Annotated in this window: 53 protein-coding genes (2 of these 53 running past the window's edge); 22 read left to right on the top strand and 31 right to left on the bottom strand. The window is 61.5% G+C overall.

Going from position 1 to position 57,236, the window contains the following annotated elements; all coding sequences use genetic code 11:
- The 13 genes from HU742_RS18680 to HU742_RS18740 all read right to left on the bottom strand — a co-directional run.
- Nucleotides 1-596, bottom strand: partial view of a flagellar hook-associated protein 3 gene (locus tag HU742_RS18680; protein WP_186643005.1) — the beginning only. Its footprint begins 970 nt before the window's first position; 596 of the gene's 1,566 nt are visible here — the first part of the coding sequence; it begins with the start codon at nt 594-596; its stop codon lies beyond the left edge, outside the window.
- Between the two features lie 13 nt (nt 597-609).
- Nucleotides 610-2,676: a flagellar hook-associated protein FlgK gene (gene flgK, locus HU742_RS18685; protein WP_186643004.1), complete on the bottom strand. Its 2,067-nt coding sequence runs from the start codon at nt 2,674-2,676 to the stop codon at nt 610-612.
- Between the two features lie 10 nt (nt 2,677-2,686).
- The gene (flgJ, locus tag HU742_RS18690; protein ID WP_186643318.1) at nt 2,687-3,988 is read right to left on the bottom strand and encodes a flagellar assembly peptidoglycan hydrolase FlgJ; all 1,302 of its coding nucleotides are present in this window, start codon (nt 3,986-3,988) and stop codon (nt 2,687-2,689) included.
- Between the two features lie 14 nt (nt 3,989-4,002).
- On the bottom strand, nt 4,003-5,073 hold the full coding sequence (locus HU742_RS18695; RefSeq protein WP_186637408.1) for a flagellar basal body P-ring protein FlgI: 1,071 nt from the start codon (nt 5,071-5,073) through the stop codon (nt 4,003-4,005).
- Between the two features lie 60 nt (nt 5,074-5,133).
- Nucleotides 5,134-5,829 (bottom strand): flagellar basal body L-ring protein FlgH, encoded by a 696-nt coding sequence (gene flgH, locus HU742_RS18700; protein WP_186637222.1) that lies wholly within the window; start codon nt 5,827-5,829, stop codon nt 5,134-5,136.
- A 63-nt stretch (nt 5,830-5,892) separates the two neighbouring features.
- Nucleotides 5,893-6,678 (bottom strand): flagellar basal-body rod protein FlgG, encoded by a 786-nt coding sequence (gene flgG / locus HU742_RS18705; protein WP_057448533.1) that lies wholly within the window; start codon nt 6,676-6,678, stop codon nt 5,893-5,895.
- Between the two features lie 49 nt (nt 6,679-6,727).
- On the bottom strand, nt 6,728-7,465 hold the full coding sequence (locus HU742_RS18710; RefSeq protein WP_186637225.1) for a flagellar basal body rod protein FlgF: 738 nt from the start codon (nt 7,463-7,465) through the stop codon (nt 6,728-6,730).
- Between the two features lie 310 nt (nt 7,466-7,775).
- Nucleotides 7,776-11,282, bottom strand: coding sequence for a glycosyltransferase family 2 protein (locus tag HU742_RS18715; RefSeq protein WP_186643003.1), 3,507 nt, complete (start codon nt 11,280-11,282; stop codon nt 7,776-7,778).
- A gap of 172 nt (nt 11,283-11,454) precedes the next feature.
- The gene (locus HU742_RS18720; RefSeq protein ID WP_186643002.1) at nt 11,455-12,012 is read right to left on the bottom strand and encodes a GNAT family N-acetyltransferase; all 558 of its coding nucleotides are present in this window, start codon (nt 12,010-12,012) and stop codon (nt 11,455-11,457) included.
- A complete protein-coding gene (locus HU742_RS18725) occupies nt 12,009-12,989 on the bottom strand; it encodes an aspartate aminotransferase family protein (RefSeq protein WP_186643001.1) in 981 nt (326 codons plus the stop codon). Before HU742_RS18725 ends, HU742_RS18720 begins: the two co-directional genes overlap by 4 nt.
- A complete protein-coding gene (locus HU742_RS18730) occupies nt 12,982-13,740 on the bottom strand; it encodes a WbqC family protein (protein WP_186643000.1) in 759 nt (252 codons plus the stop codon). The genes HU742_RS18725 and HU742_RS18730 overlap by 8 nt, the downstream gene beginning before the upstream one ends.
- Nucleotides 13,737-14,855 (bottom strand): dTDP-4-amino-4,6-dideoxy-D-glucose aminotransferase VioA, encoded by a 1,119-nt coding sequence (vioA, locus tag HU742_RS18735; RefSeq protein ID WP_186642999.1) that lies wholly within the window; start codon nt 14,853-14,855, stop codon nt 13,737-13,739. Before vioA ends, HU742_RS18730 begins: the two co-directional genes overlap by 4 nt.
- A 180-nt stretch (nt 14,856-15,035) precedes the next feature.
- On the bottom strand, nt 15,036-16,595 hold the full coding sequence (locus HU742_RS18740) for a sigma-54-dependent transcriptional regulator (protein ID WP_186642998.1): 1,560 nt from the start codon (nt 16,593-16,595) through the stop codon (nt 15,036-15,038).
- 311 nt (nt 16,596-16,906) lie between these two features.
- On the opposite strand from HU742_RS18740, the gene phhA reads away from it, so the two are divergent.
- The 3 genes from phhA (at nt 16,907) to HU742_RS18755 (ending at nt 19,339) form a co-directional block, all read left to right on the top strand.
- Entirely contained in the window at nt 16,907-17,692 is a 786-nt protein-coding gene (phhA, locus tag HU742_RS18745; protein WP_186637230.1) for a phenylalanine 4-monooxygenase, read from the top strand.
- 97 nt (nt 17,693-17,789) lie between these two features.
- Complete coding sequence (locus HU742_RS18750; RefSeq protein WP_186637232.1) at nt 17,790-18,146, top strand: 4a-hydroxytetrahydrobiopterin dehydratase; 357 nt, start codon at nt 17,790-17,792, stop codon at nt 18,144-18,146.
- Nucleotides 18,146-19,339: an amino acid aminotransferase gene (locus tag HU742_RS18755; RefSeq protein ID WP_186637235.1), complete on the top strand. Its 1,194-nt coding sequence runs from the start codon at nt 18,146-18,148 to the stop codon at nt 19,337-19,339. Before HU742_RS18750 ends, HU742_RS18755 begins: the two co-directional genes overlap by 1 nt.
- 194 nt (nt 19,340-19,533) lie before the next feature.
- Here HU742_RS18755 and HU742_RS18760 read toward each other — a convergent pair whose 3' ends face one another.
- A complete protein-coding gene (locus tag HU742_RS18760; protein ID WP_186642997.1) occupies nt 19,534-20,097 on the bottom strand; it encodes an NAD(P)H nitroreductase in 564 nt (187 codons plus the stop codon).
- 155 nt (nt 20,098-20,252) lie between these two features.
- Between HU742_RS18760 and HU742_RS18765 the strand changes: the two genes are divergently transcribed.
- Nucleotides 20,253-21,707, top strand: a complete 1,455-nt coding sequence (locus HU742_RS18765) for a TrkH family potassium uptake protein (RefSeq protein WP_186642996.1) — start codon at nt 20,253-20,255, stop codon at nt 21,705-21,707.
- Here HU742_RS18765 and HU742_RS18770 read toward each other — a convergent pair.
- The gene (locus HU742_RS18770) at nt 21,664-22,716 is read right to left on the bottom strand and encodes an AraC family transcriptional regulator (protein WP_186642995.1); all 1,053 of its coding nucleotides are present in this window, start codon (nt 22,714-22,716) and stop codon (nt 21,664-21,666) included. The genes HU742_RS18765 and HU742_RS18770 overlap by 44 nt on opposite strands.
- 319 nt (nt 22,717-23,035) lie before the next feature.
- On the opposite strand from HU742_RS18770, the gene HU742_RS18775 reads away from it, so the two are divergent.
- On the top strand, nt 23,036-23,347 hold the full coding sequence (locus tag HU742_RS18775) for an Mpo1-like protein (RefSeq protein ID WP_186637245.1): 312 nt from the start codon (nt 23,036-23,038) through the stop codon (nt 23,345-23,347).
- Between the two features lie 39 nt (nt 23,348-23,386).
- Here HU742_RS18775 and HU742_RS18780 read toward each other — a convergent pair whose 3' ends face one another.
- A complete protein-coding gene (locus HU742_RS18780; protein WP_186637248.1) occupies nt 23,387-24,205 on the bottom strand; it encodes a UDP-2,3-diacylglucosamine diphosphatase in 819 nt (272 codons plus the stop codon).
- A 134-nt stretch (nt 24,206-24,339) separates the two neighbouring features.
- Between HU742_RS18780 and HU742_RS18785 the strand changes: the two genes are divergently transcribed.
- A complete protein-coding gene (locus HU742_RS18785; RefSeq protein WP_186637252.1) occupies nt 24,340-25,089 on the top strand; it encodes a helix-turn-helix transcriptional regulator in 750 nt (249 codons plus the stop codon).
- 92 nt (nt 25,090-25,181) lie between these two features.
- The gene (locus HU742_RS18790) at nt 25,182-26,072 is read left to right on the top strand and encodes a DMT family transporter (RefSeq protein ID WP_186642994.1); all 891 of its coding nucleotides are present in this window, start codon (nt 25,182-25,184) and stop codon (nt 26,070-26,072) included.
- Here the strand turns inward: HU742_RS18790 and HU742_RS18795 are convergent.
- Nucleotides 26,066-26,353, bottom strand: a complete 288-nt coding sequence (locus tag HU742_RS18795) for an Rdx family protein (protein ID WP_186642993.1) — start codon at nt 26,351-26,353, stop codon at nt 26,066-26,068. The genes HU742_RS18790 and HU742_RS18795 overlap by 7 nt on opposite strands.
- Before the next feature lie 71 nt (nt 26,354-26,424).
- On the opposite strand from HU742_RS18795, the gene HU742_RS18800 reads away from it, so the two are divergent.
- Complete coding sequence (locus HU742_RS18800; RefSeq protein ID WP_186637261.1) at nt 26,425-28,614, top strand: patatin-like phospholipase family protein; 2,190 nt, start codon at nt 26,425-26,427, stop codon at nt 28,612-28,614.
- Nucleotides 28,615-28,649: 35 nt separating this feature from the next.
- Here HU742_RS18800 and HU742_RS18805 read toward each other — a convergent pair whose 3' ends face one another.
- The 4 genes from HU742_RS18805 to HU742_RS18820 all read right to left on the bottom strand — a co-directional run bounded on the left by HU742_RS18805 (nt 28,650) and on the right by HU742_RS18820 (nt 34,042).
- On the bottom strand, nt 28,650-30,617 hold the full coding sequence (locus HU742_RS18805) for a FimV/HubP family polar landmark protein (protein WP_186642992.1): 1,968 nt from the start codon (nt 30,615-30,617) through the stop codon (nt 28,650-28,652).
- A 112-nt stretch (nt 30,618-30,729) separates the two neighbouring features.
- The gene (locus tag HU742_RS18810; RefSeq protein ID WP_186642991.1) at nt 30,730-31,164 is read right to left on the bottom strand and encodes a MarR family transcriptional regulator; all 435 of its coding nucleotides are present in this window, start codon (nt 31,162-31,164) and stop codon (nt 30,730-30,732) included.
- Nucleotides 31,165-31,281: 117 nt separating this feature from the next.
- Entirely contained in the window at nt 31,282-33,408 is a 2,127-nt protein-coding gene (recQ, locus tag HU742_RS18815) for a DNA helicase RecQ (RefSeq protein WP_186642990.1), read from the bottom strand.
- 193 nt (nt 33,409-33,601) lie between these two features.
- Entirely contained in the window at nt 33,602-34,042 is a 441-nt protein-coding gene (locus tag HU742_RS18820; RefSeq protein ID WP_186642989.1) for a GlcG/HbpS family heme-binding protein, read from the bottom strand.
- A 232-nt stretch (nt 34,043-34,274) separates the two neighbouring features.
- Here HU742_RS18820 and gcl point away from each other — a divergent pair, with 232 nt between their 5' ends.
- The 9 genes from gcl to HU742_RS18865 all read left to right on the top strand — a co-directional run bounded on the left by gcl (nt 34,275) and on the right by HU742_RS18865 (nt 44,973).
- Nucleotides 34,275-36,050: a glyoxylate carboligase gene (gene gcl / locus HU742_RS18825; RefSeq protein ID WP_186642988.1), complete on the top strand. Its 1,776-nt coding sequence runs from the start codon at nt 34,275-34,277 to the stop codon at nt 36,048-36,050.
- Nucleotides 36,051-36,129: 79 nt separating this feature from the next.
- The gene (gene hyi, locus HU742_RS18830; protein WP_186637271.1) at nt 36,130-36,912 is read left to right on the top strand and encodes a hydroxypyruvate isomerase; all 783 of its coding nucleotides are present in this window, start codon (nt 36,130-36,132) and stop codon (nt 36,910-36,912) included.
- 53 nt (nt 36,913-36,965) lie between these two features.
- Entirely contained in the window at nt 36,966-37,856 is an 891-nt protein-coding gene (locus HU742_RS18835) for a 2-hydroxy-3-oxopropionate reductase (protein WP_186637273.1), read from the top strand.
- An 84-nt stretch (nt 37,857-37,940) separates the two neighbouring features.
- Nucleotides 37,941-39,224, top strand: coding sequence for a glycerate kinase type-2 family protein (locus HU742_RS18840; RefSeq protein WP_186642987.1), 1,284 nt, complete (start codon nt 37,941-37,943; stop codon nt 39,222-39,224).
- Entirely contained in the window at nt 39,211-40,626 is a 1,416-nt protein-coding gene (pyk, locus tag HU742_RS18845; RefSeq protein WP_186637277.1) for a pyruvate kinase, read from the top strand. Before HU742_RS18840 ends, pyk begins: the two co-directional genes overlap by 14 nt.
- Nucleotides 40,627-40,683: 57 nt before the next feature.
- Nucleotides 40,684-41,598 carry an urea transporter gene (locus HU742_RS18850; protein WP_186643317.1) on the top strand — a complete coding sequence of 305 codons (915 nt, stop codon included), beginning with the start codon at nt 40,684-40,686 and terminating at the stop codon, nt 41,596-41,598.
- A gap of 20 nt (nt 41,599-41,618) precedes the next feature.
- On the top strand, nt 41,619-42,443 hold the full coding sequence (locus HU742_RS18855; protein ID WP_186642986.1) for an ion transporter: 825 nt from the start codon (nt 41,619-41,621) through the stop codon (nt 42,441-42,443).
- A gap of 91 nt (nt 42,444-42,534) precedes the next feature.
- A complete protein-coding gene (locus tag HU742_RS18860; protein ID WP_186637280.1) occupies nt 42,535-43,533 on the top strand; it encodes a sulfate ABC transporter substrate-binding protein in 999 nt (332 codons plus the stop codon).
- 240 nt (nt 43,534-43,773) lie between these two features.
- Nucleotides 43,774-44,973 (top strand): MFS transporter, encoded by a 1,200-nt coding sequence (locus HU742_RS18865; protein ID WP_186642985.1) that lies wholly within the window; start codon nt 43,774-43,776, stop codon nt 44,971-44,973.
- A gap of 76 nt (nt 44,974-45,049) precedes the next feature.
- On the opposite strand, the gene HU742_RS18870 is transcribed toward HU742_RS18865, so the two are convergent.
- The 4 genes from HU742_RS18870 to HU742_RS18885 all read right to left on the bottom strand — a co-directional run bounded on the left by HU742_RS18870 (nt 45,050) and on the right by HU742_RS18885 (nt 48,377).
- Entirely contained in the window at nt 45,050-45,241 is a 192-nt protein-coding gene (locus HU742_RS18870; RefSeq protein ID WP_047229615.1) for a PLDc N-terminal domain-containing protein, read from the bottom strand.
- A gap of 71 nt (nt 45,242-45,312) precedes the next feature.
- Nucleotides 45,313-45,843 carry a hypothetical protein gene (locus HU742_RS18875; RefSeq protein ID WP_186637283.1) on the bottom strand — a complete coding sequence of 177 codons (531 nt, stop codon included), beginning with the start codon at nt 45,841-45,843 and terminating at the stop codon, nt 45,313-45,315.
- Nucleotides 45,844-45,936: 93 nt separating this feature from the next.
- Entirely contained in the window at nt 45,937-46,455 is a 519-nt protein-coding gene (locus HU742_RS18880) for an ankyrin repeat domain-containing protein (protein WP_186637284.1), read from the bottom strand.
- 95 nt (nt 46,456-46,550) lie between these two features.
- Entirely contained in the window at nt 46,551-48,377 is a 1,827-nt protein-coding gene (locus HU742_RS18885; protein ID WP_186642984.1) for a long-chain-acyl-CoA synthetase, read from the bottom strand.
- A 358-nt stretch (nt 48,378-48,735) separates the two neighbouring features.
- Here HU742_RS18885 and HU742_RS18890 point away from each other — a divergent pair, with 358 nt between their 5' ends.
- Nucleotides 48,736-49,014: a DUF3509 domain-containing protein gene (locus tag HU742_RS18890; RefSeq protein ID WP_186637286.1), complete on the top strand. Its 279-nt coding sequence runs from the start codon at nt 48,736-48,738 to the stop codon at nt 49,012-49,014.
- A gap of 89 nt (nt 49,015-49,103) precedes the next feature.
- On the opposite strand, the gene mtnC is transcribed toward HU742_RS18890, so the two are convergent.
- Genes mtnC through aroC form a run of 5 tightly spaced genes read right to left on the bottom strand, consistent with a single transcriptional unit; the run spans nt 49,104 to nt 53,244 of the window.
- Nucleotides 49,104-49,787, bottom strand: coding sequence for an acireductone synthase (gene mtnC / locus HU742_RS18895; protein ID WP_186642983.1), 684 nt, complete (start codon nt 49,785-49,787; stop codon nt 49,104-49,106).
- A 4-nt stretch (nt 49,788-49,791) separates the two neighbouring features.
- On the bottom strand, nt 49,792-50,337 hold the full coding sequence (locus HU742_RS18900; RefSeq protein ID WP_186637293.1) for a 1,2-dihydroxy-3-keto-5-methylthiopentene dioxygenase: 546 nt from the start codon (nt 50,335-50,337) through the stop codon (nt 49,792-49,794).
- Nucleotides 50,338-50,355: 18 nt separating this feature from the next.
- Entirely contained in the window at nt 50,356-50,976 is a 621-nt protein-coding gene (locus tag HU742_RS18905; RefSeq protein WP_186637294.1) for a methylthioribulose 1-phosphate dehydratase, read from the bottom strand.
- Nucleotides 50,973-52,118 carry an MFS transporter gene (locus tag HU742_RS18910; RefSeq protein ID WP_186637295.1) on the bottom strand — a complete coding sequence of 382 codons (1,146 nt, stop codon included), beginning with the start codon at nt 52,116-52,118 and terminating at the stop codon, nt 50,973-50,975. The genes HU742_RS18905 and HU742_RS18910 overlap by 4 nt, the downstream gene beginning before the upstream one ends.
- A 34-nt stretch (nt 52,119-52,152) precedes the next feature.
- Entirely contained in the window at nt 52,153-53,244 is a 1,092-nt protein-coding gene (gene aroC / locus HU742_RS18915; protein WP_186642982.1) for a chorismate synthase, read from the bottom strand.
- A gap of 142 nt (nt 53,245-53,386) precedes the next feature.
- Between aroC and HU742_RS18920 the strand changes: the two genes are divergently transcribed.
- Nucleotides 53,387-54,352: an alpha/beta hydrolase gene (locus tag HU742_RS18920; RefSeq protein ID WP_186637414.1), complete on the top strand. Its 966-nt coding sequence runs from the start codon at nt 53,387-53,389 to the stop codon at nt 54,350-54,352.
- A gap of 109 nt (nt 54,353-54,461) precedes the next feature.
- Nucleotides 54,462-55,250 carry a hypothetical protein gene (locus tag HU742_RS18925; protein WP_186637301.1) on the top strand — a complete coding sequence of 263 codons (789 nt, stop codon included), beginning with the start codon at nt 54,462-54,464 and terminating at the stop codon, nt 55,248-55,250.
- An 82-nt stretch (nt 55,251-55,332) separates the two neighbouring features.
- Here the strand turns inward: HU742_RS18925 and prmB are convergent, their stop codons facing one another.
- Entirely contained in the window at nt 55,333-56,241 is a 909-nt protein-coding gene (prmB, locus tag HU742_RS18930; RefSeq protein ID WP_186637303.1) for a 50S ribosomal protein L3 N(5)-glutamine methyltransferase, read from the bottom strand.
- 254 nt (nt 56,242-56,495) lie between these two features.
- On the opposite strand from prmB, the gene HU742_RS18935 reads away from it, so the two are divergent.
- Together HU742_RS18935 and HU742_RS18940 are read left to right on the top strand one after the other, a co-directional pair.
- Nucleotides 56,496-57,086: a cysteine hydrolase family protein gene (locus tag HU742_RS18935; RefSeq protein WP_186610365.1), complete on the top strand. Its 591-nt coding sequence runs from the start codon at nt 56,496-56,498 to the stop codon at nt 57,084-57,086.
- 129 nt (nt 57,087-57,215) lie between these two features.
- Nucleotides 57,216-57,236, top strand: the 5' end (the start) of a protein-coding gene (locus HU742_RS18940; protein ID WP_186610364.1) for a hypothetical protein. It continues 300 nt past the right edge of the window; the window shows 21 of its 321 coding nt (coding positions 1-21); it begins with the start codon at nt 57,216-57,218; the stop codon falls past the right edge of the window.

The following is a 57,236-nucleotide window of genomic DNA, read 5'->3' on the forward strand; positions in this document are numbered from 1 at the left end:
GGCGCGGTCATGGTGACCTGGGTGCGGCTGGTGTTGACGGCTTGCTGGAACACTTCCCAACCGGTGCTGTTGGTGGCCATCGACATGGTGTCGCCGATCGGCAGGTCCAGGGTGACCTGGTCGCCGTTGTAGCTGTAGGTGCCGTCGTCGTTGCGGGTGAACGGTACGACATCGCCCTTGGAGCCGGCGAAGATGTATTTGCCGTTTTCATCCTTGGTGTTCATCAGGCTCAACAATTGATCTTCGATCGAACCCAATTCCAACGCGACTGCTTTACGGTCTACGTCGGTGTAAGCGGCGTTACCGGCACTCACGGCCAATTCCTTGGCGCGCTGCAACACGTTGCCGATGCTGGTCATAACCGCTTCGGTCGTGCCCAGGGTGGCCTTGATGGTGGTGACGTTGGCTTCGTACTGGGAAAGCATTGAAGCCTGGTTGCCCAATTGCAGCAGACGCGAAGCGCCCACCGGATCATCGGCGGCGGTGTTCACACGTACCAGGCTGCTGGCTTCCTCGCTGCTCTTGACCACCTTGGCGAAATTCTTCTGGTAGTTCGCAGCCGTGCTTTCGTAAAACTGAGAGGTAGAAATGCGCATGGGCTACGGCTCCTTAAAGACTGTTGATCAATGTGCTGAAGATTTGTTGCGCCGCCTTGATGATTTGCGAAGACGCGGTGTAGTACTGCTGAAACTTGACCAGATTGCCGGTTTCTTCATCCAGGTCCACCCCGGACAGCGAGTCGCGGGCGTTCTTGGCGTTGTCCAGGATCGCGCCAGTGGCAGCGCTGTCGAGCTTGCCCTGGGCGGCCTTGGCGCCGACGCCTTCCACCAGCTTGCCATAGGCATCGTTCAGGGAAATGCCTTTGCTGGCGGAGTTGGTGTCCACGGTCTTGGCGGTCTGCAAGCCGGCCAGGATCGTGCCGTTACGGTTGTCCAGGCTGCCGGGCTGGCTGAGGCTGACGTTGATACCTGAACCGTCGGATGGCGCTCCGGCGATGGACATGTCGAACGTGACGGTGCGCTGCACCGGCGGTACGGACGAATCCATGATCGGGGCGCCGGTTGCGTCCTTGAGTGGAACACTCAGGCTCAGGGTGTTGTTCTGGCCGGGCGTGATCGTGCCGCTACTGATCAAGCCGCCCTGGGCATCGAGCAGCCGGTAGGCCTGGCTGGTGCCACCGGCCGAAGTCGCGCCGAACACCACTTTGACCGGCATGGAATTCTTGATGCCGTTCTGGATGATGCTGGTAGTCGCTTCGTCGTAGATGTCCAGCTTCGTCGTCATGGTCGGCTGGCCGCTGGCCGGGATGGTCAGCGTGCCGCTGCCGCCCGGCGTGATGGCGGCGCCCAACGGCGCGGCAATCGCCAGCCGTTTGGAGTCGGTCATCTCGGTCTTGATGCTGCCTGCCGCGTTGCGGGTCGGGGTGATCTTGAACGAGTCGCCGGCCACCGCGGGGCCACTGCCGAACGTCAGGGCGAAACCATCGACCACCGGTGGCGGCGTGGTCGTGGTGCTGAACGCGCCCATCGGCGTGTTATCAGGCAAGCGCTGTACGGTGTAGTTGGTGCCGCTGGTGAAGGTGATCTTGTAGTCGTTGGTGGTCAGCTTGCCGGTGTCTTCGATGGACACGTTGAAGTTGCCGGATCCGGCGCTGTTGCCCAGCGAGGCGACACTGCGCTGGCTCATCTGCGCGGCGCTGTTGATGCTGCTGAACAGGTTTGAACCGAAGGCACCGTTCTTGTCGATGCCCGAAGCCTGGATGCTGTTCATCTGGTCGGCGACGACCAGCGCCACGCGACCCAGCTCGTTCATCGCAGGATCAAGCACGGTACTGCGGTAGCGCATCAGGCCGCCGATCTCGCCGCCGGTGAGCACCTGGGTAAGGTCCATGACGCTGGAGCCGCTATTGAGCTGGATGCCAATGCGGCCCGGGTCATTCTTGTCCGGCACCGCTTCCAATTTATTGGTGATGTTGCCCATCACCAGCGGCTGGCCGGAACCCAGGTAGATGTCCAGGCTGCTGCCGTTCTCGACGACTTGAGTGCCGGTGAAGGTCGACAGTTGGCGAATGGTCTCGCTGCGGGCGTCGAGCAGGTCGTTCGGGGCACCGCCGGCGTTGGAGACTTCGGCGATTTTCTTGTTCAACTGGGCGACGGTGGTGGCCAGGCTGTTGATCTGCTCGACCATGTTCGACAGGTTGCCGTTGATGTTCTCGCTCTGGGCGGTCAACTGGCTGGCGACCGAGTTGAAACGGTTGCTCAAGGCCTGGGCATCGCTGAGCAGCAGTTGGCGAGACGCATCGTCACCCGGCTTGGCGTTGACGTTCTGCACCGAAGCAAAGAACTTGGTCAATGCGCCATTGAGGCCGGTGCCGCTGTCCGACAACAGCGAGTCAAGCGGGGAGATCTGCCCTTGGTAGGCCGCCGCGTCGCTGTTGAGCGAGGTGGTGGTTTTCAACTGCGCTTCAAGGTACGAGTTATACACCCGGCGAACGTCCGCCAGGGTGGTGCCGGAGCCGATGAACACGTTGCCGTACTGGTTCGACGCCTTGGTGGTCTGCACGGTCTGCTGACGCGAATACCCAGCGGTATCGACGTTGGCGATGTTGTTACCCGTGGTCACCAGTGCGGTCTGGCTTGCGGACAGACCCGACATCCCGATATTGAGCAAACTCATGGTTCAGACCTTATAAAGTCGTGGTGGCGCCAGCCGAAGCGTAGTTTTGGTAACTCGTCATCTGCCGGGCTATGTTCGAAATCTTGCTGGCGTAGTTCGGGTCGGTGGCATAACCGGCCTTCTGCAACTCGCGTACAAACTGTTCCGGGTTATCGGCAGACTTCAGGACATCTTGATAGCGACTGTTGCTTTGCAGCAGGTTGACCAAGTCATGGAAGCTGTCGCGATAGGAGGCGTAGGAACGGAACTCGGCCGTCTCCTTGACCATCTCGCCATTGCGGAATTCGCTGGTGATGGCGCGCGCCGAATCGCCCGTCCAGTTCTTGCTGGCCTTGATGCCAAACAGGTTGTGGCTGCTGCTGCCATCGGGTTGGCGCATGACCGATTTGCCCCAACCGGTTTCCAGGGCAGCCTGGGCCACCAGATAGCGCGGATCGACACCGATGCGGTCGGCAGCTTCCTTGGCCATCGGCAGCATGGCGTCGACGAATTCATCGGCATCGCGGAAGGCCTTGCGAGCGGGTGCCAGCGGTGGCTGGGCCACGGCGCGGCCATAGACCTGCAGGTCGCCTTTGGGCTCGGCAGCCTTGAGCGCAGCCAGCCAGTCGCCATTGGCCAGCTCACCGGTGGCGGGCTTGACGGCGGTAACGGCGCGATCCGGCAGGACGTTATGGGCGACGACTTCAGCGTTGACCGCGGCTGGCGGCACCAAGCCGGCGAGCAAGCGATCAGCGAGCTTCGGCGGCAGGGCCAGGCGACGCTGGTTGATCAGCTCCATGTCGTTGCGATGAATGCCCTCGGCCCCTTGCGGCGCGCTCACGGCCCGCGAAGCCCAGAGTGGACGCTGGCCGTTGCTGCGCGACAAAGGTCCATCGGGCAACGTTCCGGCGGCCACTGGCGTAGGCACCGGTGCCTTGGCGACTTTTTCCAGCGCCTCCTGCTGCTTGGCGGCCGACAACGTGGCCGCCTCGCCGGAGGCCAGCGGCTTGTTCTTGGACATCTGGCGCAGCAGCACATCGGCCAGGCCGATGCCGCCGCCTTCGCGAGACATGGAAACGGCCAACTGCTGGTCGTACATTTCCTGGTACTGCTTGGCTTCCGGCGTGTTCATCGGGTTGTCCTTGCCCAAGACCTCGGTGGCCGAGCGCATGGACTTGAGCATTTCGCCGAGGAACAGCGACTCGAATTCCTGCGCCACTTTGCGCAGGTTGCCTTCACTGTTCTTGTCGCCGACCTTGAGCTGGTTAAGACGGTTCAGGTCCGAATAGGAGGCTGAATCCCCGCTGGTCAAAGCGCCTTTGCGCATATCCACCATGGCCGTTTTCCTTAAATCACAATCAGGTCGGCTTGCAACGCGCCGGCCTGCTTCAAGGCTTCGAGAATCGCCATCAGGTCGCCCGGCGCCGCGCCGACCTGGTTCACCGCCCGGACGATTTCATCCAGGGTAGTGCCCGGGCCGAACTTGAACATCGGCTTCATTTCCTGCTCGGCGTTGACCCGCGAACGCGGTACCACGGCGGTCTGGCCGTTGGACAGCGGTCCGGGCTGGCTGACGATCGGGTCTTCGGTAATGGTCACGGTCAGGCTGCCGTGGGTCACGGCGGCCGGGGACACCTTGACGTTCTGGCCGATCACGATGGTGCCAGTGCGCGAATTGATGATGACTTTCGCCACCGCCTGGCCTGGATCGACCTCGAGGTTTTCCAGGATCGACAGGTAGTCGACGCGCTGGCTCGGATCCAGTGGCGCGGTGACGCGGATCGAGCCGCCGTCGATGGCCTGGGCCACGCCTGGGCCGAGCATGTCGTTGATCTTGTCGACGATGCGCTTGGCCGTGGTGAAGTCGGAACGGTTGAGGTTCAAGGTCAAGCTGTTGCCCTGGTTGAAACCGCTCGGCACCGCACGTTCCACCGACGCACCACCGGGGATGCGACCGGCCGACGGAACGTTGACGGTAATCTTCGAACCGTCGCGACCTTCGGCGTCGAAACCGCCTACCACCAGGTTGCCCTGGGCGATGGCGTAGACGTTGCCGTCGATACCCTTGAGCGGCGTCATCAACAAGGTGCCGCCGCGCAAGCTCTTGGAGTTACCGATGGACGCAACGGTGATATCCACTTGCTGGCCCGGCTTGGCGAACGCCGGCAGATCGGCACTGATGGACACCGCCGCGACGTTCTTCAACTGCACGTTGCCGGAACCGGCCGGCACCTTGATGCCGAACTGCGACAACATGTTGTTGAAGGTCTGCAGGGTGAACGGAGTCTGGGTGGTCTGGTCACCGGTACCATTGAGGCCCACGACCAGGCCGTAGCCAATCAACTGGTTCGAACGCACGCCGGAAATGCTGGCGATGTCCTTCAGGCGCTCGGCTTGAGCGCTGAAGGCTGCCGTCATTGCCAGGGCGCCGATCAACAGCTGTTTGAGGTTCAACCGCTTAAGATTCAACTGGGCCACCTAGAAAGGGAACTTCGGGCTGAGGAAGAAACGGTCGAACCAACCTGGCTGACTCGCATCGGCAAAGGCACCAGTGCCCGAATAGGTGATGCGCGCATCGGCCACGCGAGTGGACGAAACGGTGTTATCGGTGGCGATGTCATCGGCGCGGACCATGCCGGCGATGCGCACCAGTTCATCACCGGTGTTGAGGGTCAGCCATTTCTCGCCCCGTACGACGATGATGCCGTTGGGCAGGACATCGGAAACGGTCACGGTGATCGAGCCGGTCAGGCTGTTGCTCTGTCCCGACTTGCTGTCGCCCTTGGTGGCACGGTCGGCGCCATAACCGGCGCTGAGGCTCAGGTCGTTGCTGCCGATCGGGTTGTTGGTGGTCAGGCTCGAGCCGAACAACGACGTCAAGCCGACGCTGGTCTCGCTGGTCTTGTCGACCTGCGAGTTAGCGTTCTTGCTGGCCTGGGTCCGCTCGTTCAGGGTGATGGTGATAAGGTCACCGACCCGGAAAGCCTTGCGGTCGCTGTACAGGTTCTGCTCGAAACCGGCCTGGTAGATCGAACCGTTATTGGCCGCAGCCGGCAACGGTGTGCGCGGCAACACCGGAGCGTAGTACGGGTCATTGGGCCGTGGCGTTGGCGCGACACAGCCCGCGAGTGCGGTGATCCCACTCAGTGCCAGAACAGATACGAAGCGATTCATGACCCTACCTCTTGGTGTTGCAGGCGGCCTCAGGCCGCCCTGTCTACGGATTTTGCGACGTAATTACAGATTCTGCGTAACGAACGAGAGCATCTGGTCGGCGGTGGAAATCACCTTGGAGTTCATCTCGTAGGCGCGCTGGGTGGTGATCATGTTGACCATCTCCTCAACGGTGCTCACGTTCGAGGTTTCCAGGGTGTTCTGCAGCGTGGTGCCGAAACCGTTCAGGCCCGGGGTGCCGACTTGCGGCGCGCCGCTGGCGGCGGTTTCCATGAACAGGTTGTTACCCACCGCTTGCAGGCCGGCCGGGTTGATGAAGTCAGCGGTCTGCAGGTTGCCGATCACTTGGGAGGCCGGGTTGCCCGCAATGGTGATGGACACGGTGCCGTCGCGGCCCACGGTGAAGGTCTGGGCATCGTTCGGAATGATGATGGCCGGCTCCAGGGCGAAACCGCTGGCGTTGACGATCTGGCCATTGGAATCGAGGTGGAACGTACCGTCACGGGTGTAGGACGTGGTGCCGTCCGGCTGCAGGATCTGGAAGAAACCGCGACCGTCGATGGCCATGTCCAGCGGCTGCTCGGTGGTTTGCAGGCTGCCGGCGTTGAAGTTTTTCTGGGTGCCGACGATGCGCACACCGGTACCCACTTGCAGGCCCGACGGCAATTCGCTGTCCTGGGTCGACTGGGCGCCCGGCTGGCGTTTTACCTGGTAGAGCAAGTCCTGGAACTCGGCGCGATCACGCTTGAAACCCGTGGTCGAAACGTTCGCCAGGTTGTTGGAAATAGTGGAAAGGTTGGTGTCCTGGGCGGACAGGCCTGTTTTGGCAACCCAAAGAGCCGGAAGCATTCGATTCTCCTCGTACGCCTGTTTTTCGGCGCAACGCTGTAATTAATAGTTAGATCTGCAAGACCCGAGCCATGGCTTCATCGCCTTCTTTGGCGGTGGTCATCATCTTGACGTGGAGCTCGAACTGCTTGGCCAGGGCCAGCACCGAAGTCATCTCGTCCACGGCATTGACGTTGCTCGCCTCCTGGAACCCCGACACCAATTGCACGTTGGCATCGATGGGCGCCGCCTGGCCGTCCTTGGTACGGATCGAACCGTCCAGGCCCTTGGTCATGGTCTTGAGGTCCGGGTTGACCAGCTTGATGCGATCCACTTCAGCCATCACGCGCGGGCCTTCGCCCATGGCGCGGATGCTGATGGTGCCGTCCTGGCCGATCTCGATTTTCTGCTCCGGCGGCACGGCGATCGGACCACCGTTGCCCATCACCGGCATGCCGTTGCCGGCCCGCAGCACACCCAGCGCATCGACATTGAGGCTGCCGGTGCGCACGTAGCTTTCGCCGCCGTCTGGGTTCTGCACGGCCATCCAGCCCGGGCCGCTGACCGCCACGTCGAGGTCGCGACCGGTTTCAATCAGCGCACCCGGGGTGAAGTCGGTGGCGGGACGCTCGGACATCGCAAACGCCCGCGCCGGAAAGCTGTCGCCAAACACCGGCATCGAACGTGCCTGCTCCAGGTCTTTCTGAAAACCATTGGTGGAGATGTTCGCCAGGTTGTTGGCATGGGCCCGTTGCGCCAGCGCGTTTTGGCTGGCGCCGGTCATTGCCACATAAAGGTACTTGTCCACTGTCGTTCCTCTGCATGCCGGACGTTTGCCGTCCACTGCTGTGTTACACAGCCTCAAGCAATTTGCAGACCAACTTTTTTCTGGCGCGCAGGGGCCCGGTAAACAAAGGGCTTGGGGGTTTTGGCGGGGGGTGGGGAACTGTATCGGAGACGAAAAACCGGCGGTGTCATGCCGCTAAGTGGCAAGTGCCAGCCTTTGATCGCCCCCGCTCCAGCGCGGTATGGCGCAGTCTGCGCGAGCAGACCACGGATCGGTCGGATAAACAGTCGGGCGGCCGGGCGCACGCCCTACCGCCACTCTCAGGCCTCCGTCAGTTGGGCAACCATCCCTGAACCCAGTGCGCCGCATAGGCATCGTCAAAGACCCAACGGCCCAGCACTTGCTCGCGCAGTCGCTCTCCTTGCTGCCGTGAGGCCTGCCGATCTGCCAGATGAGCATTGATCGCCTCCAGCCATTGTTCTGGGCTGTCAGCGACGCGCGTGATAGCGAGATCGCTCAGGCTACCGGCGGCATCGCTGCCGATTACGCTGTAACCGCAAGCGCCATACTGGAGATGATGAAGCGGACCGGCGCCTTCGTCGGCCTGGCCGAAGCCCTGTGGCGCGAGGACGATATCCAGATTGAGGCTGGCCATGACCTCGGGGTTGTCGTGTACCTCGTCATGAACCTCGCTGGCGAGCGGTTGCAGATATCCAGGTACATCCCCCCAGAGCACCCACTCCACTTGACCGGCCAACGCTTGCATCAGGCCGAGGATCAACGGCTGGACGAAAGGCTTCGCCGGGTCGATCGCGCAACCTATGCGAGTGATACCAGACGCCTGGCGCACAGTGGCGAGGTTGCGCCATTTGCTGCCCAGGCGTGTTTCGAGAACACGAATATCCTGGTGCAGCCCGGCACAGGCCTGGGCCATCGCAGGCGTTGGCACAACGATACGGTCGACCAGGTTCGCCGCTTGTTGCAGCGAAGCCATCCATCCGGGAGCCTGCGGCGTCAGTACATCCAGTTCAAGGATCTTGAACGCTTTGGAGAGGGTGTGGATGTGCCGCATCTGCTCCAGGCGCAGTGGGTCGGCCTGATGCTGGAAAATAATGACGTCGGGGTTGTAGCGCGCAAGCGTCGTCGCCGGTAACAGGCTGTTGCTGATGCAGCCTTCGATTCTGCCGCCGTCACGCAAAGCCGTGAACGGCTCGACAATACGTGGACTGGCGATTTTTGCCGACTTCCCAGGATGCACCAACACCACCGGAAGCGGCCGCCAGGACAGCGGTCGCCAGGTCAGTTCGTTGATGGCTTCCAGCTCGAAGCCGGCACCCCGTAGTGACAGATTGCTGTTGTAGGCGGGATCATTGGCCAGGACGCCCAGCCATTTGCTCAAGGCCTGCTCTTGCTCCATGGCGAAGCGTCGCTGGTTGAGTGGGTCCTTGCCGATGCTTGACCAGGTCGCTCCACCTTCATGCAAGAGCACGGCATGAGGCGTCCAGACATTCAGATAGCCAAGGTTCGCCACTTTCAGGCACAGGTCCAGGTCATTGCAGGTGACTTGAAACAGTGTGTCGTCCATGCCGCCAGCTTCCAGGTAGTTCGCCGTGCGGATCATCAGGCACGCGGCACTGACCGCACTGGTGTTTTGGTCGACCAGCAGACGTTGCATGTAGCCACCGCCGCTGGCAGCCTGATCAATGAAGGGGCTACCAGCGGGGCCGCGCAGGCCAGTGATCAGACCCGCATGCTGGACGGTACCTGCCGGGGTAACCAGCTTGGCGCCGACAACCCCTACTTCCGGGCGCAAGGCGTGGTTGAGCAGCTCGTCCAACCAATCTTCGCGAATGACTGCCGTATCGTTGTTCAACAACACCAAGTACTCGCCGCGGGCCTGGCTGGCCGCCAGATTGTTCATGGCGCTGAAGTTGAACGGATGGGGGAAGCGGATGACGCGGACCTTGTCACCCCCGATCGACTCCATCTCGCTCAGCCAGATGAGCGCCTCTTCGGCCTCGCTGCCATTGTCGATCAGGATGATCTCGAAGTGGGGATAGCGGGTCTTCGACAACAGGCTTTCCACGCAGCGCTGCAGCAGAGGCAACTGGTCTTGGGTAGGAATCAGGATCGACACCAGTGGTTGTTGATCATGACCGTACTTGATGTGGTAATGCCTGGCTGGTTCCTGCAGGATCCTGGCATTTGTATAACCGCGATTGTCCAGGTGCCTTTGCAAGGCATGCAACTCATCAGGGTTATCGGCAAGCGTCGGCGCGTTGCTGGCTACCAGCGGTTCGCTCAGGTGGGCAATGCCATTCATGCTCCCGGCTTCGATCAAACGCAGGATCAGGTCCAGCTCAAGCGCCGCTGGCACCTGTGGATCGTATCCACCGACCTCCAACGCCAGTTTGCGACGGATCAGCCAATGGTTGGCCATTGTCAATGGCAGGCTCAGGAGGTAGTCGAGGTTGATGCAAGGCCGAAAAACCGCTTGGGGCCCATTCTCCGAGCGATACATGCCATCGCAGTAAATCATCCGGCAGCCATCGGCGCCCGGCAGCTCCAGGTCGAGCATCAACGTGCCGCCGGGCAGGACCTCGTCACCAGCCGTCAGCAGCATGACCCAGTCGCTGTCGTCTGCCTGCAGAACCTCGTTCAATTCGACGGCGCCCGGGTTGGCGCAGGTCAGCCAGTGGAGGTTGTCCGGCAGATTGACAGGCGATGGCGAGGTGCTCAGTACCACCATGCGCAAGCTGATCGAGGAACGCGATCGCCACAGCGCAAGACTTTCCAAGGTATCGCTCAAGGCATTGAAGTCGCCCAAAGGATCGCGCATCAACAGCGTCAGGCTGGTTTGTCCGCTGAGTTGCTGACGACGCCCGTCGACAAGTCGCTGCTGGATCGGCGTCAGTACACGGTTGCGCAGCCAGTCCTTGACGGTGGGTACATGCGCGTCAATGGCGTACTGGATGGCAGTCTGCTGGGTGATATCAATGAAACGCTCCAGCTGGGGCCAAAAGGCCTTTTCGATGTCCAGCCAGCGCCTGCGCGCCTGCATCACGGTTGCGCGGGCGCGCTCTAGCCCCCCGGGCTCGTCGTAAAGCGCAGCGCCCGCGTTACCAAACTGCTCGACGAAAGGCTGAGTCTTGACGTGACCGCCGGGCATGTAGATAACCGGACAGCCACAGAGCATGGCCGCAGTGCACGTAGATGAGATTTCGTAACTGTAAAGCGTCGAAGCCGTGCGAAAAATCTGTGCCACCTGGGCCAGGGTCTTCGGGTTGGCCATGCTCAGGACTTCGATATCGTCCGGCAACGTCGAGTAGTCGACCTTAGATCTGTCGATGCGGTTCAGATACAGGTAGTTGCCGGTGCGCTGCACCGGCTCGGTTGGCGGTGAAAACAACTCCGAGTCGATGACCGGCAACAGGAGAAGGTTACTGTTATCGCTCTCGCCACCGAAATCCTGGGTGTAATAGAAAAACAGGTCTGATTTTTTCGCGTTTATCCCACGACCCGTGAGGAAGCCTTCACGGTTCAGCATGTAACGGACTACGATCGGTGCGTCTATTGGGTTACCGTCTATCACCTCGGAATACACAGCAATGGGCGCCAAGCCTAGCGACCTGTGCTGCCGACGCAACTCGTCGGTAAGGATCGGGGTGCGCAGTTTCGGATTGACCTGGCATGGCGTGAGATAGGCCTCGTAGCCGGACAGGTTCAGAACGTGACACAGGTGATGCAGTACGCATACGCCCGAGGATGTCTCCCGATAGTGGGGGGCGGCGATATAGTAAGGGTGACGCGGCTTGCCATGCAGGGATGGGGTGGTCATACGGTTGCCTTGGGGCTGGAGAGTTGCTCACAAATGACAAAGACACTGGCGCACAGGACGCTCTTCAGGTAGGTACCGCTCGTGAAGGGTCGAGGGGATACGGGCATACCACCCCAGCAGTGGGAGGGCAGACAGACGTAGCCGTTCGCTTGCAGCGCTTGCAACACCTGGCTCATAGGTTGTCTCCCCGCGCGGCTTGCCAGACGCGGTACTCTTCGGCGCTCACGCCCAGCATGATGCGGTCCCAACGCTGGCCCTTGCGGTAGTACCACTGGCGCTGCACCCCCTCGATGACCCAAGGGGTCTTGCGCGTGTAGGTCGCCAGGGACGCTGCGTTGTACTCGATGATGGTGGTCGAGAGACGGCTCAGGCCCAGTTCGTCGAAGGCATAGCGCATTACCGTGGCAATCACGTCGGTGCCATGGCCTTGGCCACGCAGGGAGGGATCACCGATCATCATGCCGTGTTCGGCGGTGCGATTTTTCCAGTCGATGCCAACCAGATTCGCCGTACCAATCAGGCCATGGCCCGGGACCTCGATACCGAAGCGCTGGTTGAGCAAGTCTCCCTTGAGACCCAACAGCCAGTCCCGCTGCGCTTCCCGCGATGTGGGGAAATGCCAGCCGCCCAGCAGGCTCCAGAGAGCTTCGTCGTTGGACCACTGATGCAGCAGCGGCAAGTCCTCGAGCTCCAGCGCTCTGAGCAGGATGCGTTGACCTAGAATGCTCATGATTTCCCCGTGTTCTGAAGGATGGCGTCGGCGAGACGATTCATGTCATCGACGTTGTAGCGCTGGTCGATCGGCAGCGGCAGCAAGCACTGCGCCCAATCCCTTTCATTAGGCGGTGCCGTTGGATTGCTCAGCACTTCACGCCAGTAGCTGGGTACATAGATGTGTTGATCCAGCAGTTGAGCGCGTAGCCGGGTAGCCGTCTCGGCGGACTTGACCAGCAGCGGATAGCACAATGCTGCAACAGGCTGCGCGGGCCAGATAGCGAAGCGGTTGAGGTGGTCCAGGCGACGGCGCAGTTGCGCCAGGTTGTCTATCCTGCGCCTGGCGACTTCCTGGTAATCGATACTGTCGAGCAAGCGTGCGGTACTGGCAGCCATGGCCTTGATGCCATCGCTCTCCAGCGCCTGTTCCAATGCCTGGAATGCCGCATAATGATCTTGCGGAGCGTCTTCAAGGCGCCCCAGCAGCGCGGCAAACCGGGCCTGGGAGCGGCTGCCCTGCGCTTGCGGCAGATCAGCCGGCGCATTGACCAGCCAGCCGCCATCGGCAACGCCGACAAACTTGCGTGGTGAGTAAAGGGTTGCAATCCCGGGTTGCGGCTTGGAAAACAGCGCCTGGGAATTGTCGACGATCAGTTGCTCGCCGTAGCGAACAGCAAGTACTTCGCCCATGTAATCAGCCTTGAGCCCGAAGTAATCGACAAACAGCAGAGCCTCATCGGCTTGCAGGGCTGGGAAGTCCCGCAGCTCGAGCCGTTCGGTCAGCGCATACCGCAACACCTCGATGCCGGATCCGCGCAGCACGTCCTGCATGACGTCGCAGATGTAGACAGGCAGGTGAACCCGGCGCAAGTTACGCGCCAACATCAATGCCTTGAAGGCCGAGCGGGCCGAGTTGAAGGCAACAGCCTGCGGGTAAGGATTGTGCCCTTTGCGCAGTTCCAGCTCGAAATAACCGCCGATGGCTTCACGCACGGAGAATTTCTCCACCTTTTGCCCAGGCCCCCACCGTCTGCGCGTCGTTGTACATCAGGACGTCGAGAATTGACAGGCCGGGCACGAAGGGTTGTTCGCGCCCTCCCTGCCGGTAGTTGGGTAAGGTCGCCTTGAGCAACTCAAGGGTAATACCAACCTGTTGGAATACCTCGACCTGATAAAGGTGACCGCCATTGACCGGATTGAGGTAGTGGGTGCCAGCGCAGGCCTGAACCACTTCGAGTACCCGGTCCTGGGCTTTGCTATCCGCGCAAATCGACAGATCGCTGGAGCGGATGATCGGCGTTTGCAACCCGATCAGCGCGCAGCAGGCCCGTAGGATTCGTTCGTTGAGCTCGGCAATGCTCGAAGCCGGCTCGACCAGCAGCGCTTCCAGCCACCCCAGCATGCGCGGCGCGTGTGGAGCGCGGCGATAGGCGAAGCTCAACTTGTTGAGAATATCGCCAGGGTCGAACGTCTCGGCAATCCGTTTTTCCATGATCTGCTGGGTGTGACTGCTCTTGCTCAGCGGGACCCGAAACCACTTCGGCTCTTGCTCCAGCAGATAACGGTTACGTTCGATCCAGCCGTTCTTGATGAACTGCACATTGTCGTAGATGACAAAACAGTCGACTGCAGCGATCAGCTGGAAATAGCCCAGATAAGGCAGGAAATAAGGTTGCATGAGCGCAACCCGGTACTGCTCGTCAGTTGCCGGGACGCACGTCTTCGAGGTGTTGGCTTGGCTCATGCCGCCTGGGCCCTCATCAGCACCTCGATGATTTTCGCCTGGGTCTGCGGATCGAGATCCGGATAGATCGGCAGGCACAGTACCTGGCGGGACACGTTGTAGGCGTTGCCCAATTGAGAGAGGTCCGAACTGGGAAGACCTCGATACATTGGAAACTCGCATATCAGCGGGTAGAAATACCGGCGCACGAGAATGTTTTCTGCACGATAGCGGTCGTACAGTTCATCCCGGCTCACCCCGAACCGCTCACCATCAACCAGGATCGGACAGTAAGCATAATTCCAATCCAGCCCCTGCGGTTGTTCCAGCAGGCTGATACCGGGAATGCCCTCCAGGGCGCTCCGATAATACTCAAACACCTTCTGCCGACGGCTGAGCGCCTCATCGATATAGCGCAACTGCAGCACACCGAATGCCGCCTGCAACTCATTCATCTTCCCGTTGATACCGGGAGCCATGACCGTGACTTCATCGGCAAAACCGAAGTTCTTCAGGTAATCGATACGCTGTTTGATCTTTTCATCACGGCAGATGATCGCGCCGCCTTCGAAAGTATTGAACACCTTGGTAGCGTGGAAGCTGAGGATCGACAGGTCGCCGTTATTGAGAATACTTGCACCGTTGTGTCGGACCCCGAAGGCATGTGCGGCGTCATAGATAACCTTGAGTCCGTAGGTATCGGCTACGGCCTGGATCCCCTCGACATCGCAGGGAACGCCATAACAATGGACCGGGAGAATCGCCGAAGTTGCCGGAGTAATGGCTTCGGCGATACGTCGTGGGTCGAGGTTCTTGGTGACTGGATCGATGTCCACGAATACCGGCTTGAGATTGTTCCACAGCAGCGAATGGGAAGTGGCCACGAACGAATAAGGAGTGGTGATGACTTCGCCAGTAATGCGCAGGGCCTGGAGCGCCGTCACCAAGGCCAGGGTACCGTTGGAAAACAACGACAGATGCTGGACACCGAGGTATTCAGCCAACTCCCGCTCCAGTTGTTCGTGGAAGGGGCCGCCATTGGTCAGGCGCTTACTGTCCCAGATTCGCTGCAGGTAAGGCGTGAATTCTTCCAGAGGAGGTAGCAGCGGGCTGGTAACGGTAATGGAATCGGCCATAGGTACACTACTCGGGTGACTGAAAAATGGCACACGGCTCGGGAGGTCCTCTGACGCGGCGTTGCATCGCGGTCTATATCGGCGGGCTGCAACGCCATGAAACCGACAGCTGACTCTTGATGTGTAGGTACCCCAGCAAAAAATCGGCCAACTCCCGGAAAGACCGATAAATCGGTGTCCTTAAGGTGCGTCTTTACCGACTTCATATTCACGCAACTTATTGGCAATGGTCGTATGCGAAACACCCAGACGCTTGCCCAGTTGCCGACTGCTGGGGTGCTCGGAATACAAGCGCTCCAGCACGGCTTTCTCGAACCTTCCGACGATATCGTCCAACCCACCATCAAGGGAAAAATCGCCAAGGGGTTGGCGCACACCGTAGTCCGGCAGGCGGATATGCTCGGCCTTCACCGTGCCGCCGTCACACAGGGAAACGGCCTGGAACAATACGTTTTCCAACTGCCGGACGTTGCCCGGCCAATGGTAGTGACTGAGACGGTCCATTGCCGCTGGGGCGAGCTTGGGCAGCGGGCAGCCGATCTGGCGACTGGCCTGGTCGAGGAAATGGTCCACCAGCGGCGCCAGGCCGTCGAGGCATTCGCGCAGGGGGGGAATGTGCAGGGAGAGCACATTCAAGCGGTGGTACAAATCCTGGCGAAATTCTCCCCGAGCGCAGAGCTCCGACAAATCGACCTGTGTCGCGCAGATCACCCTGACATCCAGATAAACCTCTTCGTCACTGCCTACGCGACGGAAGCATCCGTCCTGCAGGAAGCGCAGCAGTTTCACTTGCAGGCGCGGGCTCATCTCCCCTACTCCGTCGAGGAACAGCGTTCCTCCGGCGGTCAGTTCCAGCAGGCCGAGCTTGCCTTCGGCCCGGGCGCCTTCGAAAGCTCCGGGGCCGTAGCCGAACAGCTCGGTCTCGGCCATGGACTCCGGTAAACCGGCACAGTTGAGCGCCATCAGCGGCGACTGCCCACGCGGGCTCGCCAGATGACAGGCGCGGGCCAACAGCTCCTTGCCGGTGCCGGTTTCGCCTTCTATCAACAACGGCGCGTCCAGCGGCGCCATGCGCCGGGCCTCGCGGACCACCGCCGCCATGACCTTCGAACTTTGGAAAATACTGTCGAAGCCGCGCAACTCCTGCTTGCGCACGTTATAGATCCGTTCGCCAACCCGGTCGGCGCGGTGCAGGGTCAGCACCGCGCCGGCCATGGCCTCGCTGTCGTCGTGTTCCGACTGTAGCGGGGCGATATCCGCCAGGAACACGTCGCCCTTGACCTTGACCCGCAAGCCATTGATGCGCGACTGGTTGGCGCGCACCAGCTCCGGCAAGTCAAAGTCTTCGGCATATCGGGACAGGGGAATGCCTGGCACTTCGTCGACTCGCACCCCGAGCAACTGCGCTGCGGCCCGGTTGGCCGCGACGATGGAGCCGCCCATGTCGATGGACAACACCGGAAACTCCAGGGCGCCGAGCAGCGCGTTGAGCTCCATGTGCCGACGCTCGCTGGGCATCAATCCTACGCGCTTGACACCAAATACCCCGGCGATGCCTTCGAATTTCGGACGCAACGCCTGGAACTGGATGTTGATCAGGTTCGGGCAGTGCAAATAAATCGCATTGCCATGCTCGCCACCGACCTCGCCACGGGCGACGTTGATGCCGTACTCCACCAGCAGGTTGAGAATATCCCGCAGGATGCCGATGCGATTCTGACAATGGACTTTGATACGCATGAAAAAGGCCCAGGTGTTTGAGATAAAAAAGAGCACCCTCGCACAAAGGTTTCTGCGAGGCGGCGAAAATAATCGTCAAGATTATGTGACACGTGTAGGACGTTTTACAGCTGAAAATCCCAACAGCGCCGTGACACGCCTAAATACGTAACGAAAACTTTACACATTTTAACCAAAAGGCTTGTAGGAACCTGAATCAACCTACTGCACCGCATGCTGCTTCGGGTTATCTCTAATGCATCGCTGGACATAAAAATAAACAGCCTTTCTCCCGGCTCGAAACGCCGGAGGAAAAACAGCAGGAGAGCAGCATGAAGCAGACGCAATACGTGGCCCGTGAGCCCGATGCGCAAGGTTTTATCCACTACACTGCTGAAGAACACGCTGTGTGGAACACGCTGATCACCCGCCAACTGAAAGTCATCGAAGGCCGTGCGTGCCAGGAATACCTGGACGGCATCGACAAGCTGGGCCTGCCCCACGACCGTATCCCGCAACTGAACGAAGTCAACAAAGTGCTGGGCGAAACCACGGGCTGGCAAGTCGCCCGGGTGCCGGCGCTGATCCCCTTCCAGACGTTTTTCGAATTGCTCGCCAACAAACAGTTTCCGGTCGCGACGTTTATCCGTACCCGCGAAGAACTGGATTACCTGCAAGAGCCGGACATTTTCCACGAGATCTTCGGCCATTGCCCGCTACTGACCAACCCCTGGTTCGCGGAATTTACCCACACCTACGGCAAACTTGGCCTTCAAGCGTCCAAGGAAGAACGCGTCTACCTGGCGCGCCTGTATTGGATGACCATCGAGTTCGGCCTGGTCCAGACTCCGCAAGGCCGGCGCATCTATGGCGGTGGCATCCTCTCGTCGCCGAAGGAAACTGTGTACTGCCTGTCCAACGAGCCCGAGCATCAAGCCTTCGATCCGCTGGAGGCCATGCGCACGCCGTATCGCATCGACATCCTGCAGCCCGTGTATTTCGTCCTGCCCGAGCTCAAGCGCCTGTTCGACCTCGCTCATGAAGACATCATGGGCATGGTCAAGCGCGGTCGGGAGCTGGGCCTGCACGCGCCAAAATTTCCACCGAAAGCGGCGTGAACCGCTACTTTTGATTGCAATTGAGTCTGTTGCGCCACATGCCTTTGCTTTAGCGTGGCGGCATCGACGTTTTCCATATTCGATTCGGGAACACACCATGAACACTCTGAACCAAGCCCATTGCGAAGCCTGCCGCGCCGACGCCCCGCAAGTCAGCGACGAAGAATTGCCAGTGTTGATCAAGCAGATCCCCGACTGGAATATCGAAGTGCGCGACGGCGTGATGCAGCTGGAAAAAACGTTCCTGTTCAAGAATTTCAAGCATGCCCTGGCCTTCACCAATGCCGTCGGCGAGATCTCCGAGGCCGAGGGCCATCACCCAGGCCTGCTCACCGAATGGGGCAAAGTCACCGTGACCTGGTGGAGCCACTCCATCAAGGGCTTGCACCGCAACGACTTCATCATGGCCGCCCGCACCGATGACGTAGCCAAGACCGCCGAGGGGCGCAAGTAATGCATTTCGATGCCATCGGTCGCGTGCCCGGCGACCCGATCCTCGGCCTGATGGAGGCCTACGGGGCGGACAGCAATCCCGGCAAGTTCGACCTCGGCGTCGGTGTGTACAAGGATGCCCAAGGCCTGACGCCGATTCTTCAGTCGGTGAAACAGGCTGAGCAGCACCTGGTAGACCGCCAATCCACCAAGACCTACATCGGTGGCCATGGCGACGCCGCGTTCGGCCAACTGATCAATGCACTGGTGCTGGGTGCCGACTCGCCGCTGCTCGCTGGGAAACGCGTCGGCGCCACCCAGACCCCGGGCGGCACCGGCGCCCTGCGCCTGAGCGCCGACTTCATCGCCCAATGCCTACCGGGCCGTGGCGTGTGGCTTAGCAACCCGACCTGGCCGATTCACGAAACCATCTTCGCCGCCGCGGGCGTCAAGGCCAGTCACTATCCCTACGTGGGCGCCGACAATCGCCTGGATTTCGAAGCAATGTTGGCGACCCTGAACCAGGCGCCCAAAGGGGATGTGGTGCTGCTGCATGCCTGCTGCCACAACCCCACCGGCTTCGACCTGACCCACGAGCAATGGCGCCAGGTGCTGGATGTGGTTCGCAGCCGCGGCCTGCTGCCGTTGATCGACTTCGCTTACCAGGGCTTTGGCGACGGGCTGGAACAGGACGCATGGGCCGTGCGGTTGTTTGCCGAAGCGTTGCCGGAAGTGCTGATCACCAGTTCATGCTCGAAGAACTTCGGGCTCTATCGCGACCGCACCGGCGCGCTGATTGTCTGTGCCCGCGATGCCGACAAATTGGTCGACATTCGCAGCCAACTGGCCAACATCGCCCGCAATCTGTGGTCAACGCCACCGGATCACGGCGCGGCGGTAGTGGCGACGATCCTGGGCAACCCGGACCTCAAGGGCCTGTGGGCCGACGAAGTGGAAGCCATGCGCCTGCGCATCGCTCAGTTGCGCGGTGGCCTGCTGGAGGCGCTCGAGCCCCACGGCTTGCGTGAGCGCTTCGCTCATATGGGCGTGCAACGAGGGATGTTTTCCTACACCGGCCTGTCGCCGGAGCAGGTCAAGCAATTGCGCGAGCGCCACAGCGTCTACATGGTCGGCACCGGCCGGGCCAACGTGGCCGGCATCGATGCGACGCGCCTGGATGCGCTGGCCGAGGCGATTGCGGATGTTTGCAGGTAACACCATCGTCGGCCGTTGATTTTGTGGCGAGGGAGCTTGCTCCCGCTCGGCTGCGCAGCAGTCGTAAACAGGCCTGGCGCGGTGTGCCAGGCAGATAGCGTCGTTCCATTTGGGGCGGCTTCGCCGCCCAGCGGGAGCAAGCTCCCTCGCCACAGTGGATCAAACCAGCCTCAAATAATCCGCTGCCCTTGAGGTTATTGGCCTGTCCACTCGCTGACAAATTCTGCGGTTTCAACCTTCGGCGCCGTGCGCGCTTCTTTCTGCGGCGTGCCCAGGTAGAGGAAACCAATCACCTCTTCCCCCTCTTCAAGGCCCAATCCCCGGGCCACATGCGGCGAATACGCCAACTCACCAGTACGCCACACGCCACCTACCCCTTGGGCATAAGCGGCCAGCAGGATGCCGTGGGCCGCGCAGCCGGCCGCCAGCAATTGTTCGGATTTCGGAATCTTGAAATGGTCCTGCAAACGCGCAATTACCACCACGACCAGCGGCGCGCGCAGCGGACCGTTGAGGGCCTTTTCCACAACGGCTTCGGGCACCAGCGGGTCATTGAAGCGAGCCGCTTCGGCCAGCAGTTCACCCATGCGATTGCGCGCTTGTCCTTCTACCGTCAGGAAACGCCATGGGCGCAACTGGCCGTGATCAGGCGCACGCATCGCGGCCGCGAACATCACCTCGCGCTGTTCGGGCGTGGGCGCCGGGTCCACCAGACGCGGGACAGAAACACGGTTGAGCAAAGCATCTAAAGCCTGCATCGGCGACCTCCTGGAAAAAATGTTCGGCTATTCTAGTGGCTTGTGCCGCCAGTTCGTTAGTTCAAATTCAGATACAAGCGACCCCGGACGCCGGTTTACATGCCGCCTGTCGCAGGTAGAATGGCGCCCCTTCCCTTTCAGCCCGAGCGGACTCCATGGCGTTGCCGACCCTGCGGATCATTGGTTTTATCATCGGCATCTTCCTGATCACCCTGGCGATCTTCATGGTCGTGCCGATGGCCACGTTGCTGATCTACGAGCGCACCAGCGACCTGCCGTCGTTCCTCTGGTCAAGCATGATTACCTTTGTTGCCGGGCTGGCCCTGGTTCTTCCGGGACGTCCCGAACACATTCACCTGCGCCCTCGTGACATGTATTTGCTGACCGTTAGCAGTTGGCTGGTGGTGTGCGTGTTTGCGGCGCTGCCCTTTTTGCTGACCCAGCACATCAGTTACACGGATTCGTTCTTTGAGAGCATGTCGGGCATCACCGCCACTGGCGCCACGGTCTTGAGCGGCCTGGACACGATGTCGCCGGGAATCCTGATGTGGCGCTCGCTGTTGCACTGGCTCGGTGGCATCGGTTTTATCGGCATGGCGGTGGCGATCCTGCCGCTGTTGCGAATCGGTGGCATGCGGCTGTTCCAGACCGAGTCTTCCGACCGTTCGGAAAAGGTCATGCCTCGCTCGCACATGGTAGCGCGGCTGATCGTGGCGTCCTACGTGGGCATCACCATCCTCGGCACCCTGGCCCTATGGTGGGCTGGGATGAGCCTGTTCGATGCAATCAACCACTCGATGTCGGCCATTTCCACCGGTGGTTTTTCCACTTCGGACCTGTCCCTGGCCAAATGGACCCAACCTGCCGTGCACTGGGTCATCATTGTCATCATGATCCTGGGCAGCCTGCCTTTCGCCTTGTATGTCTCGACGCTGCGCGGCAATCGCCGGGCGCTGATCAAGGACCAACAGGTCCAGGGGCTGCTCGGCGTGTTGCTGGTCACCTGGCTGGTGCTCGGCACCTGGTATTGGATCACCACCGACCTGCATTGGCTGGAAGCACTGCGGCACGTGGCGCTGAACGTGACGTCCATCGTCACCACCACCGGTTTCGCCCTTGGGGATTACAGCCTGTGGGGCAATTTTTCATTGATGCTGTTCTTTTACCTGGGGTTCGTCGGCGGTTGCTCGGGCTCGACGGCCGGTGGGATCAAGATCTTCCGTTTCCAGGTTGCCTACATCCTGCTCCGAGCCAACCTTAACCAACTGATCCACCCGCGCGCGGTGATCAAGCAGAAGTACAACGGTCATCGCCTCGATGAAGAAATTGTGCGTTCGATCCTGACGTTTTCGTTCTTCTTCGCCATCACCATCTGCGTGATCGCCCTGCTGCTGTCGCTGTTGGGCGTGGAATGGATGACGGCGCTGACCGGCGCAGCCAGCACCGTATCCGGCGTCGGCCCGGGCCTTGGCGAAACCATCGGCCCGGCCGGCAACTTCGCGCCGCTGCCGGACGCGGCCAAATGGATTCTTTCGGGCGGCATGCTGCTGGGCCGACTGGAGATCATCACGGTGTTCGTGCTGTGTATTCCGGCGTTCTGGCGTCACTGAGCGGAGTCGCGCTGCGCGTCCGGTATTCGCCGGGCGTGGTCCCGAACCAGCGACGAAAGGCCCGGAAAAAATTGCTCGGGTCGGCAAAACCCAGTAGATAGGCGACTTCCAGCAAGGTCATGCCCGGTTGCGCCAGGTATTGCTCGGCCAGCTCGCGACGGGTGTCGTCCAGCAGACTCTGGAAACTGGTGCCCTCTTCCTGCAAGCGCCGCTGCAAGGTGCGCTGCGACAGGTGCAACGTCTGCGCCACGACGTCACGCTTGGGCTCGCCCTGGGGCAGCAGCCGGCAAAGCACTTGCCGCGCCTGGTGTGTCACGCGGCTTTCGGAGAAACGCGCCAAGTACTCCCCGGCAAACCGATCGTGAAGCAGCGCCATCGCCTCGTTCGCCGTGGGCAGCGGCGCCTCCACGTCGCCCTGCTGGAAAATCAGCGCGTCATAGGGCGCATCGAACACCAGCGGCGCACCGAAAACCTGTTGATAAGGCGCAACGTCAACGGGCTCTGCGCCTTGGAAAAGCGCCTTCACCGGGTGCAAGGTGCGTCCGGTCAACCAGGTGCACAAGGCCAGCGCACAAGCCATGGACGCTTCGGCACTTTGGCGGGTGGGCGGAAGGTGGTCGCCGTGCACCGTCAGGATCAGCCCGTAGCCTTCCTCCAGGCGACGAAAACTCAGCTCGGCACTTTCGGCGATGATTCGCTGATAACGCACCAGGCGCTGGAAGCCTTCGACCAACGTTCGACTGGACATCAAGGCGTAACCAACCACATGGAACGATGCCGGGCGCACCACCTTGCCCATGTTCAGACCTATGGCAGGGTTACCCGACAGCGTCACCGCCAACTGCCAGAGCCGCGTCATCGAGTCCTGGGGAAAACGCGCGTCCGGATCCTCCAGCGCCGCATAATCCAACCCCAACTGCTTGAACAGCGCCCGACAGTCCAGGCCATCCATTTCCAACGCTTTGACAATCCCCATCGCCCAGCTCGAAGAGGTCGTTCGTTCGCTCATGACGTTTACTTGCATGACGAGCCGCGGGGTACGGCCGGATTTGCGAAGGATATCAGTGTCCTGTCTTACGAATACGTTCCTTTTGGACGAGTGGCTGTTGTCGTCAGGCAAGGCGCCGCGACGAGTCATAGCCAGCTATGGCGAGGAGCGGCAACGCAGCATGATGGCAACAGACGCCGTCCAGAAGGAACAGTATTTGTAAGACAGGACACTAGACTGGCGCTGATTGTCACTGGCTGTTGCAGGCGGTCGCTCTAGACTGAATGTAAGCGGTTCGAAACATCGGCCGCCAAAAACAATAACCAAAGAGCCCGCAGTCTTGGAAAACGCCAAACGATTCACTACGTTCGCCGAGTTCTACCCGTATTACCTGGGCGAACACAGCAACAGCACCTGCCGGCGCTTGCATTTCGTCGGCACCTCCCTGGTCATCCTGATTCTCGCCATGGCCCTTGTCGTCGGCGCCTGGTGGCTGTGGGCCGCCGTGCCGGTGGCGGGCTACGGCTTCGCCTGGGTCGGGCACTTCTTCTTCGAAAAAAACCGCCCCGCCACCTTCCAGCATCCGCTCTATAGCCTGCTTGGCGATTTCGTCATGTACCGCGACATGTTGCTGGGCAAGGTTGCGTTCTAGCCAAAGGATTGCCAATGAACAGCCATGCACGGCAAGCGCCTAGGCAGGCTCGGTCACTTTCAACTCTGCCTTGACCAGCGCCTCGCGCGCCTGGGCGTCCGCCAGTCGATACAGCTCGATCGTCCCGTCCCAATGCTCGATCAATGCCGTGCACGACTCGACCCAGTCGCCGCAGTTGAGGTATTCCACTTCGCCCACCTTGCGCATCTCCGCGTGGTGGATGTGCCCGCACACCACACCGTGCAACTCGCGCTTCACGCATTCATGGGCGATGGCTTCTTCAAAATCGCTGATGAAACTGACGGCGGTCTTGACCTTGTGCTTGAGGTACGCCGACAGCGACCAGTAGCCGTAGCCATAACGGGCCCGCCAATGGTTGAGCCAGCGGTTCAGCGTGAGGGTGAACTCGTAGGCCGAATCCCCGAGGAACGCCAGCCAGCGGTGGTAACGGGTGATGACGTCAAACTGATCGCCATGGATCACCAACAAGTGCCGGCCATCGGCGGTCACGTGCACCGCTTCGTCCACCAACTGGATATTGCCCAGGATCAGCTTTGAATAACGTCGCAGGAACTCGTCGTGATTGCCGGTGACGTAGATCACTTCGGTGCCGCGCTTGCTCATGGTCAACAAGCGGCGAATGACGTTGGTATGGGCTTGAGGCCAATACATGCCACCGCGCAGCTTCCAGCCGTCGATGATGTCTCCCACCAAGTAGATCTTGTCGGTGTGGTAGCCCTTGAGAAACTGCGACAGGTGCTCGGCCTGGCAGTCCCGGGTGCCCAGATGGACATCGGAAATCCACAGGGTGCGAACACGCTGCTTGCGGCTGGGTCTGGCGAGCTCGGCGCTGGTCATGGGCAACCCTCTGATCGTTTTCACCACAGTGCACGCCAGCGGTTAATGCGTCATGACAGCAATAAGTCGGTTACATGACAGCGCGGGACGCCGCGCCCCCGGTGTAGACTGGCCGTCAGCCACGGGAGACCGCGATGAGACCGATCCTCACGCTACGCCATTACAGCCACGACCTGATTGTCCACAGCCACGACCATGCGCAGCTGGTGTTCGGGTTGTCGGGCGCGCTGGACTTCGAAGTCGAAGGTTGCGGCAGCCAAGTGGTGCAGCAGAGTTTCGTGGTGGTGCCAGCGGGTGCCCATCACGCCTGCGGCAGTCCCCAAGGCAGTCGCTGCCTGGTGCTGGACGTGCCTGACGATGACTGGGTCGGGCAATGCCTGGGCAATCACGCCGATGCCAGTCGCAGATTGCTCGACAACACCGCCCGCCTGCCCTTGGATGCGGGGCAAAGCCAGTTGGTCAACTGGCTCGCGGGCAGCCCGGTGGACGATCCGCTGATCGCTCAGCAAGGCGCGGTGTTGTTGCTGGCCAGCCTCAACGGCGCCCGTCACGAAACGACCGGCGGCCGGCGCCTGCCTTATGCCGCGTTGGATGCTCACATCGACCAATATGCCGCCTATCCGCTGCAGGTCGCGGACTTGGCCCGGGTCGCCGGGCTTTCGAGCGCTCGCCTGCATGTCCGTTTCGTCGCCGAATGTGGGCAGACGCCGATGGAGTACATTCGCAGCCGTCGTTTGCACAAGGCCGTGGCGCTGTTGCGTGAGACAGGCCTGCCCATCGGGGAGATCGCCCACCGGGTCGGCTACAGCTCCCAGAGTGCCTTCGCCGCGGCGGTACTGCGCGAGTTCGGCGCCACGCCGGGCAAACTCCGACGCCAACACTAGATCCGCGTTAAAAATCGCTAGGATCGCGACAGACAAAAACGCTCGGCACCGGGTTCAATACCCGCACGTCCAACCGTTCAACAAGGATTGCAATGACACCCCGTACCGCCCTCGGCGCCCTGCACATTGGCGCACTCATGTTTGGCCTGACCGGTGTGTTCGGCAAACTCGCCGCCGCCTCGCCGGCCGTCATTGTGTTTGGCCGCGCGGTGTTCGCCGTGTTGGCCCTGGCGATTTTCGCCCGGTTCGCCAGCAGCACCCGCTGGCAGAAACTTCGGGCCCGGGACGCTCGCCGGTTGCTGCTTGGCGGGCTGCTGCTGGCCGCGCACTGGGTGAGTTTTTTCATTTCGGTGAAAATTGCCGGCGTGGCGATCGCCACACTGGGGTTCGCCAGTTTCCCGGCGTTCACGGTGCTGCTCGAAGGGCTGATTTTCCGCGAACGGATCCGCGCCAACGAAATCCTCCTGGTGGTCCTGGTGAGCATCGGCCTGGTGTTGGTCACGCCGGACTTCGACCTGGCCAGCGGCGCCACCACCGGCCTGCTGTGGGCCGTGGCGTCGGGGCTGCTGTTCTCACTGCTGTCGCTGACCAACCGCGCCGGCTCCGGGCATGTCCCTCCGGTACAGGCCGCGCTCTGCCAGAACCTGGTGGTCGGGCTGTGCCTGCTGCCGATGGCCGCGCCGCAATTGAGCGACGTTCGCCCCATCGACTGGTTGTGGATCGGCCTGCTCGGCGTGTTCTGCACCGGCCTGGCCCACAGCCTGTTCGTCGCCAGCCTGGCGGTGATCAAGGCCCGCACCGCAGCGGTGGTGTTCGCCATGGAGCCGGTCTATGGCATCACCATCGCCTGGCTGCTGTTCGATGAGAATCCGACGTTGCGCATGCTGCTGGGAGGCATGTTGATCATCGTCGCGATTGTGGTATCTAGCCAACTCAGTGGCACGAAAAAATCCAGTGTCAACGCCCAAGCGCCGTCTCACTGAATCCGGTCGTTGTGCCCCAGGTCGCGCTCCGGATCGATCCGGTCGCGGACCCGCTGCTTGAGGACCTTGGCCTCGGGAAAGCCGCCGTCGGCCTTGCGCTCCCACAGCTGCGTGCCGTCGCAACTGACGTGAAACACCCCACCGGTGCCCGGCACCAGCGACACCTTGCCCAAGTCGTCAGCGAACGTGCTGAGCAGCTCCTGTGCCAGCCACGCGGCGCGCAGCAGCCATTGGCATTGGGTGCAATAGGTGATGACGACTTCTGGTTTTGGCTCGGTCATGGCGGATGAACTCCTGGCTTCAAAGGCGTCGTTATACTACTCGCCTTTGATTGCCTGCCTCGAGATTGACGATGCGCCGCCTGCTGCCTTGCCTGCTTCTGTTACTGCTGCCCTTGTTTGCCGACGCGGTCGAACCGCCGCGCCCGAAAATCGGCCTGGTGTTGTCCGGCGGCGCGGCCCGTGGCCTCGCCCACATCGGCGTGCTCAAAGCCCTGGAAGAACAAGGCATCAAGATCGACGCCATCGCCGGCACTAGCATGGGCGCGGTGATCGGCGGGCTTTATGCCTCGGGCTACAAGATCGACGAACTGGAAAAACTTGCCCTGGGCATCGACTGGCAACAGGCCTTGTCCGATGCGCCGCCGCGCAAGGACGTACCCTTCCGGCGCAAGCAGGATGACCGGGACTTCTTGGTAAAACAGAAACTCAGCTTTCGCGATGACGGGAGCCTGGGCCTGCCGTTGGGGGTTATCCAGGGACAGAACCTGGCCTTGCTGCTCGAAAGCCTGCTGGCCCATGCCAGCGATACCCGGGATTTCGACAAGTTGCCGATCCCTTTCCGGGCCGTGGCGACCGACATCGCCACAGGCGAAAAAGTCGTGTTCCGCAAGGGTCACCTGCCCAAGGTGATCCGCGCCAGCATGTCGATCCCGGCCGTGTTCGCCCCGGTGGAACTGGACGGCCGACTGCTGGTGGATGGCGGCATGGCCGATAACATACCGCTGGATGTGGCACGGGAAATGGGCGTAGACATGGCAATCGTCGTCGACATCGGCACTCCGCTGCGCAATCGCAAGCAATTGGTCACGGTGGTGGACGTTCTGAATCAGTCGACCACCCTGATGACCCGACGCAACTCCGAAGAACAATTGGCGACGCTGAGAAAAGACGACGTGTTGATCCAACCGGCGCTGGCGAGCTACGGCTCCACCGATTTTGGCCGGGCCCAGGAAATGATCGATGCCGGCTATCGCGCCACCCGCATACTCGAGGCGCGCCTGGCGCACCTGCGTCCCGTCAAACAAGTCGATGCCGACCTGATGGCGGCGCGCACGCCCAGCGAGCGCAACCCGGTCATTACCGGGATCCGGGTGGAGAACGATTCGAAAGTCGGCGACGACGTGATCCGCTATTACATCCGCCAGCAGATCGGCGAGCCGCTGGACCTGGGTCGCCTGCAGACCGACATGGGCACGCTGTACGGCCTGGATTATTTCGAGCAGGTGCAATACCGCGTGGTGCACAAAGGCGCTGACAATACCTTGGTGATCAGCGCCCGCGGCAGGCGCACCGGCACCGACTACCTGCGTCTGGGCCTGAGCCTGTCGGACGACATGCGCGGCGACAGCGCCTTCAACCTCGGCGCCAGCTACCGGGTCAATGGCATCAATCGCCTCGGTGCGGAATGGCTGACCCGGGCGCAGATCGGCGACAAGCAGGAGCTGTACAGCGAGTTCTATCAGCCGCTGGACGTCGGTTCGCGCTACTTCATCGCGCCCTATGGGCAATTCGAATCGCGCAACGTCGAGTCGATCCTCGATAACGATCCGGTCGCTCAGTACCGGGTCGAGCGCTATGGATTCGGCTTGAACCTGGGCCGCCAGATTGGTAACAGCGGGGAGATCCGCTTCGGCGTCGGCCAGGCCTGGGGCAAGGCCGATGTGCGCATCGGCGATCACGACCAACCCAGCGAAAACTTCAACGAAGGCTTCTACGAGCTCAAATATTCGTTCGACTCGCTCGACAGCGTGTACTTCCCTCACGAAGGCGAGGACATCGGCCTGTCGTGGCGCCAATACGAACCGGGCCTGGGTTCCGACCAGCGTTATCGTCAGTGGGAGTTCAAGCTGGACAAGGCCCTGAGCAGCGGCCCGGACACCTTCATCCTGGGCGGCCGCTACGGCCGGACCCTGGACACCGCCGAGGTGGTGACTTCAAGTTTCGTACTGGGCGGTGCGCGGCAGTTGTCGGGCTTTCGCGAGGATGGGATATCCGGACAGAACATGAGCCTGATGCGTGCCGTGTATTACCGCAGGCTCACCCCGCGCGCCTATCTGCCGCTGGATTTTCCGTTGTACGTCGGCGGGTCGCTGGAGCGCGGTCGGGCCTGGAACAACGACAACGAATTCGACAGCGGCTACATCAACGCCGCCAGTGTCTTCCTCGGGTTCGATACGCCGCTGGGGCCGCTGAATTTCAGCTATGGCTTTAACGATGACGACGAGCAGGCGGTGTATTTGAATCTTGGGCAGACGTTCTAGACCCGTTCATTGATCACGTCCGCCCCAAGAGCAACTCAACGAATCCCGGCCAACAACACCCGGGCGGTCTCTTTGAGCGGTTCATCGCCCTCTTCCAGCAACTCTTCTAGCAGGGTGATGGCGCTCTTCAAATCGCCCTCATCGATACAATTCTGGGCTTCTTCCAGTTTGAGCGAGTGTTCCGGCGGCGGCGGTTCGAAGGAGACCGGTTCGAGCGACAGCGGCTCAAGCGTCATCGGTTCCAGCTCCAGCGACTGTTCTTCATCGGCAAATCCGTCGAGGAAATCATCGTCCAGCGATTCGGTTTCCAGCGGCGCGCCCCATTGCAGGTCGGGCTCGTCGAATCCCGAGAGCGACAACGTCTCGGTCCTGGCGGACGGCGGCGTCTTTGGCCCAGGGGACATCGGTTGGGCATCGCCCAGGTCCCAGCTGTTTTCCAGGGAGAGCCCGTCGAGTTTCAATTCGAATTCGTCGCCGGCTTCGGGGGCTGGTTCGGGTGTCAGTGGGGGCTCCGCTGCCTGGATCTGTGCCGGCGTCTCGATCGGCGCGTTGATCACCGCAACCTTGGGATAGCGCTTGCGGATCTCTTCCAGCGCCTCGTGATCGACGCCCTGGGCCAACAGGTGATTCTCCTGCGCCTGGAAGCCGATGACATCACCTTGCTTACCCAGTACCTCCAACAACTTCAGGCCGAGGTCGGTGCGCCCAGGCTCCGCCAGCAACGCAGCGCGCAGCAGCCCAGCGGCTTCGGTGAAACGGCCATAGGTCAGGTAGATGCCTACGCCCTCGAGCACATCGCCCAACGGAGCATCGCCGTTATGGAACGATGCGGCGACCTCGGGACGCTCGGCGTCGGCGGCTTCTGCATAGGTTTCGGTGTCATCATCCACCGTCGGGTCGGGACGACCCTGCATGGGCTCGGGGTTGGCCATTTCCTGCTGTTGCCGGCGACGGAGAAACAGCAACAGCGCAAGCAACCCTAGCAGCCCCACCAGTCCCGTCATCCACAACCAGTCGATGCCCTCGCCTTGCGCGACTGGCACTGCCTCGACGAATGGCTCTGCCTCAACCGCCGGAGCGGATTCGTCGGGTTCCGGGGCTGACGATGGTGACGCATCGGCCGGCGGCGTGGCTTGGGTCAGTTGCGCTTGCAGATCGCTGATCTGCTGCCGCTGGGCAGCAATTTCCTCATCCTGGGCCTGGATCCTGGCCTGCAGTTGCTCGATGGTCTGCTGTTGCTGCTGGCTTTGCAGCACGCTGGTCGCCAATTGCTCGGCGTTGTTGTCAGGCGCGACGGGAGCCGCGGCCGGGGTGCGTTCGGCGGGCGGCAATATCGCCGAATCCGGTAACAACAAGCGCTGGCCGATTGAGAGTCGCTCGCTACCGGGATTGAGCGCCTGGATCCCCTGCATCAGCTCGTTGACCGACGCATTGCTGCCGGCATCATGCAGGCGCTTGGCGATGATCCAAGGGTTATCGCCCTGCACGACGGTGTAGCGCTTGCCTTGTGTCGCCGGCGGCGGCTTGGTGGCAGGCTTTGCCTCGGCGGGGGTGGAAGGCTCGTCGCGGATGGGCACGATACCCGGAGTTCCCGGCGGATCGATCAGCACGGTGTATTCGCGCAGCAGGCGCCCGTTGGGCTGGTTGAGCTGCACGAGGAAATTGAGGAAGGGTTCTTCGACCGGTTTGCTGGAAGTGACCCGAATGAAACTGCGCTCGCCGCGCAGCACCGGCGTGAAGCGCAGGTTATTGAGAAAGAACACCCGCTCTACGCCGGCACGACTGAAGTCGTCCGGACCCGCCAGGCTCGCGGACAAGTCACCTTCACTGAGGCCGGCCACGTCGACCAGCGCGATATCGGCGCGAAACGGCTGGTTGAGCGCGGAATGAAGCGTGATCTCACCCAGGCCCAGCGCCGACGCCAAGGCCGGAAAACCAAGGGCACCCACGACGATCGACACGTTGATCCAACTGCGCAACGTGGATTTCAAACTTTCAAGCATGGGCATCCTTTTGATTCACTAACCAGTGCGAAACGCTTCCAATACGAACGCTCACTACTGGTTATAGTTCGCTAACGGCCGAATCTCAAAAGTCTGGCGCCGGGGATATGCCTCAGGATTTTTCCAGGTTGGCCAGGATGGTGCCGTGGACGCGCATGCATACCCGCATGTCCTCCTCGTCGACGCCTTCGAACAATTCCCGGCGCAACTGGGTGGCAATGGTTTCGATTTGCTCGATCAACGGCAGCGCCGGTGCGCACAGGACGATTTTCTTGGCCCTGCGGTCCTCGGCCACCGCTTGGCGCTGCACCAGTCCCTGGATTTCCAGGCTGTCGAGCAAACGGGCCAGGGTCGGGCCTTCTACGGCAACGCTCTGGGCCAATTCGCGCTGGGTCGGCGCCTGTTCGAACCGGGCCAGGTGCAGCAGCACCAGCCAGCGCGCCTGGGACAGGCCCAGCCCGGCCAGGCGACGGTCCAACTCGGCGCGCCAGCCGCGGGACATCTGTGCCAGCTGCATGCCAAAACGGTGTTGATCGGTCAAGGACATAAAAAACTCATAGGATCTGAAATAGAGAAAAACTAATTATTAGTCAGCTAAGCATGAGCTTTGGATTCAGGCAAGGCTGGCACTGTAGTGAATCGTTAAAGGAATGTAACTGACTGATCAGACTTCGAATTCCGATTGCAGTGCAGCCCTGACGCAATACAAGACGCCTTCCGGGACCCGACCGGTAAACAGCGCGGCCACTTCCGATACCGGGGGCAGTTCGCCTTCGCCATCGAGAAAAGCGTCCTGCACTTCGCCCATCAGTTCCTCGGGCAGGTCCAGCGCCTGCTCCAACGACAGTTGTTGTTGGCCGATGGCCTCGGCCAGCATCGTGTAGACGTTCTTTTCCGAACATTGCAATTGCCCGGCGATCTGCATCGGGGTCATGCCGGCCCTGGCCAGCGTGATGAGTTCGTGACGTACATCGGCGACTGCCGGGAGGGCCTCGACTTCGCCGCCGAGCACTTGCAGGAAGGCCTCGCCATAACGCTCCAGCTTGCGTGCGCCGACGCCGCTGACCCGGGCCATTTCCGCCAGGGAAGTCGGTTGGCTGCGGAGCATTTCGAGCAAGGTGGAATCGGGGAAAATGACATACGGCGGCACACCGTGTTCCTCGGCCAGCTTGCGGCGCAGGGCACGCAAGGCTTCCCACTGATCGCGCTCCTCGCCGCGCACCAGTTGGCTGGCCTGGCTCTTGCTGCTCTTGACCGCCGTGGCGGGCTTGAGGTCACGGCGCAACTCGAGGGTGACCTCGCCTTTGAGCAACGGCCGGCAGCTCGCGCTCAAGCGCAGGCCGCCGTAGCCTTCCAGGTCGATGTCCGCCAGGCCACGCGCGACGAGCTGTCGAAACAATGACCGCCATTCGCTCTCGCTGCGGGCCTTGCCCACGCCGAATACCGAAAGGTGCTGGTGGCCGAAGCTGCGCACTTTTTCGTTGTCCTTGCCCAGCAGCACGTCCACCAGGTGCCCCACGCCATAACGCTGGCCGGTGCGATAAATCGCCGACAGGGCCTGGCGCGCCGGTTCGGTGGCGTCCCAGGTTTCCACGCCATCGACGCAGTTGTCGCAATGCCCGCAAGGTTGCGGCATGTCTTCATCGAAATAGGCCAGCAAGGTCTGGCGACGGCAGCGGGTTTCTTCGCAGAGCGAAAGCATCGCGTCGAGCTTGTGTTGCTCCAGGCGTTTGTGGCGCTCATCGCCTTCGGAGTTCTGCAACATCTGCTTGAGCATCACCACGTCTTGCAGGCCGTAGGCCATCCAGGCATCGGCCGGCAGCCCATCGCGGCCGCCACGCCCGGTTTCCTGGTAGTACGCCTCGAGGGACTTGGGCAAGTCCAGGTGCGCGACAAACCGCACGTTGGGCTTGTCGATACCCATGCCGAACGCCACGGTGGCGACCATGATCAGGCCTTCCTCATTAAGGAAACGCTTCTGGTGATAGGCGCGCAGGTCGTTGGGCAGGCCGGCGTGGTAAGGCAATGCGGGAAAACCCTGTGCGCTCAGGAACGCCGCCACTTCCTCGACCTTCTTGCGCGACAGGCAGTAGACAATACCGGCGTCGCTGCGCCGCTCGGCAAGGAACGCCAGCAACTGCTTGCGCGGCTGCTCCTTGGGCACGATGCGGTAGAAAATGTTCGGACGGTCGAAACTTGAGAGGAACCGCTCGGCGTTCTGCAGATGCAGTCGTTCGACGATTTCTTCACGGGTACGCTTGTCGGCGGTGGCGGTCAGGGCGATGCGCGGCACATCGGGAAACAGTTCGGCCAGTTGCCCTAGCTGCAGGTACTCGCGGCGGAAATCATGACCCCACTGCGACACACAGTGTGCTTCGTCGATGGCGAACAGGGCGATTTCCAGGCTCTGCAAAAACGCCAGCATGCGCGGTTGCACCAGGCGCTCCGGCGCCAGGTAGAGCATTTTCACTTCGCCGCGCTTGATCCGCGCCGCCAGGTCCCGCTGCTGTTCGGCGCTAAGGGTGGAGTTCAGCGCAGCGGCAGCGACACCGAGTTCTTCAAGGGTGGCAACCTGGTCGTCCATCAAGGCGATCAGCGGCGAAACCACCACCGCCAGGCCATCGCGCAACAGCGCCGGGACTTGGAAACACAAGGACTTGCCGCCGCCGGTGGGCATGAGCACCAACGCATCGCCACCGCTGGCCACGCGCTCAATAATGGCACCTTGGCGGCCACGGAAACTGTCGTAGCCGAAGATGTCCTTAAGGACGCGTTGAGCCTGTTCGAGCATAGAAACTCCAAAATCACCGAAACATCCCTGCAAGGCTGGTTGAGAATCCAAAAAACGCACCGACAAATCGTAAGTGTGCGTTTCAAACCGGCCGGACACCGCAGGGCATCACAAAACGCGGCAGTATACCCGAGCCCTTCGTTGCAAAGGGCGCCGCTGACAAGAGGTGTGGAGTTCGGCCATGCCCGTGGCGTCAAGCGGCTGTCCCTGCGTCGGCACGCAGCTGCAATGCCTCTACCGCCCTGATCGCGACCTGTTCGTCGACATCCGACACATCGCCGCTGATCCCAATGGCTCCCAACACCTTCCCGTCCTGATCGCGAATCAACACCCCGCCGGGTGCCGGCACGATAGTGCCCTGCCCCAGCCCGTTCAGCGCTGCAAAAAATGCCGGGCGCTGCTGGGCGTCCTGGGCCAGAAGGCGTGAGCCTTTGCCCAACGCGATGGCGCCCCAGGCCTTGCCGATGGCGATTTGTGGGCGCAGCAGGCTGGCGCCGTCTTCCCGTTGCAGGGCAATCAGGTGCCCTCCGCTGTCCAGAACCGCGACGGTCAGGGGCGCGGCGCTGATTTCACGACCCGCGGCAAGGGCTTGCACCGCCAGGTTGACGGCGACTTCCAGGGTTAGAGGGTTCATGGATGCTGTCCTTCTCGGTTATGTGAGGTGCCAAATAGAACACAACAAACGTATATTTTGTATACAATAATTATCGATAACTGGAGCGATATTCGAGCAAGCCGGCCAAATACCGACTTCGACGAGTAAAACAGCTGCTTGAGAAAATGCGTTGACCTGCGCCGCTCGCTCTGAATACACTCCATTCAGAAGCCACTTGTATACAATTACAAAACGTAAGAGGCACAAAAACATGAGCAAAATGAGAGCAATCGAAGCCGCCGTCCTGGTGATGCGTCGTGAAGGCGTGGACACCGCCTTCGGCATCCCGGGTGCTGCGATCAACCCGCTGTACTCTGCCCTGCAAAAGGTTGGCGGCATCGATCATGTCCTCGCTCGCCACGTTGAAGGCGCCTCGCACATGGCCGAGGGTTACACCCGGACCAAGGCTGGCAATATCGGCGTCTGCATCGGCACCTCCGGGCCGGCTGGCACCGACATGGTCACCGGGCTCTACAGCGCTTCGGCCGACTCGATCCCGATCCTGTGCATTACCGGGCAAGCACCCCGCGCCCGCATGCACAAGGAAGATTTCCAGGCTGTGGATATCACCAGCATCGTCAAGCCAGTGACCAAGTGGGCGACCACCGTCCTGGAGCCGGGCCAGGTGCCCTACGCATTCCAGAAGGCGTTTTTTGAGATGCGCTCAGGCCGTCCGGGTCCGGTGCTGATCGACTTGCCGTTCGATGTGCAGATGGCCGAGATCGAATTCGACATCGACGCCTACCAGCCGCTGCCCCTGGCCAAACCTTCGGCCAACCGCGTGCAGATCGAGAAAGCCCTGGCGATGCTGGACCAGGCCGAGCGTCCATTGCTGGTCGCCGGTGGCGGCATCATCAACGCCGATGCCAGTGACCTGCTGGTGGAATTTGCCGAACTGACCGGCATCCCAGTCATCCCCACATTGATGGGCTGGGGCACGATCCCGGACGATCACCCGCTGATGGTCGGCATGGTCGGCCTGCAAACCTCGCACCGCTACGGCAACGCAACGTTGCTCAAGTCGGACGTGGTGCTGGGCGTAGGCAACCGTTGGGCCAACCGTCATACCGGCTCGGTGGATGTCTACACCGAAGGTCGCACATTCATTCACGTGGACATCGAGCCGACCCAGATCGGCCGCGTATTCACCCCCGACCTCGGCATCGTTTCCGACGCTGCCTCGGCCCTGACCGTGTTCCTCGAAGTAGCCCGCGAGTGGCAAGCCGCCGGCAAGCTGAAGGACCGCAGCGCCTGGCTCCAGGATTGCCAGCAACGCAAGGCCAGCCTGCAGCGCAAGACCCATTTCGACAACGTGCCGGTCAAGCCGCAACGGGTCTATGAGGAAATGAACCAGGTGTTCGGCAAGGACACTTGCTACGTCAGCACCATCGGTCTCTCGCAGATCGCCGGGGCGCAGTTCCTCCACGTCTACAAGCCGCGCCACTGGATCAACTGCGGCCAGGCCGGTCCCTTGGGCTGGACCATTCCGGCCGCGCTGGGGGTGGTCAAGGCCGACCCGAGCCGCAAGGTCGTGGCGCTGTCGGGCGACTATGATTTCCAATTCATGATCGAAGAACTGGCGGTGGGCGCGCAGTTCAAGCTGCCGTACATCCATGTCGTGGTGAACAACTCTTACCTGGGCCTGATTCGCCAGGCCCAGCGCGGTTTCGACATGGATTACTGTGTGCAACTGTCGTTCGACAACCTCAACGCGCCGGAACTCAACGGTTATGGCGTGGACCACGTCGCCGTCGCCGAGGGCCTGGGCTGCAAGGCGTTGCGGGTATTCGAACCCTCTGGCATCCAGCCGGCATTGCGCAAGGCCCAGGCGATGATCGAGGAGTTCAAGGTACCGGTGATCGTCGAGATCATCCTGGAGCGGGTGACCAATATCTCCATGGGCACCGAGATCAACGCAGTCAATGAGTTTGAAGACTTGGCGCTGGTGGGCAACGATGCACCGACCGCCATTTCGCTGCTCGACTGATAGCCCCGTGTTTGATTGATCGTTCCCACGCTCCGTGTGGGAACGATCAGAAACAACCTTACTTTTACAGGAGACCACCATGCCGCGTTTCGCCGCCAACCTGTCCATGCTGTTCACCGAGCAGGATTTCCTCGCCCGTTTCGAAGCGGCCGCCAAGGCCGGTTTCAGTGGGGTCGAATACCTGTTTCCCTACGACTACAGCTCCGCCGAACTCAAGGCCCTGCTGGACGCCAACGGCCTGACCCAAGTGCTGTTCAATCTGCCGGCCGGCGACTGGGCCAAGGGTGAACGCGGTATCGCCTGCCTGCCGGACCGGGTCGAGGAATTTCGCGCAGGGATCGACCTGGCAATTGCCTACGCCAAAGTGCTGGGCAACACCCAGGTCAATTGCCTGTCCGGGATTCGTCCGCAGAAGTGCGACGCAGCGCTGGCGGAAAAAACCTTCGTCGCCAACCTGAAATACGCCGCCGAAAAGCTGCAAGGCGAAGGCATCAAGTTGGTGATGGAAGCCATCAACACCCGCGACATTCCCGGTTTCTACCTGAACAACACCGCCCAGGCCCTGTCGATCCGCGAACAGGTGGGCAGCGCCAACCTGTTCCTGCAATACGACATCTATCACATGCAGATCATGGAAGGCGACCTGGCCCGGACCCTGTCCGCGCACCTGGGCGAAATCAACCATGTGCAGCTGGCAGACAACCCAGGCCGCAACGAGCCGGGCACTGGCGAGATCAACTACCGCTTCCTGTTCGAACACCTGGACCGCATCGGCTACCAGGGTTGGGTCGGCTGCGAATACAAGCCACTGACCACCACCGAAGCGGGATTGGGCTGGCTGAAAACCCACAACGCGATCTGACCCGATAGTGCTTTTGCGAGACCCGGGACATTTAAATAAGAGAGGATTTTCCCATGGCTAAAATCGGATTCATCGGCACCGGCATCATGGGCCACCCCATGGCACTGAACCTGCAAAAGGCCGGTCACAGCCTGTTCCTGTCCCAGCACCACGACGCCGCCCCCGCCGACTTGGTGGCCGGTGGCGCGGTGGCGTTGGCCAACCCGAAAGAAGTCGCCCAGGAAGCCGAGTTCATCATTGTGATGGTCCCGGATACCCCGCAGGTCGAAGACGTGCTGTTGCGCGCCGACGGCGTGGCGGCCGGCGTGGGTGCGGGCAAGGTGGTGATCGACATGAGTTCGATCTCGCCCACCGCCACCAAGGCGTTTGCGGCGAAGATCAACGAGAAAGGCGCGCAGTACCTCGACGCCCCGGTGTCCGGCGGTGAAGTCGGCGCCAAGGCCGCGACACTGAGCATTATGGTCGGTGGCGACAGCGCGGCCTTCGAGCGCGCCCTGCCGCTGTTCCAGGCCATGGGCAAGAACATCACCTTGGTCGGCGGCAACGGCGATGGCCAGACCGCCAAAGTGGCGAACCAGATCATCGTTGCGCTGAACATCCAGGCCGTGGCCGAAGCCCTGCTGTTCGCCGCGAAGAACGGCGCCGATCCGGCCAAGGTCCGCGAAGCGTTGATGGGCGGTTTCGCTTCGTCGAAGATCCTCGAAGTACACGGCGAGCGCATGATCAAGGGCACCTTCGACCCGGGCTTCCGCATCAGCCTGCACCAGAAGGACCTGAACCTCGCGCTGCAAGGCGCCAAGGAACTGAACATCAACCTGCCCAACACCGCCAATGCCCAACAAGTGTTCAGCACCTGCGCGGCCATCGGCGGCAGCAACTGGGACCATTCGGCGCTGATCAAGGGCCTGGAGCACATGGCCAACTTCTCGATCCGCGACAAATAAGCCCTGCCGCTCCACCCGTGGGAACGGGTTCGCTCGCTCCCCACGGGCCTGCATCACACCCATAATAAAAATCGGGAGCCCGCCATGTCGGTCGATCCGCAACAATTGCTCCGCGAGCTGTTCGCCACAGCCATCGACGCGGCCCATCCGCAGCAAGTCCTCGAACAATACCTGCCCGCTGACCGCAGCGGCCGGGTGATCGTCATCGGTGCCGGCAAAGCCGCGGCGGCCATGGCGCAGGTGGTCGAGCGTTGCTGGCAGGGCGAAGTCACGGGCCTGGTGGTGACCCGCTATGGCCACGGCGCGCCCTGCCAGAAAATCGAAGTGGTCGAAGCCGCCCATCCGGTGCCGGACGCCGCAGGCCTGGAAGTGGCCGGACGAGTACTCGAACGGGTGAGCAACCTGAACGAAGACGACCGGGTGATTTTCCTGCTGTCAGGGGGTGGCTCCGCGTTGCTGGCGTTGCCCGCAGCCGGCATCACCTTGGCTGACAAGCAATCGATCAACAAAGCCCTGCTCAAATCCGGCGCCACCATTGGCGAGATGAATTGCGTGCGCAAGCATCTCTCGGCGATCAAGGGTGGGCGGCTGGGCAAAGCCTGCTGGCCGGCGACGGTCTATACCTACGCAATTTCCGATGTGCCGGGCGACCTGGCCACGGTCATCGCCTCCGGCCCGACGGTGGCCGACCCCAGCACGTCGACCGATGCGCTGGCGATCCTCAAGCGCTACGACATCGACGTACCGGCCTCGGTGCGCGCCTGGCTGCAAAGCCCCGAGTCGGAGACCGTCAAGCCCGGCGACCCGAGCCTGGCCCGCAGTCATTTCCAACTGATCGCCCGCCCGCAACAATCGCTGGAGGCCGCCGCGGTGAAAGCCCGCCAGGCCGGTTTCAGTCCGCTGATCCTGGGCGACCTGGAAGGCGAATCCCGGGAGGTGGCGAAAGTCCACGCCGGCATCGCCCGACAAATCGCCCAACACGGCCAGCCCTTGGCGGCGCCGTGCGTGATCCTGTCCGGCGGCGAAACCACGGTCACCGTTCGTGGCAATGGCCGTGGCGGACGTAACGCCGAATTTCTCCTGAGCCTCACCGACAGCCTCAAGGGCTACCCCGGCATTTATGCGCTGGCGGGCGACACCGACGGCATCGACGGGTCCGAGGACAACGCCGGCGCGCTCATGACCCCGAACAGCTATCGCCGCGCCGCCGAATTGGGCCTGAGCGCCAGCGACGAATTGGATAACAACAACGGCTACGGCTACTTCGCTGCCCTGGATGCGTTGATCGTCACCGAACCGACCCGCACCAACGTCAACGACTTCCGCGCCATCCTGATCCTTGAGAATCCAAAAAATGACGCCCGATAAGAAGGTCAAGATCCTCGCGACACTAGGCCCTGCCACCCGTGGGATCGATGATATTCGCCAACTGGTGCAGGCCGGCGTGAATATCTTTCGCCTGAACTTCAGCCATGGCGACCACGCCGACCACGCCCAGCGCTACCAGTGGATTCGCGAAGTCGAGCAGCAGCTCAATTATCCACTGGGCATCCTGATGGACTTGCAGGGCCCGAAACTGCGGGTCGGTAGATTCGCCGACGGCAAGGTACTGCTGCAAAGGGGCCAGGCCTTGCGCCTGGACCTGGATCCGACGCCGGGGGATCAACGTCGGGTAAACCTGCCCCATCCGCAAATCATTGCGGCTCTGGAGCCTGGCATGGACCTGCTGCTGGACGACGGCAAGCTGCGCCTGCGGGTGGTCGCCCGGCACGCTGACGCCATCGACACCGAAGTGCTCAATGGCGGCGAATTGTCGGACCGCAAAGGCGTGAACGTGCCACAAGCCGTGCTGGACCTGAGCCCGCTGACCGCCAAGGACCGTCGCGACTTGAGCTTCGGCCTGGAGCTGGGCGTGGACTGGGTGGCGCTGTCGTTCGTGCAGCGCCCCGAGGATATCCGCGAAGCCCGCGCGCTGATCGGCAACAAGGCGTTCTTGATGGCCAAGATCGAGAAACCCTCGGCCGTCGCCCAGTTGCGGGAAATCGCCGAGTTGAGCGACGCAATCATGGTTGCCCGCGGTGACCTGGGTGTGGAGGTGCCGGCCGAGAGCGTGCCGCAAATCCAGAAAAACATCATCAGCACCTGCCGCGCCCTCGGCAAACCGGTGGTCGTCGCGACGCAGATGCTTGAGTCGATGCGTTTTTCCCCGGCGCCGACCCGCGCCGAGGTCACCGACGTCGCCAACGCCGTGGCCGAAGGCGCCGATGCGGTGATGCTGTCGGCGGAAACCGCCTCGGGCGACTATCCCCTCGAAGCCGTGCAGATGATGAGCAAGATCATTCGCCAGGTGGAAAGCGGCCCGGACTACCAGGCGCAGTTGGACGTCAGCCGGCCGAAAGCCGAGGCCACGGTGTCGGACGCGATCAGTTGCGCGATCCGTCGGATCAGCAACGTGCTGCCGGTGGCGGTGCTGGTGAATTACAGCGAATCGGGCAGTTCCAGCTTGCGGGCGGCGCGGGAACGGCCGACGGTGCCGATCCTCAACCTGACGCCGAATCTGCAGGCGGCGCGCCGCCTGACCGTGGCGTGGGGTGTGCACTCGGTGGTCAACGATCGGTTGAAGCAAGTGGATGAGGTGTGCTCCACGGCACTGGAAATCGCCCAGGCCCAAGGCATGGCCCAGCGCGGTGACACCTTGCTGATCACCGCGGGCGTGCCGTTTGGACAGCCGGGGTCAACCAATTCGCTGCGCATTGAGACGTTGATCTGATTTCCGTGGCGAGGGGGCTTGCTTTCTCGCCACCATGTTTCCTTATCCCTGACCCATATGCCCAACCATTGCTCACCCTCCCAGTGCCCCGACTGGGCCACCGCCCTGCTCAACGGCTTCAGCCAGATTTTCCTCCAGCGTCATCCGCTGTGCGGCTTGCTGTGTCTGGTGGCCATTCTGGTGACCGCGCCCGCCTTGCTCGGCGGCGCGCTGCTGGGCGGCGTGGCGGGTTTGTTGACCGCGCAACGACGCGGTTATGCCAAGGAACATCGGCAGGCCGGGCTGTTCAGCTACAACGGCATCCTATTGGGATTGCTGCTGAGCCTGATATTTCCCTGGTCGGTTTTGCTGCCACTGTTGATCATCGCCAGCGCAGGCCTCAGCGCGATGCTGACCCAGCAATGGCTCAAGCGAACCCCAGGCCCACGCTGCCTGCCGGCCTACACCGCGCCTTTCGTCGGGCTTGGCTGGCTGCTGCTGGGTTTTGTCCCGCAGGCACCCTCGCCCACATCGTTGGATATGACTTATCCCTCTTTGCTGGCCGCCCCTTTGAACGGCCTCGGACAGGTGATGTTTCTCGACCATCCGCTCGCCGGTGCGCTGATCGCCATCGGTTTGCTGATTGCCAACCGTCGCGCCGCTGCCTGGGCGCTGTCCGGTTCGGTCGCCGGCCTGGTTTTCACCGGATTGCATCAAGACACGCTGCAAGCCCTGTCCGGACTGGGCGGCTACAACCCGGCGCTGGCCGCCCTGGCGCTGGGCCAACAGCGCGGTCAACCATGGAAGCCGCTGGCCGGCATCCTGCTGGCGGTCCTGCTCACGCCGGGTTTCGCGGCGCTGGGCCTGGCACCGCTGACAGCGCCGTTCATCCTCGCGTGCTGGTTGGTGCAAGCGACCGAGCGGCTGTGGCATCAGGCCAGCCTCGACACTGCGCCTTGCACTCTGCGGGGCAATCACCCTAGGCTTCGCTGAATATCGATCAGGCGAAGGTTATGGACAACAGCAACAATTGGCGTGAACGCCTCTACGTGATCATTTTCCAGACCGACACCGTGGCCGGCCGGCGCTTCGACAGCGCGCTGCTGCTGATCATCCTCGCCAGCCTGGTGATCGTGATGCTCGACAGCATCGACAGCGTGCACAAGAACTACGCCACGCTGCTGGCCGCCATCGAATGGGGCTTCACCTTCATCTTCATCGTGGAGTACGGCTTGCGCCTGTACTGCTCGCCAAAGCCGCTGCGCTACGCGTTCAGTTTCTACGGGCTGGTGGATTTGCTGGCGATCGTGCCGGGCATCCTCGCGCTGTACTACAGCGACGCCCAATATCTGTTGATCGTGCGGATCATCCGCATGCTGCGGATTTTCCGGGTGCTCAAGCTCAGCCCGTACCTCAAGCAGGCCAACTACCTGTTGGCCGCGCTACGGGGCAGCAAGCAGAAAATCATCGTGTTCCTGGTCAGCGTATCGACCTTGGTCACGGTGTTCGGCACGCTGATGTATGTCATCGAAGGGCCCGAGCACGGCTTCACCAGCATTCCCAAGGGAATCTATTGGGCTATCGTGACATTGACCACGGTGGGCTTCGGCGACATCGTGCCGAAGACTCCGCTGGGCCAAGTGGTTTCCTCCTTGGTGATGATCACCGGTTACTCGATCATCGCCGTGCCCACGGGAATTTTCACCGCCGAGCTGGCCAACGCCATGCGCGGCGACCAGCTCAAGCACAACTGCCCGGTGTGCAGTAAAAACAACCATGAACATGGCGCCGCCTTCTGCTCCCGTTGTGGCAACGCGCTGTTCAAGAAATTGGAATAAGCAAAGCACTTTTAAATACTTGATGGCCTATAAGCCAATCGCTAGTGTGCTGGCTTATCGCCCTACTCTTTCAAATAAAAAGGAATTCGCAGTGAAGAAATTCTTTGGCGCCACCCTTCTCGCCGCCGGCCTGACGTTCGGCAGCCTGGCTCACGCCGCCCCGACCCTGCTCAATGTTTCCTACGACGTGATGCGTGATTTCTACAAGGACTACAACGCTGCGTTCCAGAAACATTGGCAGGCCGAGCACAACGAGAACATCACCGTGCAGATGTCCTTCGGCGGTTCCAGCAAACAGGCGCGCTCGGTGATCGATGGATTGCCGGCGGATGTCATCACCATGAACATGGCCACCGACATCAATGCCCTGGCGGACAACGGCAAACTGGTCCCAGAGAACTGGGTCACCCGCCTGCCGGACAACAGCGCGCCGTTCACCTCGGCCACGGTGTTTATCGTGCGCAAGGGCAACCCGAAGGCACTGAAGGACTGGCCGGACCTGCTCAAGGACGGCGTGCAAGTGATCGTGCCCAACCCGAAAACCTCCGGCAATGGCCGCTACACCTATCTGTCGGCGTGGGGTTATGTGCTCAAGAATGGCGGCGACGAGACCAAGGCCAAGGACTTCGTCGGCAAGCTGTTCAAGCAAGCGCCCGTGCTGGACACCGGTGGACGCGCGGCCACGACGACCTTCATGACCAACCAGATCGGCGACGTGTTGGTGACCTTTGAAAACGAAGCGGAAATGATCGCCCGTGAATTTGGCCGCGACCAGTTCGAAGTGGTTTACCCAAGCGTGTCCGCCGAAGCCGAGCCACCGGTCAGTGTTGTGGATAAAGTCGTCGAGAAAAAAGGCTCCCGCGCCGCCGCCGAGGCTTACCTGAAATACTTGTGGTCGCCAGAAGGCCAGGAAATCGCTGCGGCCAATTACCTGCGCCCTCGGGACCCGGCGGTGTTGGCGAAATACACCGACCGCTTCCCGAAAGTCGACTTCCTCTCGGTGGAAAAAACCTTCGGCGACTGGCGTACCGTGCAGAAGACCCACTTCAATGACGGTGGGATTTTCGACCAGATCTATAACGGGCAGTGAGCTGAGCGCGGTCCTGTGTTGATCGTTCCCACGCTCCGCGTGGGAATGCCGCCCGGGACGCTCCGAGTCCTTTTGTGACGCAGAGCGTCATTGGATGCATTCCCACGCAGAGCGTGGGAACGATCAAGCAGCAATTACCATCAACCGCAGGCATGACTGCTATCAACCCCAAGCCCTGTTCCAGAGCCCCGCAAGTCTTTAGCCTCTCGCCATCCCTTTCAATCGATCGATGAGATTGCCATGAGTGCTCATTCACCCGCCTCGCCCGCCCCCCTGACACGGGGCATGGTCCTGTTGTTCGCCTTCTGCTGCGGCGCCATTGTTGCCAACATCTACTACGCCCAGCCCATCATCGAACTGATTGCGCCGGACGTCGGCCTGTCCAGCACCATGGCCAGCCTGATCGTCTCGCTCACCCAGATCGGTTATGCCCTGGGGCTGTTTTTCCTGGTGCCGCTGGGCGACCTGTTGGAAAACCGCCGCCTGATGATCCTCACCACCGTGGTCGCGATTGCCAGCCTGTTGGGCGCGGCGTTCACCGAGCAACCGAACGTATTCCTGCTGGTTTCGTTGCTGGTGGGGTTCAGTTCGGTCTCGGTCCAGGTGCTGATTCCGCTTGCCGCGCACTTGGCGCCGGAAGAATCGCGCGGTCGCGTCGTGGGCGGGATCATGGGCGGGCTGTTGCTCGGGATCCTGTTGGCACGGCCGGTGTCCAGCCTCGTGGCGGATCATTTCGGTTGGCGGGCGATGTTCATGATCGCCGCAGCGCTGATGGCCGCGATCAGTATCGTCCTGGCGGTCACCGTGCCCAAGCGCCAGCCCGACCACCGCGCGTCCTACGGGCAACTGCTGGGCTCGCTCGGCACGCTGCTGCGCCAGCAACCGCAGTTGCGCCAGCGCGCTTTCTACCAGGCTTGCATGTTCGCCACGTTCAGCCTGTTCTGGACCGCCGTGCCCCTGGAGCTGTCGCGCAACCACGGCCTGTCCCAGACGGAGATCGCGCTGTTCGCCCTGGTGGGTGCCATCGGCGCCATCGCCGCGCCCATTGCTGGCCGCCTCGCCGATGCCGGACACACGCGCATCGCCTCGCTGCTGGCCATGCTGTTCGCCGCCCTGAGTTTCCTGCCTGCATTCATTCACCCGCTGTACAGCGTCATCGGCCTGGCAGTGACCGGTGTGGTGCTGGACTTCTGCGTGCAGATGAACATGGTCCTGGGCCAACGCACTATTTATGCCCTGGATGCGAAAAGTCGCAGCCGGCTGAACGCGCTGTACATGACCAGCATTTTTGTCGGCGGCGCGTTTGGCTCGTCGATCGCCAGTGCGGTCTACGAACATGGCGGCTGGCTGTGGGTGGTGATCGTCGGCAGTGCCTTCCCGTTGCTGGCATTGCTGCGCTTCTTGAGTGCTTCGCAGAAATCCACGCTGGCACCGGCCTGAGAGCCTGACGCGATAAAGTCAGGCCATAAAAAATGCCCGACAGGTCAGTACCTGTCGGGCATTTTTGCTGGAGCGGTCAGATCCGCACGTTGCCACGCGGCCCGGCAATCGCCCAGATAATCAGGCCCAACACCGGCAGCAGGAGGATCAGCAGCACCCACAGGACCTTCGCCCCGGTGCCCGCGCCGCTCTTGAGCACATTGATGATGGCCCAGATATCGAGCGCCAGGATGATCAGGCCAATCAGGCCGTTGAAAGTGGAACCCATGGTGTCGCTCCCAAATGGTGATATGCACACTTAGGATAGCGGCGCCAGGGCAAGGGTTCCGTATTATTGTTTCAGACGTGAACCGCGACCTTGAGCGCTTCCAGGGCGGGCGCAGCGGCGATGCCGACTTCGGCGCACAGCGCCAGCACGCGCGGCAGGTCATTGCCGTACACCAGTACCATTTGCAATTCATCGTCGAGCAACTGACTGAAGTTCATCAGCACGTAGCCGCCGTTTTCCTTGTTCAGGCTGCTCATCTGGATCTGGATGCGGTTGAGTGCGGTCAGCGCTTCGGTCTTGGCCAGTTGCTTGGGCTTGAGGTTGAAGGCGACACCGGGGCCGAACGAGGCGACGATCTGCTCGAACAACTCGACGTAGGCGTCAGCCTGGAACAACACCGTGTCCGGCAGGCTGCCCACCACCACCCATTCGCCCAACGGGATGGGGAAGGTGTCGTCGTAGTTGATGTCCGGATTGGCCGCCAGGAAAGCCACCGGATCAGCGTAGGCCTGGGCCGCTTCGTCGGCAATTTTCTCAATGTCCGCATCACCGAGGCAGCCGGAGCTGATTTTACTGATGAGTTCGGCGAGTGCGGCTTTCATTGGGCGAATCCTGTGGCTGAATTTTCAGGCGCGCAGGATAGCGCATCACATCGGCTGATGTCAGGGCACATCCTCTGGCGGTGGAGCTGGCTCTCAGCCCAACAGTTTCTCCAACTGCGCCGTGGTATCCACCGCGCCCATGGTCTTGGCCGCATCCAGTGCCGAGACGCCGTTGGCGTCCTTGGCCTTGGGATCGGCGCCTTTGCTGATCAGGTAATCGACGATTTCCACCCGGTTGAACATCGCCGCCATCATCAAGGCCGTGCGGCCATCAAATGAGCAACCTTCCACTTGCGCGCCGCCATCTACCAAGGCCGAGACCACCGCCAGGTCGCCCTTGAACGCCGCGCCGGCAATCGGACTCTGGCCGTTGTCATTGCGAATTTCCGGATCGGCCTGGTTTTCCAGCAACACTTTCACGGTTTCCACATGCCCGTGGTAAGCGGCGAGCATCAGCAAGGTGTCGCCCTTGTGGTTACGCAGGTTCGGCGGCAGGCCTTTGCTCAGCAGCGCAGCCATCATCGCGGCATCGCCCTGGCGCGCGACGTTGAACACCTGCTCGGCAAATTCCGCAGCCTCTTCCGGGGTCATCTGGCGGCTTGTATCGGACATGGGAAAACTCCAGTTGGCTCTTCGCAAAGCCGCTAGTTTCCCGAGGGACTCCGGCGCTGTCATCCCTTTTTTCTCTGCCACTGCCATAGCCAGAATCAATAGCGGTACTGCCCGCCCTGGATCTGCGTCGCCAGTTGCCGGTCTACTCGCACGTAGGTCGCGGTATCGGGCAGCCACGCGTAGATCGGTTCATCGCCCGCAAGGCAAGGGTCGAAGCCTTCGGCCTTGAGCCGGGTCTTCTGGTATTTGAAGGTGCCCGTGGTCTCCATCTTCACTTTGATGCGCAGGAACAGCGGCACCGCGTAGCCAGGCAACTTGCACCGGAGAAACTGCAACAGTTCACTGAAGTCCAGCGTCGCGAGGGATTCGGACGGCGTGATCGCGGCCATGCCGGCACGGCCATTGGTGCCGCTGACTGCTACGCCATAGGCCACCGCCTCGCAAATCTGCGAGTGTTGCAGCAGCACGTTCTCGACTTCCGTGGTCGAGACGTTCTCGCCCTTCCAGCGATAGGTGTCGCCGAGGCGATCGACGAACTGGCCGTGGCCGAACCCGATATTGCGCAGCAAGTCGCCGGTGTTGAAATAACGATCGCCGGGAGCAAAGACGTCCCGGCAGACGGTCTTTTCGGTCTTCGCCGCATCGGTGTAGCCGTCCAGCGGCGCCTTGTCGTCGATGCGCGCCAAGAGCAAGCCCGGCTCGCCCTTGGGAACCTTCTGCATGCGTCCTTGCAGATTTCGCAAAGGCGCGCCGCTGTCATGGTCGTACTGCACCAGCTCCCAGCCCATCAGGGAAAACCCCACCGTGTTATCGAAATTCAGAATATTGGTGAAGCCGATATTGCCGTCGCTGGCCGCATACAACTCGCAGATGTGGCCGACGCCGAAGCGGGTCTTGAAGGCCGCCCAGGCACCTGGGCGCAGGCCATTGCCAATCATTTTGGTCACGGCGTGCTGCCGGTCCGTGCCGCTCTCGGGCTGGTCGACCAGATAGCGGCACAGCTCGCCGACATAACCCAAGGTGGTCGCCCGATAGCGGCGCACGTCGTTCCAGAACTGACTGGCGCTGAACTTGCGGCGGATCACAAACCCCGACGCACCACAAACCGCCGCGCCCCAGCACACACACAGACCGGTGGCGTGATACAGCGGCAGCGTGCAATAGACGATGTCCTCCGGCTGCATGTCCAGAGCGATCAGGCCGAAACTGGTGGCGGTGCGCATCCAACGGCCATGGCGGAAAACGCCGGCCTTGGGCAGTCCGGTAGTCCCGGAGGTGTAGAGGTAGAAGCACGGGTCGTTGAGGAAGACCTGCTGGCTGCTGGCCGGATTATCGCCCGGGTATTGCTCGCTGTTGCTTATCAGGTCAACGAATCCGCGCGCAGCCGCAGCGTTTTCCTGATCTGCCACCCACCAGGTACGAGCTTCCGACAGCGCGGTCCGACCGCGCACGTCGTTGAACACTGCGACTCGTTCGTCCCCGACCACCACGGCAACGGGCGCGACCAGCGCCAGGCTATGGACCAACGCATCGCCGGTTTGCGACGTATTGATCATCGCGCTGACGGCGCCGACCTTTGCCACTGCCAGCACGGTTATTAACAGCTGGGGACGGTTTTCCAGGAAAACCGCCACGCAGTCGCCCTTGCCGATGCCTTGCGCCTGGAGGTAATGAGCGATGCGGTTGGCCTGCGCGTTGACCTGTGCATAACTCAGCACCGTGTCGCCGTACAGCAACGCCGGGCCTTGGGGATTACGTTGCGTGGCCTGCTCGAAGCACCAGCCCAAGCCGCAGGGCTGGCTGGGGTCCTGGACGTTGGCGAGCTTCATGCCTTTGACAATGCGGGGAACAGCCCTGGCGATGGCCGGCAGTTTGCGCAGCATCATGCCCCAGGTAATAGCGTCGCTGGGTGTACGACTCATGGGTGATCCTTCCCCGTCCGGCCTTATGGACCGCGGTTCTTGTTATAGGTTGTGCGAAATCTGGATTCGAAAGTACGCCAGCGATTCAGCGGCTGTACACGCGGTTTTTGCAATGTTTTGTATCCGCAGCCCGGGGCCAGGCGAAGCGTGAGCGTGCGGGCGTCGGTTTGGTTCCAAAAATCTGCTCCAACCACGCAAAATGCAGGATGCACGATGGCCGTTCATGCAAGATGCACGAAAGCAAAAAACCGATAAAAATATAACTTGTTGTTTTAGAAGGAATTTTCTACGCATCAAATGCTGGCACAGACACTGCAACTACCCCTCCACGGTTTGCCACACCATGGAGCAGTCAACTATGAACATGATTCAAGAGAAGTTTGCATCGCTGTTTTCCAACTACGAAGTCACTACCCAGCCTCGCCCGGATGGCGGCATCCTGCTGACCTTGCGCAACAGCGACGGCAAACTGTTCAAACGCACGATTTCCTACGCTCAGTTGCACGCTGGGGACCAGTTGTCCTGGGCAATCAGCGCCATTCGCCGTGACCTGGCTGAACAGGCCAGCGAGCTGCCGCCGGTCGCCATGCTGCAGAGCCAGCATCGCTTTGCGCTGCCGACTTATCACAGCGCCTGATAGCAACGTCCCTGTAACAACGTCCCTGATCGGGCCATGAAGCTTTGCGGCTCCATGGCCCGATTTCGTTTGAGCGGCAGTGCTGCGACTCAGAAACCAGCCGGATCGATCCTTGCAAAGCTTTCCACGGTTTCGTGGCCCACCAGCTCACCGCCTTCACGGGCCAGGCCACAGGTCGCCATGCCGGCACCGCGAGCCGCGTCCAGCTCCTCGACGATATCCGACAGGAACAGGATTTCCCCCGGCGCAGCACCCACCGCCTCGCTGATCCGCTGGTAAGACTGCACGTCCCGCTTGGGCCCCGACGTGGTGTCGAAATAGCCGCTGAACAGCGGCGACAAGTCGCCCGCTTCGCAACAGCCGAAAATCAGTTTCTGCGCCTGGATCGAACCCGAGGAATAGACAAACAGGCGATAGCCTTGCTGGTGCCAGTCTTTGAGCGCCTGTACCGCGTCCGGATAAACATGACCTTTCAACTGTCCGGCCTGGTAGCCCTGTTCCCAGACCATGCCCTGCAACGCCTTGAGCGGCGTGGCCTTGCGGTCCTCGGCGATCCAGCCCAAGAGGATCGCGATGACCCGCTCGGTATCGGCGTGGCCTTCACCACTGTCGCGGCGCACGGCATCCAATTGCTCGGCTACATCAACGCGCGCGGCGTTCTGCCGGACAAAATCGGGCAGGTGTTCAGCGGCGTAGGGAAACAGCACGTCGAATACAAAACTCACCGCGCTGGTGGTGCCTTCGATGTCAGTGAGGATGGCTTTGATCGTCATGAGCTCAGTCCTCCAGGCGTGGGAAACGGCTGGCGATGTCGTCGCCGGTAAACTTCGCGACCCAACCTTCGGGATTGTTGAACAGGCGAATGGCAACGAAATGCGGGTGTTCGCCCATGTCGAACCAATGCGGCGTACCGGCGGGCACCGAGATCAGGTCGTTCTTTTCGCACAGCACCGCGTAGACATAATCGTCGATGTGCAAGGTAAACAAGCCACGACCGGCGACGAAAAATCGCACCTCGTCCTCTCCATGGCGGTGTTCGTCGAGGAACTTGGCGCGCAGTTCGGCTTTTTGCGGGTGATCGCTGTTGAGGCTGATGACATCGACCGTGACGTAGCCGCGCTCGGTCATCAGCTTGTCGATCTGGGTCCGGTAGGCGGCAATCACTTCCTCTTGGCTGGCGCCAGGCTGGATCCTGGCCGCGGCTTCCCAACGGTCGAAGCGCACGCCCTTCTCGGCCAGGGTCGAGGCAATGTCTTCAAAGTGGGTCAGCACCTTGTTCGGAATCTCGGGACTCGATACGTGGTAGACGGACAGGCTGCTCATGGCAATGGCTCCAGCAAATTAACGGTTCAGGAGTGCGCGGGTCTTGAGTTCGCACTCGAACAGGAATTCGAACGCTTCGATCTGCCGCAGCGCATCGTTCATGCGCGGCCCCCAGGTGTACAGGCCGTGGCCACGAATCAGGTAGCCAACGCAATCGGGGTGCGCCTCCAGCCATGGCTGCACCTTGGCGGCCAAGCGCGCGATGTCCTGGTCGTTGTCGAAAATCGGCACGCGGACCTGGGATTCGTGCGTGGTGATCCCACTGAAGGCTTTTTGCAGTTCGTAGTCTTCAAAGTCAATGAAGGTTTCGCTCGTCAGGCGCGACAGTACCGTGGCGTTCACTGAATGGGTGTGCAGTACGGCGCCGATTTGCGGGCGCCAGCGATACAACTGAGTGTGCAGCAGGGTTTCGGCGGACGGTTTCTTGCCCGGTTCCAGGCTGTTGCCGTCGAGGTCGGTGGCGAGCACGTCGTCGATGCCCAACTGACCCTTGTGTTTTCCCGACACGGTGAGCAAGGCCTGGTCGGGCGATAGCCGCGCCGAATAGTTGCTGCTGGTGGCCGGGGACCAGCCGCGACCATACAAAAAACGCCCGGCGTCGATGATTTCCTGGGCGAGCTGTTCACGGGTAAGGCTCATGGCCTGTCCTCTTGCATGCGTGTGGCAATGATAACGGCTGCAGCCAAGGCTGCGAGGCTGGCGATGTTGAACGTCCATCCGGCGCCCAACGCATTCCAGCTGTAGCCGGAATACAACGCGCCCAGCGCCCCGCCGGTGCCAGCCAGCGCGGCGTACAGCGCCTGGCCCTGGCCTTGTTGGCGAGGGCCGAAGCTACGTTGCACGAAATGAATGGCGGCGGCGTGAAAGCTGCCGAATGTCGCCGCGTGCAACACCTGGGCAAACAACAGCACCCAGAGAAACTCCGCCAGCGACCCGAGCAGCAACCAGCGCAGCGCCGCCAGCAGGAAGCTGGCCATCAGCACCCGGCGCACGGAAAATCGTGCCAGGATCCGGCTCATCAGCAGGAACACCAGCACCTCGGCGACCACGCCAACGGCCCAGAGCACGCCGATCAATCCACGGCTGTAACCCAGGCGCTCCAGGTGCAAGGTCAGAAATGTGTAGTACGGCCCATGGCTCAGTTGCATCAAACCGACGCAGGCATAAAACGCCAGCACCCCCGGGTTGCGCAATTGCCGCAGAAAACCGTCCCCGGCCACTCGCGGCCCCTGCGCCGGCTGGGCGTTGGGCACCCAGAAACTGCTGAGCACAATGCCGGCCATGATCAGGGCCAGGGCAACGGGATAGACGTCCAGGCTCAGCCACTGGAACAACCGCCCCAGCACGACCACGGTGATGATGAAACCGATGGAGCCCCACAGGCGGACCTGGCTGTAGCGCGACGCCTGCCCGCTCAGGTGGGCCAGGGTGATGACCTCGAATTGCGGCAGCACCGCATGCCAGAAGAAGGCATGCAGCGCCATGACCATCGCCAGCCAGGCGTAGCTTTTATCAATGAAAATCAGCGAGAAGCTCAGCAGCGTACAGATCGCGCCGAAGCGCACGATCGCCAGGCGCCGGCCGGTGTAGTCCCCCAGCCAGCCCCAGAGATTCGGCGCCACGCAGCGCATCAGCATGGGAATCGCCACCAGCTCGCCGATACGCGCCGCGTTGAAACCCAGGTGATCGAAGTACAGCGCCAGGAACGGCGCGGTCGAACCGAGCAACGCAAAGTAAAACAGATAAAAACTGGAAAGCCGCCAGTACGGCAACGCCGCCATGGTCGTCAGGCCACGGCGGTCGGCAGGCCAGCCATCAAAGCTGACCCAACACCGGCGTGCCGACCCGAACGTCGGCGTTCTGGCCGCGATGACGCAGCAGATGATCCATCAACACAATCGCCATCATCGCTTCGGCGATCGGCGTCGCGCGGATGCCCACGCAAGGGTCGTGGCGGCCCTTGGTGATGACGTCAACCGGATTGCCGTGAACGTCGATGGAACGGCCGGGCGTGGTGATGCTGGACGTCGGCTTCAGGGCCAGGTGCGCGACAATCGGCTGGCCCGAGGAAATGCCGCCAAGGATGCCGCCGGCGTTGTTGCTGAGGAAACCTTGCGGGGTCAGTTCGTCGCGGTGCTCGGTACCACGCTGGGCGACACAGGCGAAACCGGCGCCGATCTCCACGCCCTTCACCGCGTTGATGCTCATCAGCGCGTGGGCCAGTTCGGCGTCGAGGCGGTCGAAGATCGGCTCGCCCAGGCCAGGCATCACGCCCTCGGCAACCACGGTGATCTTCGCGCCGACCGAATCCTGGTCCCGGCGCAGCTGGTCCATGTAGGCCTCCAGTTCCGGCACCTTGTCCGGGTCGGGACAGAAGAAAGCGTTCTGTTCCACCGAATCCCAGGTCTTGAACGGGATTTCGATCGGGCCCAATTGGCTCATGTAGCCTCGGATGACGATGCCCTGGCTGGCCAGGTACTTCTTGGCAATCGCCCCGGCCGCCACGCGCATGGCGGTTTCCCGCGCCGAGCTGCGGCCGCCGCCACGGTAGTCGCGCTCGCCGTATTTGTGATGATAGGTGTAGTCGGCATGGGCCGGGCGGAACAGGTCCTTGATGGCCGAGTAGTCCTTGGACTTCTGGTCGGTATTGCGGATCAGCAGGCCAATCGCGCAACCGGTGGTGCGCCCCTCGAACACCCCGGAAAGGATTTCGACTTCATCGGCTTCCTGGCGCTGGGTGGTGTGGCGGCTGGTGCCGGGCTTGCGGCGGTCCAGGTCACGCTGCAGGTCCTCCAGGGAAATTTCCAGGCCCGGCGGGCAGCCGTCGACAATGGCGACCAACGCCGGGCCATGGCTTTCGCCCGCGGTGGTGACGGTGAACAGCTTGCCGTAGGTATTGCCGGACATGCAGGGTGCTCCGTGAAATCGCTGAGAGACTCAACCTTGGATTCGTAGTGGGCGCCAGTATACGCAGGCTCCTCAAGTAGTTCATCCTCGAACCTTATCGGTGCCCGCCAGTCCAACCGGCACCTTCGCAACTAATGGCGTCATGATGTTAAGAGCGTTTGCCTTGAGTCTTACCCTGTTGACCGGCCTGCTTCCTGGCTTCGCCCAAGCCACCGTGCTGCAACGTCCCATCAGCCTCGACACCGGTAGCGGTGAGCTTTTCGGCTCGATGCTGCTGCCCAAGTCCGACACGCCGGTGCCGGTTGTCCTGATCATTTCAGGGTCAGGTCCTACGGATCGTGACGGAAACAACCCCGAGGGCGGGCGCAACGACAGCCTCAAGCGACTGGCCTGGGTGTTGGCCAGGCACAACATCGCCAGCGTGCGCTACGACAAGCGCGGCGTGGCGGCCAGCCTCGCGGCCACGCCCGACGAACGCAACCTGAGCGTCGAAGCCTATGTCGCCGATGCCGTGGCCTGGAGCCACAAACTGGCCGCTGATCCTCGGCTGGGCCCGTTGATTCTGCTCGGTCACAGCGAAGGCGCGCTGATCGCCAGCCTCGCCGCGCCCCAGGCCAACGCGGCGGCTGTCATCTCGGTGTCCGGCAGCGCTCGTCCGATTGACCAAGTGCTGCGCCAACAGCTCGGCAGCCGCCTGCCACCGGCGCTGATGTTGCGCAGCAACGAATTGCTCGACAGCCTCAAGGCCGGCCGCCCCGACACTGACGTGCCGCCCCAACTGCATGTCATCTTCCGCCCCAGCGTGCAGCCGTACCTCATTTCCTTGTTCCGCCAGGACCCGGCCCACGCCTTCGCCGCGCTGAAGATGCCGGCATTGATTATCCAGGGCAGCAACGATATCCAGGTCAGCGTCGACGACGCCAAGCGGTTGAAGGCCGCCAAGCCCGATGCGCAGTTGGCGTTGATCGAGGGCATGAACCATGTGATGCGCATCGTGCCCAACGACGTAAAACGGCAACTGGCTTCCTACAAGGATCCCAACCTGCCCCTGGCCGCCGAGCTCGGCGCGCACATCCTGGACTTTATTGGCGCGTTGGCCGCCCGTTGAGCGGGATTAGTGGCCTATAGCCCTCCAGTCTTGGCAAAAACGGCCGATAAACCGGTGTCGGACAGCGCATTGGCTGCCGAGGAGCCGGCCTGGACAGGATTTTGCCGTTATGACTGAGACTGAAACTTCACCCGACGCCGTCGCCGAAACGGCCGCCCCGCCTGCGGCAGACCTGCCTTGGGCGGACGTGCATGCCGAGCATCACAAAATGCTCCGGCTGGCCCCGCTCAAGACCGATCGCGCCACCGGCGTGCGACCGCTGCGGTTTGTCGAATTCAGCTATGCCGAGCGCCATAGCAAGGAGCGCAGCTTGCTGCGCATGAGCGTCCAGCTGCCGGGCCAGCGGGTGCGCAAGGAACAGAACCATCTGGATGTCTGGGCCGACCACGTCGAAAAACGCCTGTACTTCTCTCCCGACAGTTTGCAAGTCGAGCCGTTGAACCGAGGTATTGGTCGCTTCCTCGCCGCCCAAGGCATTACCTGGGCAAAGAAGCGCTGGTCGGGCTACCGGGTCGACGGTAGCGATCTGAATAACAAGGACGCGCTGAACGAAGACACGCGTCTGCGCCGCGACCACTTCCTCAAGGCCCACGGTTTTGAAGTGGTCTACGCCGACGCCCAACACCTCAAGGGCAGCGTCAAGCCGGCCCAGGTCGGCGATCTGCTGGGTGACTGGAACACCGAGAAGCTGCAATTCGTCGAGATCCTCGAAGCCGCGCAAATGCTGCAACAAGCCGAGCAGAACCTGGCGGAACAGGAAGTCAAACTCAAGAAGCAGGAAGAAAAGGTCAACAAGTTCAAACGCGAAGACACCGGTCTACGCTTCACCATCACCTGCCTGGTGGCGTTTGCGATGTTCCAGGCCGGACTGCTGATCTGGATTGCGACGCGGCATTGAGCACCGTTGAAGGGAGCCGCATCTGATCCTGTGGCGAGGGAGCTTGCTCCCTCGCCACAAAGGCAGTCCGCCGTAGCCAGAATCAAACCCGCGAGACAAACAACGCCTGGTGCTGACGGCACTGTTCGGCGCTGAGCATGAACACGCCATGGCCACCGCGCTCGAAATCCAGCCAGGCGAAGTCGACTTCCGGGTACAGCGCTTCGACGTGCACCTGGCTGTTGCCCACTTCGACAATCAGCAATCCTTTGTCGGTCAGATGATCGGCCGCCTCGGCCAGCATCCGGCGAACCAGGTTCAAGCCGTCATCGCCGCAGGCCAGGCCCAGTTCAGGCTCATGCTGATACTCCTGGGGCATGTCGGCGAAATCCTCCGCATCGACATAGGGCGGGTTCGACACGATCAGATCGAAACGTTGCCCAGGCAATCCATCGAAGCCATCGCCCTGGACAGTAAACACTCGCTCATCGACACCGTGGCGCTCGATGTTCTGGTTGGCCACCTCCAGCGCTTCGAACGACAGGTCGGCCAGCACCACTTCGGCCTCGGGAAATTCATAAGCACACGCGATACCGATGCAGCCGGAACCGGTGCAGAGGTCGAGGATCCGTGCCGGCTCCTGTCCCAACCAGGGCTCGAAGCGTTTTTCAATCAGCTCGCCGATGGGTGAGCGTGGGATAAGCACGCGCTCGTCAACGATGAAAGACATACCGCAAAACCAGGCCTCACCCAGCAAGTAGGCAGTGGGGATGCGCTCGTCAATGCGTCGGCGCAGCAAGCGCTGGACGTGCACCAACTCTTCGTCTTCGAGGCGGCAATCCAGGTAGCTGTCGGCAATTTCCCAAGGCAGGTGCAGCGCGCCAAGGACCAACTGGCGAGCTTCATCCCAGGCGTTATCGGTGCCGTGGCCGAAAAACAGATCCTCCCCATGGAAACGGCTGACGGCCCAACGGATGTGGTCGCGCAGGGTACGAAGGCGGGAAGTGATCACGGCGGCAAACTCCAGGAAAATCGACGGGCGAGTCTAACAGCCAAACGCATGCCCACCCAAACACGCGCCAAGGACGAACGAAAAGTGCCGGCTTAGCTGTAAGAACCTTCCCTTTTTTGCACCTCCTATTGAACAAGATGCCGATCTTGACAAGGCTGTAGGCCAGCAACGGCGGCCCTTGCGATGGAAGCGATTCACAGAACCGCTCAGCCGGAGGACAATGTCGCAAAAGCCCCACCCGAAGGAGCCCCAGAATGTCCGTTCCAAAAACGATGTTTCAACTCAGCGGCCGTGGTTATGCGGCGGCCAACCTGAGTCAAGCGACCCTGATCATCATCGACGCCCAGAAAGAATACCTCGCCGGCCCCTTGGCCCTGAGCGGCATGGACGCGGCGGTCGCGAACATCAAGCAGTTGCTCGGCGCGGCCCGAGCCGCCGGTCGCCCGATCGTGCACGTGCGCCATCTCGGCACCCATGGCGGGCTGTTCGATCCGCAGGGCGAACGCGGCGAGTTCATTCCGGGCCTCGAACCCCAGGGCGACGAAACCGTGATCGAAAAATTGCTGCCCAGCGCATTCCACGGCACAGAGCTGAAGAAGCGCCTCGAAGACTTCGGCCCCCTGGACCTGATCGTCTGCGGCTTCATGAGCCATTCCAGCGTCAGCACCACCGTGCGCGCCGCCAAGAACCTGGGGTTCCGTTGCACCCTCGTCGAAGACGCCTGCACCACGCGCGACCTGCCGCACAAAGGCGGCGTGCTGAGCGCCGAACAGGTGCACCAGACCGAAATGGCAATCATGGCGGACAACTTCGCCACCTTGGCCCTGACCCGCGACTTCACCTGATGCCCTCGATGAGCGGCCCGTTCCGCCGCTCATCCGCAAAAGACTCTCATTTCCTTCAAATACCCTAGCCTCAGGAACAACCCGAACATCTTCCGGTCGAAGGGCCGATACCCATTGAGGAAGGTCGGAATGAAGATATCCGATGGTTTT

It is taken from the genome of Pseudomonas marvdashtae, assembly GCF_014268655.2.
Taxonomy (GTDB): domain Bacteria; phylum Pseudomonadota; class Gammaproteobacteria; order Pseudomonadales; family Pseudomonadaceae; genus Aquipseudomonas; species Aquipseudomonas marvdashtae.

Coding starts and splice junctions, on each gene's coding strand:
- HU742_RS18855 (WP_186642986.1), top strand. CDS start 41,619: ATGGACAACAGCAACAATTGGCGTGAACGCCTCTACGTGATCATTTTC.
- HU742_RS18750 (WP_186637232.1), top strand. CDS start 17,790: ATGAACACTCTGAACCAAGCCCATTGCGAAGCCTGCCGCGCCGACGCC.
- HU742_RS18720 (WP_186643002.1), bottom strand. CDS start 12,012: ATGAGCATTCTAGGTCAACGCATCCTGCTCAGAGCGCTGGAGCTCGAG.
- HU742_RS18740 (WP_186642998.1), bottom strand. CDS start 16,595: ATGCGTATCAAAGTCCATTGTCAGAATCGCATCGGCATCCTGCGGGAT.
- HU742_RS18865 (WP_186642985.1), top strand. CDS start 43,774: ATGAGTGCTCATTCACCCGCCTCGCCCGCCCCCCTGACACGGGGCATG.
- HU742_RS18695 (WP_186637408.1), bottom strand. CDS start 5,073: ATGACGGCAGCCTTCAGCGCTCAAGCCGAGCGCCTGAAGGACATCGCC.
- HU742_RS18925 (WP_186637301.1), top strand. CDS start 54,462: ATGACTGAGACTGAAACTTCACCCGACGCCGTCGCCGAAACGGCCGCC.
- HU742_RS18820 (WP_186642989.1), bottom strand. CDS start 34,042: ATGAACCCTCTAACCCTGGAAGTCGCCGTCAACCTGGCGGTGCAAGCC.
- flgK (WP_186643004.1), bottom strand. CDS start 2,676: ATGAGTTTGCTCAATATCGGGATGTCGGGTCTGTCCGCAAGCCAGACC.
- hyi (WP_186637271.1), top strand. CDS start 36,130: ATGCCGCGTTTCGCCGCCAACCTGTCCATGCTGTTCACCGAGCAGGAT.
- vioA (WP_186642999.1), bottom strand. CDS start 14,855: ATGGCCGATTCCATTACCGTTACCAGCCCGCTGCTACCTCCTCTGGAA.
- HU742_RS18890 (WP_186637286.1), top strand. CDS start 48,736: ATGAACATGATTCAAGAGAAGTTTGCATCGCTGTTTTCCAACTACGAA.
- HU742_RS18805 (WP_186642992.1), bottom strand. CDS start 30,617: ATGCTTGAAAGTTTGAAATCCACGTTGCGCAGTTGGATCAACGTGTCG.
- HU742_RS18910 (WP_186637295.1), bottom strand. CDS start 52,118: ATGGCGGCGTTGCCGTACTGGCGGCTTTCCAGTTTTTATCTGTTTTAC.
- HU742_RS18785 (WP_186637252.1), top strand. CDS start 24,340: ATGAGACCGATCCTCACGCTACGCCATTACAGCCACGACCTGATTGTC.
- HU742_RS18780 (WP_186637248.1), bottom strand. CDS start 24,205: ATGACCAGCGCCGAGCTCGCCAGACCCAGCCGCAAGCAGCGTGTTCGC.
- phhA (WP_186637230.1), top strand. CDS start 16,907: ATGAAGCAGACGCAATACGTGGCCCGTGAGCCCGATGCGCAAGGTTTT.
- pyk (WP_186637277.1), top strand. CDS start 39,211: ATGACGCCCGATAAGAAGGTCAAGATCCTCGCGACACTAGGCCCTGCC.
- HU742_RS18905 (WP_186637294.1), bottom strand. CDS start 50,976: ATGAGCCTTACCCGTGAACAGCTCGCCCAGGAAATCATCGACGCCGGG.
- HU742_RS18875 (WP_186637283.1), bottom strand. CDS start 45,843: ATGAAAGCCGCACTCGCCGAACTCATCAGTAAAATCAGCTCCGGCTGC.
- HU742_RS18770 (WP_186642995.1), bottom strand. CDS start 22,716: ATGAGCGAACGAACGACCTCTTCGAGCTGGGCGATGGGGATTGTCAAA.
- HU742_RS18810 (WP_186642991.1), bottom strand. CDS start 31,164: ATGTCCTTGACCGATCAACACCGTTTTGGCATGCAGCTGGCACAGATG.
- HU742_RS18850 (WP_186643317.1), top strand. CDS start 40,684: ATGCCCAACCATTGCTCACCCTCCCAGTGCCCCGACTGGGCCACCGCC.
- mtnC (WP_186642983.1), bottom strand. CDS start 49,787: ATGACGATCAAAGCCATCCTCACTGACATCGAAGGCACCACCAGCGCG.
- HU742_RS18765 (WP_186642996.1), top strand. CDS start 20,253: ATGGCGTTGCCGACCCTGCGGATCATTGGTTTTATCATCGGCATCTTC.
- recQ (WP_186642990.1), bottom strand. CDS start 33,408: ATGCTCGAACAGGCTCAACGCGTCCTTAAGGACATCTTCGGCTACGAC.
- HU742_RS18715 (WP_186643003.1), bottom strand. CDS start 11,282: ATGACCACCCCATCCCTGCATGGCAAGCCGCGTCACCCTTACTATATC.
- HU742_RS18730 (WP_186643000.1), bottom strand. CDS start 13,740: ATGAGCCAAGCCAACACCTCGAAGACGTGCGTCCCGGCAACTGACGAG.
- HU742_RS18880 (WP_186637284.1), bottom strand. CDS start 46,455: ATGTCCGATACAAGCCGCCAGATGACCCCGGAAGAGGCTGCGGAATTT.
- HU742_RS18835 (WP_186637273.1), top strand. CDS start 36,966: ATGGCTAAAATCGGATTCATCGGCACCGGCATCATGGGCCACCCCATG.
- HU742_RS18760 (WP_186642997.1), bottom strand. CDS start 20,097: ATGCAGGCTTTAGATGCTTTGCTCAACCGTGTTTCTGTCCCGCGTCTG.
- gcl (WP_186642988.1), top strand. CDS start 34,275: ATGAGCAAAATGAGAGCAATCGAAGCCGCCGTCCTGGTGATGCGTCGT.
- flgG (WP_057448533.1), bottom strand. CDS start 6,678: ATGCTTCCGGCTCTTTGGGTTGCCAAAACAGGCCTGTCCGCCCAGGAC.
- HU742_RS18920 (WP_186637414.1), top strand. CDS start 53,387: ATGATGTTAAGAGCGTTTGCCTTGAGTCTTACCCTGTTGACCGGCCTG.
- HU742_RS18795 (WP_186642993.1), bottom strand. CDS start 26,353: ATGACCGAGCCAAAACCAGAAGTCGTCATCACCTATTGCACCCAATGC.
- HU742_RS18885 (WP_186642984.1), bottom strand. CDS start 48,377: ATGAGTCGTACACCCAGCGACGCTATTACCTGGGGCATGATGCTGCGC.
- HU742_RS18755 (WP_186637235.1), top strand. CDS start 18,146: ATGCATTTCGATGCCATCGGTCGCGTGCCCGGCGACCCGATCCTCGGC.
- HU742_RS18935 (WP_186610365.1), top strand. CDS start 56,496: ATGTCCGTTCCAAAAACGATGTTTCAACTCAGCGGCCGTGGTTATGCG.
- HU742_RS18870 (WP_047229615.1), bottom strand. CDS start 45,241: ATGGGTTCCACTTTCAACGGCCTGATTGGCCTGATCATCCTGGCGCTC.
- flgH (WP_186637222.1), bottom strand. CDS start 5,829: ATGAATCGCTTCGTATCTGTTCTGGCACTGAGTGGGATCACCGCACTC.
- HU742_RS18840 (WP_186642987.1), top strand. CDS start 37,941: ATGTCGGTCGATCCGCAACAATTGCTCCGCGAGCTGTTCGCCACAGCC.
- HU742_RS18800 (WP_186637261.1), top strand. CDS start 26,425: ATGCGCCGCCTGCTGCCTTGCCTGCTTCTGTTACTGCTGCCCTTGTTT.
- HU742_RS18790 (WP_186642994.1), top strand. CDS start 25,182: ATGACACCCCGTACCGCCCTCGGCGCCCTGCACATTGGCGCACTCATG.
- aroC (WP_186642982.1), bottom strand. CDS start 53,244: ATGTCCGGCAATACCTACGGCAAGCTGTTCACCGTCACCACCGCGGGC.
- HU742_RS18900 (WP_186637293.1), bottom strand. CDS start 50,337: ATGAGCAGCCTGTCCGTCTACCACGTATCGAGTCCCGAGATTCCGAAC.